This window comes from Streptomyces antioxidans, from assembly GCF_000968685.2.
Lineage (GTDB): Bacteria > Actinomycetota > Actinomycetes > Streptomycetales > Streptomycetaceae > Streptomyces > Streptomyces antioxidans.
The window spans coordinates 1-57671 of sequence record NZ_LAKD02000083.1; the positions used below are offsets into that span (position 1 = coordinate 1).

Here is a 57671-nt window from a genome sequence, read left to right on the forward strand (position 1 = left end):
GGGGCGGGCAGGCCCTGGTCGTTCAGCCCCCGGGCGGCGTCCGGGGGACGCCTCGCCTCGGGCAGCTGCCAGGCGCCACAGTGAGGTCACCTCTGCCGCGCGGGCCGAGTGGAGGGGGGTGGTGGGGTCGAAGGCGCGGGGGTGGGCGGGGCGGATGTCCAGTCGGTCCAGGACCGTCAGACCCGCCGTGGCGAAGGCGGCCAGCAGTTCGGCGCGTGGCCGTAGCCCCAGGTGTTCGGCGAGGTCGGAGAGGATCAGCCAGCCCTCCCCGCCGGGGGTCAGATGTCCGGCCAGCCCGTTCAGGAAGCCGTGGAGCATACGGCTGGACGGGTCGTAGACGGCGTATTCGAGCGGTGAGGAGGGCCGGGCCGGGACCCAGGGCGGGTTGCAGACCACCAGGGGGGCGCGGCCCGGTGGGAAGAGGTCGGCCTGGACCACCTCGACCCGCCCGGCCAGGCCCAGCCGCGCCACGTTCTCCCGGGCGCACACCAGCGCCCGCGCGTCCTGGTCGGTGGCCACCACCCGCTCGATACCGCGCCGGGCGAGTACGGCGGCAAGGACGCCGCTTCCGGTGCCGATGTCGAAGGCCAGCTCGATCTCGTGCGACGGCAGCGCGGCCCCGGCCACCAGGTCGACGTACTCGCCGCGCACCGGCGAGAAGACCCCGTAGTGCGGATGGACGCGGTCCCCGCCCAGCGCCCGCACCTTGACGCCCTTCTCCCGCCACTCATGCGCGCCGATCAGCCCGAGTAACTCGCGGAGCGAGACCACCGAGGGGCCGCGTGCCGGACCGTACGCCTCGGCGCACGCCTGCCGTACGTCCGGCGCCCGGTGCAGCGGAACGCCGAAGTCCGCGTCCAGCGGCACCAGCAGCATCCCCAGCAGCCGGGCCCGCCGGGACTGGACCTGGCGGTGCCGGTGGAACGCCTCGGCCGGGGACGCCGCCGGTGGCCGCCGTTCCTTCGCCCGGCGCGGACCCCGGTCGATCCGGCGCGTCAGCGCCGTCAGCAGCTGACGGGCGCCCTGGTAGTCGCCGCGCCACAGCAGCGCGGTGCCCTCGCAGACGAGGCGGTGGGCGGTGTCGGCCGGCGTCCGGTCGTCCGCGATCCCGACCCGCCGGGGCGGCGGTGCACCGCTCTCGGAGCGCCACTGGGCGGTACGGGTACGGCCGTCCTCGGTCCACTCGATGACCTGCTGGGTACTCAGGGGTGCGCCCTTTGCTCTTGTTGTGCCGTTCCGACCGCCGTACGGACGCGGCGTCCGTACGGCGTCCGTGTGCTGTACGGCCCGTGCGTGTGCGCCGATCCTTCCGGTACCGGGCCCTCCGCGCGAGCTGATTTCCGGTCGGGGTGACGCCGCGTCAACTACCGGACGGAGAGGGGCGCCCACCAGAGCGGGCGCCCCGTGACCGCTTGACGCACCGTGACCGCTTGACCCGCCTGACGTCACCCATGGCCGCTCCCGGCCTCAGCCCCGCGCGGCGTCCCGCAGCGCCAGCCGCCAGTCCTGGCCGACCAGGGGCGACCCGTAGCCCCCGTGCCGCTTCTCGGCGACCAGCTCGAACCCGGCCCGCTCATAGATCCGGCGGGCGGAGGTCAGGACGTCATTGGTCCACAGCACCAGCTCGCGGTAGCCCGCCGCGCGCGCGAAGTCGACGCACGTGTCCACCAGCCGCTCGCCGATCCGCCGCCCCCGCGCCTCCGGCTCCACGAGCAGCAGCCGCAGCCGTGCCGTATCGGGCCGCTCGTCGCGCACGCACAGCACCGACCCGACGGGGCGGCCGTCGAGCTCCGCGATCCACGCCCGCTCGCGGGTCGGGTCATGACCCGCGCCGAACTCCCCGACGATCCGCGCCACCAGGGCCTCGAACTCGGCGTTCCACCCGAACTCCCGGGCGTACACGGCGCCGTGGCGCTGCACGATCCAGCCCAGGTCCCCCGGCCGCAATCCGCGCAGCCGCACCTTGGGCTCCGCCGGGCCGGTGAACACGCCCCGCGCGGTCGCCAGCGCCTCCCGCAGCCGCCCCAGCTCGTTCCTGGGGACCTTGGCCAGCAGCCCGGTCACCGCCTCCCGCGAGCGCCGGTCCAGGTCCTCCGCCGCCGCCCGGCCCTCCGTGGTCAGCAGCACCTCCTGGAAGCGGGCGTCGCGGTGGTGGCGCTCGCGCGTCACCAGCCCCCGCTCCTCGAACCGGCTCAGCGTCCGGCTCAGATGCGCGGCGGTGACCCCCAGGTGCTCCCGGAGCGCCGAGACATGGGTGCGCTCGCGCCGGGCCAGCTCGTAGAGGACGCGGGCCTCGCCCAGCGTGTACGGGGTATTGAGCTGCCCGGGGTAGTCGAGGACGCCGATCAGCCGGGTGTACATCCGGTTGAAGTCGCGGACCTCGTCCACGGCCAGCCCAAGATCGTCGCGCGGCTCCATCCGGCATCCCTCCATGACCCTGCGTCCCTGCGGTCGGGACGAATCGCTTGACCCTATAGTTGCGCTCGATCAAGCATTTGGAAAGGGGGAGCCCTCACCACCGCTGCGCAGCGTCGTCGGTCTCCCCGTCGGGTTGGCGAACGCGTGGGAGCGGCCCGCCGGTGTTCCGGCCGCCCCGCCGGGGATCTTCACCGCCGCGGCCGGGTGCCGTCGACCGGGTGCCGTCGGCCGGGGCGGCCGTACGAGGGGGCCCGCTCGGCGCGGACAGGGCTCCGCGCCGGTCGGCGGCCGGCAGCCACCAGCCCTCCCGCGGCGGTACCAGCCAGCCGTGTGCGGTGGCGATGTCATGGATGGTGGTGATGGCGTGGCGAAGCGTGACGGACTTGCTCCCGGCCCGCCAGAACACCGAGAACGGGTAGAGGGGCACGGGACCGACCACGGGTCTGACCACCACGCCGTCCGGCACCGACGCCTCCAGCGGCCCGAACGAGGGCGCCCGGTAGGCCAGTACGGCCGCGTTGGCCGCGCCCCGTCCGTGGCCGTGCAGGCGCCGCCCGACGCGCAGGCCGAACGCGGCGGCGAGCTCCTCGTTCCAGTCCAGCCATTCGGCCGCCTCCTGCGCGGTGTGCAGAAGGAGCGGGTGCGCGGCGAGCTCCGCCATCGGCACCCGCGCCCGGTGGGCCAGTTCGTGCCCGGCGGGGAGAACGACCCCCATCGGCTCCAGGCGCACCAGCTGGTACCGCAGCGACCTGGGCAGCGGCTCCCCCGCACCGCTGATCCGGCCGAACGCGAGATCCACCACCCCCTCGACCAGGGCCGAGACCGTTCCCGCGAACCCCTGTCCCTGGATGACCTCCAATGTCACATCGGTCAGCCGCGGCACGACACCGCACAAGGAGCGTCACCATGACACTGCACGTGGACCGCGAAGCCTGCCAGGTCACCGGAGTGTGCACCGGGCTCGCGCCCGAAGTCCTGGAGCTCGACGAGCGGGGCGAACTGGTCGTACTCGACCGGACACCGCCGCCCGACCTGCTGGACGATGTGCGCCAGGCGGTGCGCAGCTGCCCGGTGCGGGCCCCGTGGATCACGGAGGACTGAGCGGGGACGCCGCTGCGTCATCGCATGCCGACGGGCCGGGGCCGCCGACACCCCACCGCCCGTAGCGCATGTCGCGCCCCGAGGCGCGGGGGACACCCACTCCACGCTCACGCCGGAACACCACCGCACGCTCATGCCGGAACACCCACCGAACGCTCACGCCGGAACGCCCGCCCAACGCTCACGAGGAGAGACGGACCATGCTCGGCATCACCCACCGTTCCACCAAGCCACCGCTGCTGATGACCCGCTTCCTGTCACACGGCACCCTGGAGTGCCGGGACATCGCCGCGACCCGGCGCTTCTACGAGGAGGTGCTCGGCCTCGAGGTGGCGCAGCAGGCACCCACGGCGCTGTTCGTACGGCTGGGCGGCAACCACTGCTACGCGGTCGTCGAGACCCCCGGCTCCGGCCAGGACATGCCGCTGATGAACCACAACGGGCTCGACCTGGCGAGCCAGGAGGAGGTCCGGGAGGCGTACGAGACGCTTCAGCGGGTCAAGGACGAGTACGCGATCAGGAAGCTGACCAAGCCCGTCCGCCAGCACGGCACCTACTCCTTCTACCTCCAGGACCTGGACGGCAACTGGTGGGAGATCTGCCATCTGCCGAAGGGCGGCTACGCGTTCCGCTTCGAGCACCCCGAGGTGGACCTCACCGGCCGGGAGGATCTGTCCCCGCGGGAGATCCGCTCCCGGTACCAGCGGCCGCTTGACCACCTGCCGCCCGAGGCCGCGCGGTAGGGGGCGTCGGCCGCGCGGCGGTCCGGCGGGGCTCAGCCGCGCGGCGGCGCCGTGGAGGCACGGGCCATCAGCTCGGCCCGGACCATCGCCACCCCGCCCGGCGGCTGCGGCTCCCGGCCCAGGGCCAGCCGCCCGGCCCGCGCGCCCGCCTCGTGCAGTGGCAGCCGCATCGTGGTGAGCGCCGGGACCGCGTCCGCGCTGAACGGGAGGTCGTCGAAACCCGCCACCGAGACGTCCGCGGGGATCCGCAGCCCCTGGTCGCGCAGGGCCGCGCAGACGCCGAGCGCGATGGTGTCGTTGGCGGCGACTATGGCGGTCAGAGTCCGGTCGCGGCGCAGGAGTTCGAGGGTGGCGTCATAGCCGGAGGCGCGGTCGTACAGCCCGTGGACGGTCAGCCGCTCCGCGTCCTGCTCCACCCCGGTGGCGGTCAGCGCCGCCCGGTGGCCCTCCAGCCGGTGGCGGGTCGTGGTGCGCTCGGCGGGGCCCGCCACATAGCCGATCCGGCGGTGGCCGAGGGTCAGCAGGTGTTCGGTGAGCCGCCGGGCGCCGCCGCGGTTGTCGAAGGTGAGGGTGGTGGCGTCCTCGATCGGCGGGCGCCCGCACAGCACCACCCGGGTGCCCGACGCGGCCAGCCGGGACGCCTTGGCGGCCACGGCGGCGGCGTGGTCGGGGTGTTCGACCGCGCCGCCGGTGAGCACGAGGGCCGCCGCCCGCTGCCGCTGCAGCAGGGTGAGGTAGTTGAGCTCGCGCTCCGGCGAGCCACCGGTGTTGCAGATGACCGCGAGCTTTTCGCCGCCACGGCCCGACTCCCCGGCCGGGGTGACCATTTCGGCCTGCACGGCGCCCGCGATGATCCCGAAGAACGGGTCCGCGATGTCGTTGACGAGCACCCCGACCAGATCGGACGTGGCGGCGGCGAGAGCGCTTGCCGGGCCGTTGACCACGTACTCCAGCTCGTCGACCGCACGCAGCACCCGGGTCCGGGTCGACTCCGCGACCGGGTAGTTGCCGCTCAGGACGCGCGACACGGTGGCCGCCGAGACCCGAGCCCGTGCCGCCACATCGGCCAGGGTCACTGCCATATTTCCTCCGTTGGGTGGTCACCTTCTGGTACACCGTGTGCGCTGATTGGCGCGTCCATGTTCTCACTCCGTAAGCGGCGCGATTCTGCACTCCAGGGTCTTGTCCTGTCATCCGGACCGTGCCTAGGGTCCTCTCCAGCAAGCGCTTACCTCAGGCGACGGCGAGGAGACCTCAGCCCATGGCCGCAGCAGCCACCGCCCGTATCCGTGCCGCAGTGATCGGCACCGGAGGAATCGTCAGCGGCAGTCATCTGACCGCACTGCGTGATCACGCCGACCGCGTGGACCTCGTCGCCGCCGTCGACGTGGCCGCGGACCGGCTCGACGCCTTCCGCGCCGCGGCGGCCGAGGGCGGCACCTTCGACGTCACCGGCTACTCCGATGTGGCCGCCATGCTGGAGGCCGAGCGCCCCAGCCTGGTCCTCATCGGCACCCCGCCCTCCCTGCACCGCGAGCAGACGGTGGCCGCCCTCGAGGCCGGTGCCTGGGTGCTGTGCGAGAAGCCGCTGTGCCTCACGCTCGCCGAGTACGACGAGATAGCCGAAGCCGAGAAGAACGCGGGCGGCCCGTACGCCTCGGTGGTCTTCCAGCACCGCTACGGCTCGGGCGCCGTGCACGCCCGCGAGCTGCTGGCCGAGGGCGCGCTTGGCCGTCCGCTGGTGGCCCACTGCCAGACCACCTGGCACCGCGACACCGCCTACTACGCGGTGCCGTGGCGCGGCCGCTGGGAGACCGAGGGCGGCGGCCCCTCCATGGGCCACGGCATCCACCAGATGGATCTGCTGCTCCACCTGCTCGGCGACTGGACCGAGGTCCGCGGCATGGCCGGACGGCTGGTCCACGCCGTGGAGAGCGAGGACGTCTCCACCGCGCTGGTGCGGTTCGAGAACGGCGCCATGGCCACCGTCGTCAACAGCGTGCTCTCGCCCGACGAGGTCAGCCGGATCCGCATCGACTGCGCGGACGCCACCGTCGAGCTGACCCACCTCTACGGCCACCGCAACGACGACTGGGTCTACACCCCCGCCCCGCACGTCCGCGACGAGCCCGCCCGGCAGCGCCGCTGGCGCACCCCGGCCGCCGATCTGCCCAGCTCCCACGGGGCCCAGCTGACCGGGCTGCTGGACGCGATGCGCGACGGCGTACGGCCGCCCGGCAGCGGGCGGGACGCCCGGCGCACCCTCGAGTTCATCGCCGCGCTCTACAAGGCGGCCTTCACCGGGCGGCCCGTGCGCGCGGGCGAGATCGGGCCCGGGGACCCGTACTACGACGCCATGCACGGCGACCACCCCGCCTGGGCGCCGAAGGCAGCGACCGCCACCACGAAGGAGAGCTGAGGCCGCCATGACCCAGCGCATCACCGTCACCCACACCCACGGCGAACAGATCTCGGTGGCCGCCGCCGGCGTCGAGCTGATGGCCTACGTCTACCGGCCCGACCCGGACGCCTTCGAGGCCCGCAAGCCCTACGCCCACCCGCTGCGCACCCTCGCCGGGAACCCGGTCTCCGGCTACCGGCCGAACGACCACCGCTGGCACAAGGGCCTCCAGATGACCTCCAGCCATCTGTCCGGCCAGAACTTCTGGGGCGGCAACTGCTACCTCGGCCCCGAGAAGGGCTACCAGCGGGTGGACGAGCTGGTCGGCTCGATGCGCCACGACGGCTTCGAGGAGTTCACCGTCACCGACGACCGGCTGCGCTTCGTGGAGACCCTGACCTGGGTGGCCAATCCTTCCGTACAGCACAGCGGCGGCCGGGAGTGGGCGCGGGAGCTGCGCACCATCGAACTCCACTCGGTGGAGCCCGAGGAGGGCACCTGGGCCCTGGACTGGTCCATCCACCTCACCAACATCCGCGGCGAGGCCCTGCACTTTGGCTCCCCGACCACCGCGGGCCGGGAGATGGCCGGGTACACCGGGCTCAACTGGCGCGGCCCGCGCGACTTCACCGGCGGCGACGTCATCGGCCCGGACGGGCGCGGCGGCGACGGCGAGAAGGGCGCCTCGGACCTGATGGGCGCCCCCGCCGCCGATGTCCCCTGGGTCGCCTTCACCGGTGAGCACGACGGCGTGGACGGGCACTCCACGCTGCTGTTCGCCCACGCCCCGGAGAACGCCGGCGCCATCCACGCCTCCCACTGGTTCGTGCGCTCCGAGCCGATCCCGTCGGTGGCCCCCTCCTGGGCGTTCTTCGAGGAGTTCGAGCTCCCGCCGGGGGAGTCCTTCGGCTACCGCTACCGGGTGGTGGTCGCGGACGGCCCCTGGGACCGGGCGCGGGCCGAGAACTACCTCAAGAACCACGGGTGGTGAGGGACGTGACCGCCATGTCCGCCCCGCTGCCCGGCGGTGTGGGCCTCTCCCACATCAGCGCGTACGAGTGGGAGGCCGCCGACGGGGTGTGCGGCGGCAGCCCCCACCTCCACCTCGCCTGCACCGAGGCGTACGTGGTCACCGCCGGACGCGGCGCCGTGCAGACCCTGACCCTCGCGGACGGCTTCACCGAGACCCCGCTGGAGCCGGGCTCGGTGGTGTGGTTCACCCCCGGCACCATCCACCGCATGGTGCAGGGCGGCGGCCTCAAGGTGACCGTGCTGATGCAGAACAGCGGGCTGCCGGAGGCCGGGGACGCCGTCTTCACCTTCCCGCCCGAGGTGCTGGCCGACCCCGGGCGCTACGCGGCCGCCGCCGCGCTCCCCGCCAAGGAGGGGCCGGAGGCCGATACGGCCGCCCGGCGCCGCCGTGACCTCGCGGTCGAGGGCTATCTGACGCTGCGGGCCGCCGCCGAGAAGGGCGATGACGCACCGTTGCGCGCCTTCCACGAGGCGGCGGCGCGGATCGTGGCGCCCAAGGTGAAGGAGTGGGAGCCGCGCTGGCGGGACGGGGCGCTCGCCGCCGCGCGGCGCACCGGCGAGCAGCTGACCGCGCTCGCCGCGGGCGACCCCGCGCACCTCGCCGAGGCGCGGGTCACCGCGACCGGGCCCAGCCGCCGGGGCGGCTACGGCATGTGCGGCCGCCGGGACGAGTACGAGTTGCCCGGCGTCACGCTCCCGTACTACGGCGAATAGCCGCCGTAGACACTCCACGCACCCCCACATGGAAAGATCAGAAGGGAGGTCGGCTCCGGTATGCGCGCAAACAGGACAAGGGCGTCCTGCGCCCTGGCCCTCGTGCTCACGCTCGGAGGGACCCTCACGGGCTGCGGAGGCGATGGCGGCGGCCCGGGCGGCAAGGTCAGACTGCAGTTCACCTGGTGGGGAAACCCCGACCGGGCCGCCCGCACCGAGAAGGCCGTCAAGCTCTTCGAGCGGCGCCACCCCGACATCGACATCACGACGTCCTTCGCGGGCTTCGACACCTACCTGGCGAAGCTGGCCACGCAGGCGGCGGGCGGCGACGCCCCCGATGTGATGCAGCTGGACTACCGGCAGATCAACCAGTACGCGACCTCCGGCATCCTGCTGGACCTCGGCGAACACCCCGAACTGCGCTCCTCGGAGATCGACAGGGGGCTGCTGGCCACCGGGGCGGTGGACGGCAAGCAGTACGCGCTCCCCGCGGCCCGCGGCACCGAGACGGTGGCGTACGACGCCGCGCTGTGGCGCAAGGCGGGCGTCCCCGCCCCCACCCGGAGCTGGACCTGGGACGACTGGTCCGACGCCATGCGCAAGCTGTCGGCGGCGAAGACGAGCCAGGGGCGGGTCGGCTCCATCGACCCCGGCCAGAGCGAGGACGTGTTCGAGATCTGGCTGCGCGGCCAGGGCAAGTCCCTCTACACCAAGGACGAGAAGCTCGGCTTCACCGAGGACGACCTGACCCGCTACTGGGAGTGGTCCAACGGGCTCCGCAAGCAGGGCGCGGTCTCGCCCGCCGAGCAGACCACCCTGATGGACGGGACGGTGGAGAACACCCCGCTGGGCCGGCAGAAGGCCATCGCCGACTTCAACTGGGACGCCCCCGTCAGCGGCTACGAGGCCATCGTCGGCAAGGGGCTGAAGATGGCGCCCATGCCGGTCGGCGAGGACGGCACCGCCGGGCAGTACTTCAAACCGTCGATGTTCTTCGGCGCCTCGGCCAAGACCGCACACCCCAAGCAGGCCGCCCAGTTCATCGACTTCCTGCTCAACGACAAGGAGGCGGGCGCCATCCTCGGCGCCACCCGCGGCATCCCGGCCAACGACACCATCCGGCAGGATGTGCTGCCCAAACTGGAGGGCTTCGACCAGGTCATCTCCACGTACCAGAAGCAGTTCGAGGGCAAGCTCAAGGATCCGCCGCCCGCACCTCCCAAGGGCGACGCCTCGCTCCAGAAGACCTTCTCGCGCGACTACGACCAGGTCAGCTACGAGCACATGTCGCCGCGTGAGGCGGCGAGGGACTACATCACCGAGGCGAAGGCGGAGCTGAGGCAATGACCGCGACCGCGACCCGCCCCCCGGACGCCGCGCCCCCCGCCACCGGCGGCAGGCGGACCCCGAAGCGCGAACGGCAGGGCGCCGCCTGGGTGTTCCTGTCCCCCTGGGTGCTCGGCGCCGCCGTGCTGACCCTGCTGCCCATGGCCGTGTCCCTGTACCTGTCGTTCACCGACTACGACATGTTCGACGCGCCCCGGTGGATCGGCTTCCGCAACTACACCCAGATGTTCACCGAGGACCCCCGCTACTGGCGGTCGGTCATCACCACCCTGACCTACGTCGTGATCGCGGTACCGCTGCAGCTCCTGCTGGCGCTGGCCGTCGCGATCGCGCTGAAGTCGGTCAGGCGCGGCAAGGGCTTCTACCGCTCGGCGTTCTACGCCCCCTCGCTGCTCGGCGCGTCGATGTCCATCGCCCTGGTCTGGCGGGCCATCTTCAACGACGGCGGCTCGGTCGACAACCTGCTCTCCGGCATGGGCATCGACATCGGCGGCTGGATCAACAAACCGGGCTGGGCCATCCTGTCGGTCGCGCTGCTGACCATCTGGCAGTTCGGCGCCCCCATGGTGATCTTCCTGGCCGGGCTCCAGCAGATACCCGCCGAGCTCTACGAGGCCGCCGCGGTGGACGGGGCCTCCTGGTGGCGGCAGTTCCGCTCGATCACCATCCCGATGCTCTCGCCGGTGCTCTTCTTCAACCTGGTGCTCCAGATGATCCAGGCGTTCCAGGTCTTCACCCCCGCCTTCGCGGTCAGCGCGGGCAGGGGCGGACCCGCCGACTCCACGCTCGTCTACACGCTCTACCTCTACGACCGCGGCTTCACCGCCTCCCACATGGGCTACGCCTCCGCCATGGCGTGGGCACTGCTGCTGGCCATCGGGGTCGTCACCGCGGTGCTCTTCCGCACCTCCCGGTCCTGGGTCTTCTACGCCAACGACAACGACGAGGGGGCCCGATGACCACCGCCCCGATGACCACCGCCCCGGCGGCCCGGCGGCGCCCCACCGGCCGGATCGTGCTGCACATCTGCCTGATCGCGGTGCTGCTGGTGATGCTCTATCCGCTGGCCTGGCTGCTGGCCACCTCGTTCAAACCCGCCGACGAGGTCATCGCCAGCCTCAAGCTGCTGCCCAGCCACTTCGAATGGGGCAACTACTCCACCGCGCTGGACGGGGTGAACGAGGTCAGCGTCGGACGGCTGCTGTGGAACTCGCTGCTCATCGCGTGCGGCGCGGTGCTCGGCAACGTCATCAGCTGCTCGCTCGCCGCGTACGCCTTCGCACGGCTGCGGTTCCGGATGCGCGGCCCGCTCTTCGCGTTCATGATCGCGACGATCATGCTGCCGCACCACGCCATCCTCATTCCGCAGTACATCATCTTCAACCAGCTCGGCATGGTGAACACCTACTGGCCGATGATCCTGCCGAAGTTCCTGGCCACCGACGCCTTCTTCGTCTTCCTCATCGTGCAGTTCATGCGCGGACTGCCGCGCGAGCTGGAGGAGGCGGCGCGGATCGACGGCTGCGGGCCCTTCCGCTCGTTCTTCAGCGTCATCCTGCCGCTGACCAGGCCCGCGCTGATCACCACCGCCATCTTCACCTTCATCTGGACCTGGAACGACTTCTTCACCCAGCTCATCTACCTCTTCGAACCGGAGAAGTTCACCCTGACCCTGGCCCTGCGGTCCTTCGTGGACGCCTCCAGCCAGTCGGCCTTCGGCCCGATGTTCGCGATGTCGGTCTTCGCACTGCTGCCCATCGTGCTCTTCTTCCTCGCCTTCCAGCGGTTCCTGGTCGAGGGCATGGCGAGCTCCGGACTGAAGGGATGAGGGGCTGACCATGGCCACTGCCACCAAACGCGAACCCGGCGAGCTGGTCGGTCCGCGCTTCGCGCTCTTCGCCGACGTCCTGGCCGTGGGCCTGGCCACCGCCGCGGCCTCACTGCCGCTGGTCACCGCCCCGGCCGCGATGTCCACGGCCTGTGCCGTGCTCGACCGGCGGGTCCGCGAGGACGCGCCCGCCACGGCGGGCGGCTACCTCCGCGTGCTGCGGGACCGGCTGCGCACCGGCGATCTGCTGGCCGGTGCGGGGCTGCTGGCGGGCGGCGCCCTGCTGCTGTTCAACACGCTGGCGGCGGGCGCCGGGCTGCCGGGCGCGGTGGTTTTCCGGCCGGTGCTGCTGATCGCGGGCGGGCTGCTCGCCGTCGTCCTGCTGCGGGCCTGCGCCCGCCCCGAGTCGGCCACGAGCTGGCGGGCTGCGCTGCGCTCTGCGGCGTACGACGGTGTGCGCAGGCCCCGGGCGAACGGTGTGCTGCTGCTGGCCGTGGCCACCGCGGCCGTCTGCGCCTGGGCGTATCCACCGCTGGCCTTCCTCGTTCCCGGGCCGCTGGCCCTGGCGGCCCGGGCCACGGAGCACCACCTGTGACGCCACCGGCCGGCCCCGCGCCGATGCGCTGACCCCCGACCCCCGCCTTATGTGTTCGGTCTGTACAGGGGTGGGTCCGGGCGGTTAGCGTGGAGCTTAGAAAGCGCTTACTGTAACTCGCGGTGAGGAGAAGAACCCACGTGACACGCAAGACAGTGCGGATCGCCATGAACGGTGTGACCGGCCGGATGGGCTACCGCCAGCACCTCGTCCGCTCTCTCCTCGCCATCCGCGAACAGGGCGGCCTGGACCTCGGCGAGGGCCATGTGCTGTGGCCCGAGCCGCTGCTCGTCGGCCGCCGGGAGCACGCGCTCAAGGAGATCGCCGAGCGCCACGGCCTCGACCCGGTCGCGGACGTCTCGACCGACCTGGACGCCGTGCTCGCGGACGACGGCGTCGACATCTACTTCGACGCGCAGGTCACCGCCGCCCGCGAGGAGGCCATCAAGAAGGCCCTTGCGGCGGGCAAGCACATCTACACCGAGAAGCCGACCGCCACCGGTCTGGAGGGCGCCCTGGAGCTGGCCCGGCTGGCCGAGGCGGCGGGCGTCAAGCACGGGGTGGTCCAGGACAAGATCTTCCTGCCGGGGCTGCTGAAGCTGAAGCGCCTCATCGACGGCGGCTTCTTCGGCAGAATCCTTTCCGTACGCGGGGAGTTCGGCTACTGGGTCTTCGAGGGCGACTGGCAGACCGCCCAGCGCCCCTCCTGGAACTACCGCGCCGAGGACGGCGGCGGCATCGTCTCCGACATGTTCCCGCACTGGGAGTACGTGCTGCACGAGCTGTTCGGCCCCGTACGCACCGTCCAGGCGCAGGCCGCCACCCACATCCCGACCCGCTGGGACGAGCGCGGCAAGCCGTATGAGGCCACCGCCGATGACTCGGCCTACGGCGTCTTCCAGCTCGACGGCGGCGTCATCGCCCAGATCAACTCCTCCTGGGCGGTCCGGGTGAACCGCGACGAGCTGGTGGAGTTCCAGGTCGACGGCACCGAGGGCTCCGCCGTCGCGGGCCTGCGCAACTGCCGAGTCCAGCACCGCGCCCACACCCCCAAGCCGGTCTGGAACCCCGATCTGCCCGCCACCGAGGCGTTCCGCGACCAGTGGCAGCAGGTGCCGGACAACGAGGAGTTCGACAACGGCTTCAAGGCACAGTGGGAGCTCTTCCTGCGCCATGTGGCGCTCGACGAGCCCTGGCACTGGGACCTGCTGGCCGGTGCGCGCGGCGTCCAGCTCGCGGAGCTTGGCCTGAAGTCGTCGGCGGAGGGCCGTCGGCTGGACGTACCGGAGCTGAGCCTGTGACCACCCGTTGCCTGGACGTACCGGAGCCGAGCCAGTGACCATCCACCTTCCCGCGCCGGGCGGTACGACCCGCCCCTACGAGCCCCGCACCGAGCCGCTGTCGCTGACCCCCGGGGCCCCCTTCACCTCCCGCGTCGTCTTCTCGGCCGCGCATGTCGTGGCCGACCCGTACGCCGATGTGACCCCCGACGGCCCGGCCGCCGTGGACTGGGACGCCACCCTGGCCTTCCGCCGCCACCTGTGGTCCCACGGGCTGGGCGTGGCCGAGGCCATGGACACCGCCCAGCGCGGTATGGGCCTGGACTGGGCGGGCGCCGCCGAGCTGATCCGCCGCTCGGCGGCCGAGGCGAAGGCGGTCGGCGGCCGGATCGCCTGCGGCGTCGGCACCGACCAGCTGGCCGCCACCGAGATCGGCTATCCGTACGGCCTGGACGAGATCCGGGCGGCGTACGAGGAGCAGCTGGCCGTCTGCGAGGAGTCCGGCGCCCGGGCCATCCTGATGGCCTCGCGCGCCCTGTGCGCCGTGGCCAAGGGCCCCGAGGACTTCGCCGAGGTCTACGGCCAGCTGCTGCGCCAGTCCGCCGAGCCGGTGATCCTGCACTGGCTGGGCCCGATGTTCGACCCGGCCCTCGAGGGCTACTGGGGCAGCACCGACCTGGACGCCGCCACCCGTACCTTCCTCGATGTCATCGCCGCCCACCCCGACAAGGTCGACGGCATCAAGGTCTCCCTGCTGGACGCCCAGCGCGAGATCGACCTGCGGCGCAAGCTGCCGGACGGGGTGCGCTGCTACACGGGCGACGACTTCAATTACCCCGAGCTGATCGCGGGCGACGACCAGGGCTTCAGCCACGCCCTGCTCGGCATCTTCGACCCGCTGGGCCCGCTGGCGGCGGAGGCCGTGCGCACGCTGGACAGCGGCGATACGGCCGCCTTCCGCGCCCTGCTGGACCCCACGGTGGAGCTCTCCCGCCACCTCTTCCAGGCCCCGACCCGCTACTACAAGACGGGCGTGGTGCTGCTGGCCTGGCTGGCGGGCCACCAGACGCACTTCACGATGGTCGGCGGCCTGCAGTCGGCCCGTTCGCTGCCGCATCTGGCGCGGGCGTACGAACTGGCGGACGGGCTGGGCCTGTTCCCGGACCCGGCGCTGGCGGAATCCCGGATGGAACACCTGCTGTCCGTGTACGGAGTGGCCCGATGAGCGCGTTGTCCCGGCTGAGCCTCAACCAGGAAACGATCAAGCAGTGGTCGCTGCCCGAGCTGGCGGAGGGCTGCGTCAAGGCGGGCGTCACGGGCGTGGGCCTGTGGCGCGAACCGGTCCAGAAGTACGGCGTGACGGCCGCCGCCGAGCTGGTGCGCGGCGCGGGCCTGACCGTCACCAGCCTGTGCCGGGGCGGCTTCTTCACCGCGATCGAGCCCGAGGCGCGCGCCACGGCCCTGGCCGACAACCGCCGGGCCATCGACGAGGCCGCCACCCTGGGCACCGACACCCTGGTCCTGGTCTCCGGCGGCCTCCCGCCCGGCAGCCGCGACCTCTTCGCCGCCCGCGAGCGCATCGCCGACGCCCTGGGGGAACTCGCCCCGTACGCGGCCGGCCACGGCGTCCGCCTGGCCATCGAACCCCTCCACCCCATGTACGCGTCCGACCGCTGCGTGGTCTCCACCCTCGCCCAGGCCCTCGACCTGGCCGAGCGCTTCCCCGCGGAGCAGGTGGGCGTGGTCGTGGACACGTACCACCTGTGGTGGGACGACACCGTGGCGACCCAGATCGCCCGCGCGGGTGCGAACGGCCGCATCGCCGCCTTCCAGCTAGCCGACTGGATCACCCCCCTCCCGGAGGGCGTCCTACTGGGCCGCGGCCAACTCGGCGACGGCTCGGTGGACTTCCGCTGGTTCCGCGAGCAGGTCGACGCGACGGGCTACACCGGCCCGATCGAGGTGGAGATCTTCAACCCGGCTCTCTGGGCCCGCGACGGCGCGGAGGTCCTGACGGAGATCACCGACCGCTACCGAACGCTGGTGCTGTAGCGGCTGTGCGGGGGTGCGTTGGACAGCCGTACGCCCGGGCAGCCGACGGGCCGCGCCGGAGAAGCGGTGATCGGGAACACCTGGGCCCCCTCCCGCCGGGAGGGGGCCCTTTCGCTAGCTAGCTACGCCCTCATATAGGCAGCCTCCACGAGGGCCCCCAGGGCGTTTCGTACCAGAGGCGATGCTCTCTGTCCGAGACCGTCAGACCGAAGCGGTCCCATTTCGGCATGTCGTGAGCAGTGAACCACCCCCACCACCCCTCGACGGTGTCCCAGATGCCGTGTCCGCCCGTCTCGCGGAACTGCGTTTGTGCGCCGATGACGATGCCCTCAGCCCACGCCCCGTCGGGCATCACCAGGCGGCGCATGGTGTGCCCCTCGTCGTCGGTGCCGTACTGGAGCACTGCCCCGGGCAGCGTGGACGCCAGCAGGAAGGTGAAGTGGTAGCTGTCGAAAGCCGTGATCGGCACCTGGGATTCCCTGGGTCCGTCTACCGGTCCCGGGGCAAGCGGCGGGGGAGGGGGCGGTGCCGCCGTACGTGCCGCCATGAAGGACCCGCCGCCCGACTGGAAGCGCCCCTCCAGGCTCCCGTCCGGCATGCGGTCGAGGACGGCCAGACCGCCGCTCAGCGGGGGGAAGAGGTTCGCGACGAGTCGTCCCCCGGGGGCGACCGCGGACCTCAATGTCTCGGTGACGCATGGGAGGGCACACGTAACGATCACCTTGTCGAACGCCTCCGGCGGCCACGTCCAGTCCCTCACGTCCACGGTGAATACGTTCGGGGTGATGCCGATGGCCTCCAGGTTGAACAGGGCTTCGGATGTCAGGTCCGGGTCGATGTCCGCCGTTACGAGCTGGTCAGCGTTCTGCAAGCGGTGAGCGATGAGGGCGGTTTGGTAGCCGGTGCCCGTGCCCCCATCGAGAACCCGGTCTCCAGGCTGTACGTCAAGGGCCTCCAGCATCCGGGCCGTGAGGCTCGGCTGTGTGCTGGACGACGTGGGGACGCCGGTGAACAGCCCCTCCACTGACTTCGCGGTCTTCGGGTCGAGACGGGTGACGAGTGCGGCGTTGGTGTAGATGGGGTTGAGCCAGTCTCCGCCGTCCGAGGCGTCAAGCGGCTTCCATTGAGTTGGCACACCCCCCTGATTCCGGAAATAGCGTGGCACGAAGACGTGCCGGGGCACCTCCTCGAACGCCTGCTTCCAGTGAGGTGAGACCAGGTCGTCCGAGCCTTCCAGGATGCGTGCCAGATTCTCAGCCAACGGTTTCCAGTTCACCGACGACACCAGTTCTCCAGGGTGTGAGCGATCGAAGTGGCTAGGGGGATTTCCGGACTGTTGAGCCATGCCCACTGACCCGAGGGGTTCGCCTCCAGGAACGTCCACTGACCATTCGGCCGCACGATGAAGTCCATGGCAGCGTAGGTGAGGGCCAGGCGAGCCATGTATCCGCGCACTCCGTTGACCACATCGGTCGGCGTCTCGATCGGCTCGTACTCAAGCGCGTCGTAGTCGGACCGCCAATCCGTACGGGCGGCCTCGCTGTGGGCCTTGATCTTCACGCTGTGGCAGAAGTCGCCCACGACGATCAAGCGCACTTCGTACTGCTTGGGGACCCGTTCCTGGAACAGGTGCGCAGTGAGCTCCACGCCGCCGAGGGCGTCAAGGTCGACCTCGCGCGTATACATGGTCTCCGCGCCCTGGGAGTGGGCAACGTGCGGCGTCCCCAGTGGCTTGGTGATCAGTGGGACTTCGATGTGTTTCGCGAAGGCCCGTACCTCATTGGCGGAGTTCGTGATCAGGGTGCGGGGAGTGGCGAGCCCCATGGCGTGTGCGGTGCGGAGCTGCAGGGGTTTGAACTCCGCGGCGGAGGCCCTGGACGGGTGGTTCATCCACCGGGCGGCGAGGCTCATGAGCACGCCGCCGAGGCCGATGCGGGCAGCGCCCCGCGCCCAGTGGGCGTCCGACTCCGACAATTCGGGGAACCGGAACAGACTCGGCCGGTTCCAGTGGATCGCCTTGATGTCGGCCAGTGTGACGCTTCTGCGCTCGGTGGAAAGCGTGCCGGTCCACTGCCCGTCAACGTTGGTGGCCCGCAACTCCAGTGCGTGAGGGAAGTCTGCGGTATCCATACGGAACACGGGGATATCGGAAGAGGACAGCCCCTCCACGACGAGATCGGTTCCCGCCTCGAAGGGGCCATCCACCACCAGGACGGTGTGGGTCACTCAAACGCTCCGGGGTCCCCGCCCTCGTCGCTCGGCGGAGGGTTGTTGATGTCGCCGTCCTGGTTGGTCTTCTGGGACGTGGCCATGGCCGTCAGCGGAGTACCGTCCTCGAATTTCGCTGTCTGACTGGCAGGGTCGTAGACCGGGCGAGGCTGCGGAACCGCGGTTGACGTGGCGGGCCGGAAGTGTGCTCCGGCTAACGCGTACGGGCGGATGCCGCTCGGCGCGGTACTCACGGGGGCACCGGTCTGAAGGGGAAGGGGTGCAACGAGTTGCATGCTTTTCCTCTCACTCGATGGATGGGGAATCACCTCTTCGGCACTGTGCGCTTCAGCGCCGGAGAGGGAGTCAATTGGTGCGGCCGTCACGGGGTGTAGGGGGCGGGCCGCCAGTGCGAAGTCCCGCTCGGGCGAGGGTTCCGAGCTGCTGGCGGCCCACCCGGTTCATCTCAGGGGGACGGGCTGTCGGCGGTGCCGCACGACGTCGCATTACCCTCTGACCGAGCCTGCCGCGCGGCTTCCTCGTGGGCGCGCAACAGCGTCTCGCCCTGCGAGCAGATGGCGCCGGGGGTACGGCAGGCCGGGCATCCGGCGGCGTGTTCCAGGGCGGCGCGCCACGCGTCCACGGCGACCGGACCGGTGGTGAGGGCTTCGGGGGTGGTCATGCCGTCAGCTCCTCCAGCAGCGGGTCGGACTCCGGGTCCTTGGCCAGCAGCTCGTACCTTCGGCGCGCGATGTCCAGCATGGCGGCGCTCGCCTCGGGATCCTTGGCGGCGGCGAGCCCGGTGTCCATGGAGCCGCGTGCCGCCTGGCTATCCGCTCCCGTGGTGTAAAGGGCGCCCCACGTCTCCTCGGCGAAAAGCTCCTGCCCGTGGAGGTGGAAGCGGTACAGGGTGCCCGGGGGCGGGAGAACTCCGGCCTGGAAGGGCACCACCAGGATTCGCGGGCCCTGCGGGGACTCCTGTAGTCGCTGCAGATAGGCCATCTGCGCTGCCATGGCCGCCGGGTTCGCGAACGTCCGCAGGAGCATCGCCCCGTCGAGGAGGACGGTGACGTCCTGTCGGGTCTGGTCCGGGAGCACGGTGTGCGCCGGGATGCGCGGGGGGCGGGTGGCGGTGGTCAGAAGGGTCAGATGGTCCACGGGGCAGCCCATGGTCTGCACGATGCGCGGCACGATGACCGAGGCGTAGACGCAGATCGCGGACGCGTGGTGCTCGCACGCGCGCAGCCTGTCCACCCAGCCGTCGTCGTCATCGCGAACGGTGCCCGGCTCGCGCTCGGCACCTCTCGGCGAGCCGACGGTGGTGGCGAAGTCGGTTACCCCGTAGAACCTGGCCAAAGTGTCCATGTCCCGCTGGCTCTCTGCCCCTTGGCCCAGCTCCATCCGGCTCAGCTCGGCCGCCGAGCGGTGGATGGTTTGGGCGGCTTCGGAGAGCGTCAGGCCCTTGGCGAGCCGGAGGGAACGGAGGTACGCGCCCAGGACGAGCGGCGCGGGCCCGCGGTCGGGGGTGGTGCCAGGGGTTGCGCTCACCGGCCGACCTCCCGGTCAGGACACGGCGCGCATGTTCTGCGGTACATCATGGGAGCCCCCGGTGTTATCGGTGATCAGTCGATAACTGACCGTAGGGGCTCCCGTGACGGGGTGGTGACACAGTGTGTGTCACCCGGCTGTCACACCACGCCGAGCCGCATCCCGAACTCGAACAACGTCGTCCTGCGAGTCGCGTGCAGCATGGTGTGCGTCGTCTCCCGCACCCCCGCGTGCATGCGCGTTGCCTGCGGCGCCAGCCGCTCGGCCTTGACGAACGCCTCGAAGGCTTCGTCATGCTGCCCGTTGTAGTAGTAGGCCCGGCCCACGTCGATGTAGTGATGGCTACGCCGTTCCGGGGCGTACTGGTCGGGCAGTGCGCGAGTAACGAGCTCGGCGCGACGAACCGCTTCCCGCCCCCTGCCCATCTCCACCGGCAAACTGACCGACCAGATCGCGCAGTTGGTGGGGCCGAATTGCAACTCGTAGTCGTTGCGGTCATGCCCCAGCAGCTCCGCTTGCTTCTGCGCCTTCTTCAAGTGCCGTTCGGCCGCCTCGCTGTCTGTCGCACGGGCGTGATTGAGGCTGGCCTTTAGATGGAACGCCCCGGTGAGCGAGACCTTTTCCGGACTGTCAGCACGCATCGCTCCGAGCGTGGAGAGTGCGCCGTCGATGATGGCGCCAGCCTCATCGTGCTCCCCGATACTCAAGAATTCCCCCGCGTCGTACCAACGAGCGGAGAGGACGCGGAGTGGGTCTTCGGTCTGCTCGGCGGACCACAGCACGCGCTCGGTCGCGAGGGTTGCGTCTGAGCTGCGGCCCAACTTGTAGAGGTACTGCATGGCGCACTCGTAGCCGGAGGCGAGCAGATCGTACGCCTCGCGCCGCCGATCTCCGGCATACACGTCGACCGAGACCTGGAGGTCCCGCAGCAGAGCAGGAAGGAGATCGCCGAGCTTGGTCAGGGAAGCGCCCTGCCGGTGACCGTTCGCGGCGGCGACGCGTTCGCGAAGCGTATTCAGGTCCACCCCCGCCGCCTCTTGGCCGGTGGGCCGGGCCGGGCGCCCGTGACGGAGCAGAGCCCGGCGTACGGCGCCAACGGAGGCGAGGGCGGCTTGGCCGTCGCGGTCAGAGTCGGGCGGTGTGTACGGCTGCCCGGTGATTTCGGTGGGGTGACAGTCCAGCGCCTTGGAGAAGGCAAGGATCACGTCGGCGCGGTCCAAACTGCGATGGCCCTGTTCGAACTTCCGCACGGCTGAGAGAGAGTAACCGGACGCTTCGGCGAGTTTCCGCTGATCCCAACGGCGGCGCATGCGTAGACGCTTGAGCCTCTGCCCGTTGGTCTGTGAGCCGTCCGGCATGTCGGTCTGATGGGGCATGCTGGTGCTCCGTTCTGACGTAGACACTCTGAACGGTACTCCCGGCCGACCCCGGGGACGGCCGATCAGTCGCACACCGAAAGCGGTGGGGTTCGCCCCAAGGGTGGTTCGGCTGTCAGGGCGTCGGGGGAGTGGTTCCGGGGCCGGTTTGGGGTGGGGTTTCTGGGGGTGAGGCTGGGGAGGGTTTTGACGTGGGGGTCGACGGGGCCGAGGTGGCGGGAGGAGAGGTCCGGGGGTCGTGTGCGGGTGGTGTCGGGTGGGGGCGTTCCGGGTTGCCGGACAGCAGCAGGAAGGCGACGGCCGCCGCTGCCGCCACCGTCACCGCGACGGCGGACACGACCCGCCGGATCCGCCGCACGCCCCACGTCGGGCCGCTGGGTGGCTGGTACGGGGACACATCGTGGGCGTCGATGAGGCGCGCCCGGGCGTCGAGCGCCGCGCGCAGCCGCTCCTCGACGCGTGGTGAAGGAGTGCTCATCGGGCCGCCTCCAACAGCTTCTCCAGGGTGACGAGCGCACGGCTCGCGGTCGACTTCACGGTGCCTCGGGAGACGCCGAGCGCCTCGGCTATCTGGGCCTCGGTCAACTCGGACCAATAGCGCAGCACCAGCACCTCGCGCTGGCGCGGGGTGAGTTCGGCCAGCGCGTCCAGGACCTGCCGGTGCTCCTCGGCGAGCAGCAGCGGCTCGTCCACGGGCGCCCCCGGCCCCTGGTACGGCGGGGTGTACGCGCGTGCCGTACGTCGTCGGCGCAGCACCGAGCGGGCGGCGTTCACCACGGCGGTGTGCAGATAGGCGTGGGCGTCCTGGAGGCTGTCCAGCCGTGAGCCGTGCCGTCGGCAGACGGCGGCGAAGGCGTCCTGGACGACATCCTCGGCGGTGTGCAGGTCGTCCACCAGGAAGACCGCCAGCCGGATCATGTCCAGCCGCCGTGCCTGGTACAGATCGGCCAGGGTCGGGCCGGGCTCCCCGTCGCCCCGGGCGCCCACCGGCCGTAGCGCCCGGAACGACCGTGGCCGACGCCCGGTGCGCGGCGTCTCCGCCGGCGGTGTCGACGCGGCCGTCCGGGCACGGCGGAGCAGCCGGGCCCACCAGGGCCGGACACGGGCCCAACAGGGCAGGACAAGAGTGAGCTGCATCGTCCTCGTTCACCTCATCGGTGCGGCGGGACCGGCTCCGGATCCGGCCCCGCCCCACCCCTGGTCGGGCTAGCGGCTGGCCTTGGTGGCCGCGGGCTTGGTGGGCTCGGGGACATTGGTGGGCGGCTGGGTCGGGCCGGGCTTGGTGGGTTCCGGCGCGGCGGTGTGCGGCGGCGTGGGCGCGGGCTTGGTGGGCTCGGGGACATTGGTGGGCGGCTGGGTCGGGCCGGGCTTGGTGGGTTCCGGCGCGGCGGTGTGCGGCGGCGTGGGCGCGGGCTTGGTCGGCTCGGGGACGCTGGTGGGCGGCTGGGTCGGCTCGGGCTTGCTGGTCGGCGGCTTGGTGGGTTCGGGCCTGGTGGGTTCGGGCCTGCTCGTCGGCGGCTTCGTGGGCTCCGGCCTGCTGGTGGGCGGCTTCGTGGGCTCCGGCTTCGACGTCGCCGACGGGACCGGCTCGGCCGGGCGGGAGTGGTCGGAGGTGGCCGCCTGTGCGGCGATGCCCCCGCCCACGATCAGGGCGACCCCGGCGGCCGACCCCACGATCCAGGGGCGCAGACGGCGGTTCGGCTTCTTGGCGCGGACGTGACGCATACGGAACGACTCCCGAAAGGATTGGGCGAACGCTGAAGGGCGAGGCGTGCGCCGAGGATCCGAGGACCCGTTCCGGAACCCGCCTTCATTCCACCAGACGTGCGGCCCCACCCGAGGTTGTCGCGCCCCGGAAAATCCTTCGCCGACCGCCCCGGAAGATCTTTCGCCGAGCGCCGAGGAAAAATCTTTCGCCCCTCGCCGTACAACCGTTGCCGCCCTTGGCGGGTCGTACCTGGCATTGGGCTTCCTGGGGGGATCCGGGGGGGATTCGAGAGGAAGCCCTGGGAGGGGAGAGCGAGGGGCCCGGACCACGGCCGGGCCCCTCGAAACCCCTCACCCTCAGAACGGCACCCCGCACCGCAGCAGCACATTCGCGTACGGCCGCGCCTCGCCCGTACGCACCACCAGCCGCGCCCCCGCCGTCAGCGTCTTCAGCTCCTCGTGCGGGACCAAGTCCAGCGCGGGCGCCGGGAAGAGGCGGTCGAGCAGGGCGGTCGCCGCGGGGTTGCGGTCGCGCACCTCCCGCGCCGCCGTGGCCCGTTCGACCACCAGCTCGTCCAGCAGCCCGGTGAGCACCCGCTCGAACGACGGCACCCCGGCCGTGAAGGCGAGGTCCACCACGAACGGCCCGTCCGGTATCGGCAGGCCCGCGTCGCACACCATCACCGTGTCGGTGTGGCCCAACAGGGCGATGCCCGCGCTCAGATGGCGGTTGAGGATCCCGGAGCGCTTCACAGGGCCGCCACCTCCTCGGCGGTGGGGAAGGACGCCTGCGCCCCGGCCCGGGTCACCGCCGCGGCGCCCACCCGCACCGCGAACCGCACCGCCGCCACCAGGTCGTCGCCGACGCCGAGGCGCCAGGCGAGCGCGCCGGTGAAGGCGTCCCCGGCGCCCGTGGTGTCCACGGCCGTCACCGCGGGACTGGGCACGAGCACCGTACGGTCGCCGCCGGCGACCAGCGCGCCCTCGCCGCCCAGGGTCACCACGACCGAGTGCGGACCGCGCGAGAGCAGGGCGGCGGCCCACTCCTCGGGGTCGTCGGAGGACCCCACCGGGTCGTCGCTCAGCAGGAACCGCGCCTCGTGCTCGTTGACCACCAGCGGATCACACGCGGCCAGCACATCGGCGGGCAGCGGTGCGGTCGGCGAGGGGTTGAGCACCACCCGCGGCCCGGGGCGGTCGCCGAAGCCCGCGGCCGCCGTACGGACCACCTCGGCGACCGACTCCAGCGGGATCTCCAGCTGTACGGAGACCACCCGCGCCGCGGCCAGCAGGCTGGCGGCGGCCCGGACGTCGCCGGGAGTCAGCCGGGCGTTGGCCCCCTGGGAGACCACGATGCTGTTGTCGCCCGAGGGGTCCACCGTGATCAGCGCGACCCCGGTGGGCGCGCCGCCGACCAGCACGCCCACGGTGTCGACCCCGGCCGACCGCTGCGAGTCGAGCAGCAGTCGGCCGTACTCGTCGTCGCCGACCCGGGCCAGCAGGGCCGTCCGGGCCCCCAACCGGGCGGCGGCGACGGCCTGGTTGGCACCCTTGCCGCCCGGGTGGACCGCCAGGTCGGACCCGAGGACCGTCTCACCGGCCCCGGGGCGGCGGTCGACACCGATCACCAGATCGGCATTGGCCGACCCCACGACCAGCAGGTCGTAGTCGTGCATCCGCACGTCCTTTCGTCTGTCACTCCGCGGTGACGACCATCACGTCGACTTCCCAGCGACGAACGCCCTTCACTCCTCACTTCGCGGCGACGACCTTCACCGGCACCTTCACCGTGCCGTCGATCTTCTGCCCCTTGGCGGCCTTGACGGCGTTCTCCACCACCATCCGGCCCAACTCCTTCGGCTGCTGGGCGACGGTCGCGGCGAGGGTGCCGTTCTCGACGGCCTTGAGCCCGTCGGGGGTGCCGTCGAAGCCGACGACCGCGACGGACTTGCCCGCCTTGGACCCGAGCGCCTTGACCGCGCCGAGCGCCATCTCGTCGTTCTCGGCGAAGATCCCGTCGACGCCCGGGTGGCCCTGGAGCAGATTGGTGGTCACATCCAGCCCCTTGGCCCGGTCGAAGTCGGCGCTCTGCTTGCCGACGACCTTGATGTCCGGGTACGCCTTAAGGCCCTCCGTGAAGCCCTTACCGCGCTCACGCGAGGCCGAGGTGCCGGGGGTGCCCTGCAGCACCAGGATCGTGCCCTTCTTCCCAAGCCGCTCGGCGAGCGTCTTCGCGGCCAGCTTGCCGCCCGTGACGTTGTCGGACGCCACCAGGGTCGCGGTCTTCGCCTTGTTGACGCCGCGGTCCGCGGCGAGCACCGGGATGCCCGCCTTGTCGGCGGCCCGCACGGACGGGCCCGCGGCATCGGAGTCGACCGGGTTGATGATGATCGACTTCATATTCTGGCTGGTGAAGTTCTGGATCTGATTGGCCTGCTGGGAGGCGTCGTTCTGGGCGTCGGTGACCGTAAGGCTGACACCGGCGCGCTTGGCCTCCTCCTGGGCGCCCGCCTTCAGCTGTACGAAGAAGGGGTTGTTGAGGGTGGAGACCGACAGACCGACCTTGGTGGACGCGCCCCCGGAGGAGCCGGAGCGCCACACGGAGGCGCCGAAGGCGATGGCGACGACGACCACGGCGGCCAGCGCGAACTTGCCCGCGTCGACGGCCTTCTTACGGCCGCCACCGGACGGCCCGCCCGCCGCGGCCCCGGGCGCGCCCGGCCCGGCCCCGGCGCGCCGCCGCACCGTGTCCAGCAGCACCGCGAGCGCGATGACGACACCAATGACCACCTGCTGCCAGAAGGCGGACACCTCCAGCAGGTTGAGCCCGTTGCGCAGCACCGCGAGGATCAGCGCGCCGATGAGCGTGCCGGACGCCTTACCGACGCCACCGGACAGGCTGGCGCCGCCGATGACCACCGCGGCGATCGCGTCGAGCTCGTAGCCGACCGCCGCCTGGGGCTGTGCGGAGGACAGCCGGGAGGCGAGCACGATGCCCGCGACGGCCGCGAAACCGCCGGAGAGCGCGTAGACGACCAGCTTCTGGCGGGTCACCCGGATCCCGGAGAGCCGGGCCGCCTCCTCGTTCCCGCCGATCGCGTACATCGCCCGGCCCGGGTACGTACGGCCCAGCACCCCCGCGGTGACCAGGCCCATCACGACCATCACGATCACCGGGACGGGCAGCCAGCCGCCAAGGGTGTCGCCGAGTCCTGACACCGAGTCGGGAACGGCTATCGGGCTGCCCTGGGAGATCACCAGGGCCAGTCCGCGGCCGATCGACAGCATCGCGAGCGTGGCGATGAACGGCGGCAGCTTCCCGAAGGCGACCAGCGCCCCGCTGACCAGCCCGCAGGCGACACCGGTGGTGAGCGCCAGGAGCGCCGCGAACCACACCGGCAGCCCCTGTGAGGTCGCGGACCAGGCGAGCACGGTGGCGGACAGCGCGGCCACCGAGCCGACCGACAGGTCGATGCCCGCGGAGACGATGACGAAGGTGACGCCGAAGGCGAGGATCGCGGTGACCGCCGCCTGGACGCCGACGTTGAGGAGGTTGTCGGTGGTGAGGAAGTCGCCGGACAGCAGCGCCATGGCGGCCACCAGCAGCACCAGGGCGCTCAGGGCGCCGTTGTCGAGCAGTACGCGGCGCAGCGCCACCGAGCCCCCGGGGTGCTTCGTGCGCTCAAGCGTGTCAGTGGCCACGGGAGCCCTCCCTTTCCTTGCCGCCGACCCCTTCGTCGGCGTCCTTGACGTCCTTCACTGCCAGGGCCATCACGGCGTCCTGGGTCGCGTCGTGCGCGGTCAGCTCGCCCGCGATCCGGCCCTGGGCCATGACCAGGACCCGGTCGCTCATCCCCAGCACCTCGGGCAGATCGCTGGAGATCATCAGCACGGCGTGGCCGGACGCGGTGAGTTCGTTGATGAGCCGGTAGATCTCGACCTTGGCGCCCACGTCGATCCCGCGGGTCGGCTCGTCGAGGATCAGCACCTTGCTGTCGGCGAGCAGCCACTTGCCGATGACGACCTTCTGCTGGTTGCCGCCGGAGAGGGTGCGCACCCGCTGGTCGAGCCCGGCCATCCGGACGGCCAGCCGCTCGGCGACACCGGCCGCCGAGCGCCGCTGGGCGGCCCGGTCGACCAGCCCGGCGCGGGTGGCGGCGCGCAGCGTGACCAGGCCCAGGTTCTCCTGTACTGAGCCGTCCAGGACCAGGCCCTGGCCCTTACGGTCCTCGGGGACGAGGCCGATCCCGGCCCGCATGGCGGCCACCACGTCATGGCCGGGCAGCGGGCGGCCAAGCACCTCGACGGAGCCTGCGTCATACGGGTCGGCGCCGAACAGCGCCCTGACGACCTCCGTACGGCCCGCACCGACCAGCCCCGCCAGGCCCACCACCTCCCCGGCCCGCACCTCGAAGCCGATGTCCTGGAAGCTGCCGTTCCGGGTGAGCCCCCGGACCTTCAGCAGGGGCTCACCGGCGCCCCCGCGCTCGCGCGGGTACTGCTGCTCTATGGAGCGGCCCACCATCAGCCGCACCAACTCGTCCCTGTCGGTGCTGGCCGGGACCTGGGCGACGCTGCGGCCGTCGCGCAGCACGGTGACCCGGTCGCCCAGGGCGGCGATCTCCTCCAGGTGGTGGGTGATGAAGACGACGCCCACACCGTCCGCGCGCAGGGTGCGCACGATCCGGAAGAGCTTGTCGACCTCCTCGGTGGTGAGCACGGCGGTCGGCTCGTCCATGATCAGGACGCGGGCCTCCAGGCTCAGCGCCTTGGCGATCTCCACCATCTGGAGCCGGGCGATGCCGAGGTCGCCGACCCGGGTCCGGGGCGGGACATCCACCCCGACGCGGGCCAGCAGCTCGGCGGCGCGCGCGTCCATCGCCTTGCGGTCGATCATGCCGAAGCGGCGCGGCTGACGGCCCAGGAAGATGTTCTCGGCCACGGTGAGGTCAGGGACGAGGTTGAACTCCTGGTAGATGGTGGCGATTCCGAGCCGTTCGGCGTCCTGTGCGCTGTTGATCCGCACCGGCTCGCCGTCGACCAGGATCCGCCCGCCGTCGGGGCGGTGGGCGCCGGAGACCATCTTGATCAGCGTGGACTTGCCCGCGCCGTTCTCACCCAGGAGGACATGCACTTCGCCCGGGCGCAGATCGAAGTCCACCCCGTCCAGCGCGATCACTCCGGGGAAGGTCTTACGGACGCCCTCCATGCGCAGCAACTCCGGCCCGGCGCCGCCCGCGGACGCGCCGTCCGGCGCCGAGCCGTGGGGGCTGGGCGCGGTGTCCGGGGCCGGGGTGTGGGAGCTGGGCGCGGTGTCCGCGGCCGGACGCCGAGGCCGGGAGTCCGGCGCCGTGTCCGCGGCCGTGCCGGAAGCGCCACCCGTGCTCCCGGGCTCGTCAGCGCCACCCGTGCTCCCGGGCTCGTCAGCGCCACCCGTGCTCCCGGCCCCGTCAGCGCCACCCGTGCTCACGGCCCCGTCAGCGCCACCCGTGCTCACGGCTTCGGCGTCCGGCCGCGCGGACCCCGTGCCTCCTTCCGCGGCCCCGGAGTTCGGGGTCGGCGCGCTGCCCCGGGAGGGCGGGGACGGGGCGGACGCGGCGCCCGAGGACGTGGAGGCGGCCGACGTAGCTCCCGTGGACGGGGCGCTCGAGGGCGTGGGATCCGCGTGCGTGGGGTCCGCGTTCCGTGCCGCCGACGCGCCCGCGTCGTCCGCGGGGCCGGGGGAGGACCGCTCGGACTCGGCACTCATGGTGTGCTCCCTTCGGACTCGCCGCACGAGCGGCGGGTGACCAGACGGGCGGACAGGGTCACCGACTCGGCGGGCCGCCCTTCGACGAGGTCGATCAGCGCCGTCACGGCGGCTCGGCCGAGGGCTCCGGTCGGCTGGGCGATGGCGGTGATCGGTGGATCGGTGTGGACGAACCAGGGGATGTCGTCGAACGCGGCGAGCGCCACATCGTCCGGCACCCGCAGCCCCCGGGCGCGGATCTCGTCCATCGCGCCGAGCGCCATGAGGTTGTCGGCGGCGAAGATGGCGTCCGGGGGGTGCGGCAGATCGAGGAAGCGGGCGGTCACCCGGCGGCCGCTGTCGGCCTGGAAGTCCCCCTGGCCGATGAGGTCCGCGGACAGCGCGAGACCGGACTCGCGCAGCGCGGAGCGGAAGGCGGCCACCCGTTCGCGGCCGGTCGTGGTGGCCGCGGGGCCCGCGATGATCGCGACCCGGCGGTGGCCCAGGGCGCACAGATGGGCCACCAGGGCGCGGATGGCCCCCTGCCCGTCGGTGCGGACCACCGGCACCCGGTCTAGGCCCTCGCCCTCGATCCAGCGGTCCACGAAGACCATGGGGGTGCCCGCGCGGGCGGCGGCCAGCATCATGGGGGAGCCGCCGTCGGTGGGGCTGACCAGCAGTCCGTCTATGCGGCGGTCCATGAGGGTACGCACATGGTGGTCCTGGAGGTCGGGCCGCTCATCGGCGTTGCCGATGACCACGCTGTAGTCCAGCTCGCGGGCGGCGTCCTCGACCGAGCGGGCCAGCTCGGTGAAGAAGGGATTCAGCACATCGCTGATGACCAGCCCCAGGGCCCGGGTCTGGTCGGTGCGCAGCGAGCGGGCCACCGCGTTGGGGCGATAGCCGAGGTCGGCGACCGCGGCGAGCACCCGTTCGCGGGTGTCCACGCGGACGGAGGGGTGGTCGTTGAGCACCCGTGAGACCGTCGCCACGGAGACCCCGGCACGCCGCGCCACGTCCTTGATGGCCGGCATCGTCCACCTCCTTGTGGAATCGATTACATGAGATTGGAATCGATTACATGGAAGGTGGCAAGAGGCTGGCCCCCGGTGAAACCGGATCGTGATAGTCCGCCCAGGGGCCCAAGGGTCCAGGGGCACAGGGGCCAAGGGACCCCAGAACCCCAGAACCCGCACCCGTGCTCTTCCTCACGGGCGTTGTCCACAGGCCCGAACCGCCTGTCGGCTCCCGGCGGTACGGTCGGGGCATGCTCAAACTCGCGGTGGTGGAAGGGGTCCTGGAGCGGATCACCTACGCCAATGAGGAGAACGGCTATACGGTCGCGCGGGTCGACACCGGCCGTGGCTCCGGCGATCTGCTCACCGTCGTCGGCTCGCTGCTGGGCGCCCAGCCGGGCGAGTCGCTGCGGATGGAGGGCCGTTGGGGTTCCCATCCGCAATATGGCAAACAGTTCACGGTCGAGAACTACCAGACCGTCCTCCCCGCCACCGTCCAGGGCATCCGGCGCTATCTCGGCTCCGGGCTGATCAAGGGCATCGGCCCCCGGATCGCCGACCGGATCACCGAGCACTTCGGCGTCGACACCCTCGACGTCATCGAGCAGGAGCCCAAGCGGCTGGTCGAGGTCCCGGGCCTCGGCCCCAAGCGCACGAAGATGATCGCCGCTGCCTGGGAGGAGCAGAAGGCCATCAAGGAGGTGATGGTCTTCCTCCAGGGGGTCGGCGTCTCCACCTCCATCGCGGTGCGGATCTATAAGAAGTACGGAGACGCCTCGATCTCGGTCGTGAAGAACGAGCCGTACCGGCTGGCGGCCGACGTCTGGGGCATCGGCTTCCTCACCGCCGACAAGATCGCCCAGTCGGTCGGCATCCCCCATGACAGCCCCGACCGGGTGAAGGCCGGTCTGCAGTACGCGCTGTCCCAGTCCGCCGACCAGGGCCACTGCTATCTCCCCGAGGAGCAACTCATCGCGAACGCGGTGAAGTTGCTCCAGGTGGACACCGGCCTGGTCATCGACTGCCTGGGCGAGCTCGCGGGTGAGGACGAGGGCGTGGTGCGCGAGCAGGTCCCGGGCCCGGAGGACGGCGAGCCGGTCTCCGCCGTCTATCTGGTGCCCTTCCACCGCGCCGAGATCTCCCTCGCGGGTCAGGTGCTGCGGCTGCTGCGCACCGAGGAGGACCGGCTGCCCGCCTTCCGGGGCGTGGACTGGGACAAGGCGCTGGGCTGGCTGGCCGGCCGCACCGGCGCCGACCTGGCGTCCGAGCAGAGCCAGGCGGTGCGGCTCGCGCTGACCGAGAAGGTCGCGGTGCTCACCGGCGGCCCCGGCTGCGGCAAGTCCTTCACCGTGCGGTCCGTGGTGGAGCTGGCCCGCGCCAAGAAGGCCAAGGTGGTGCTCGCGGCGCCCACCGGCCGGGCCGCCAAGCGGCTGTCCGAGCTGACCGGCGCCGAGGCGTCCACCGTCCACCGGCTGCTGGAGCTCAAGCCCGGCGGGGACGCGGCGTACGACAGGGACCGCCCGCTCGACGCGGACCTGGTGGTGGTCGACGAGGCGTCCATGCTCGATCTGCTGCTGGCCAACAAGCTGGTCAAGGCCGTCCCGCCCGGTGCCCATCTGCTCTTCGTCGGCGATGTGGACCAGCTGCCCAGCGTGGGCGCGGGGGAGGTGCTGCGCGATCTGCTGGCCCCCGGCAGCCCCGTCCCCGCGGTCCGGCTGACCCGGATCTTCCGCCAGGCCCAGCAGTCCGGAGTGGTCACCAACGCCCACCGGATCAACGAGGGGGTGCCGCCGGTCACCCAGGGCCTGTCTGACTTCTTCCTCTTCGTCGAGGACGACACCGAGGAGGCCGGGCGGCTCACGGTCGATGTCGCGGCCCGCCGCATCCCCGCGAAGTTCGGCCTTGACCCCCGCCGTGACGTGCAGGTTCTGGCCCCGATGCACCGCGGCCCGGCGGGCGCGGGCACGCTCAACGGACTGCTTCAGCAGGCCATCACCCCGGCCCGCCCGGACCTCCCGGAGCGCCGCTTCGGCGGCCGGGTCTTCCGGGTCGGCGACAAGGTGACCCAGATCCGTAACAATTATGAGAAAGGGGCCAATGGGGTCTTCAACGGCACGGTTGGCGTCGTCACCTCACTCGACACCGATGAGCAGCGGCTGACCGTGCGGACGGACGAGGACGAGGAGGTGCCGTACGACTTCGACGAGCTGGACGAGCTGGCTCATGCCTATGCGGTGACCATCCACCGGTCACAGGGCAGTGAGTACCCGGCCGTCGTGATCCCGGTGACCACTGGGGCCTGGATGATGCTGCAGCGCAACCTCCTGTACACGGCCGTGACCCGCGCCAAGCGCCTTGTGGTGCTGGTCGGCTCGCGCCGCGCGCTGGGGCAGGCGGTGCGCACCGTCTCGGCGGGCAGGCGCTGTACCGCGCTGGATCACCGACTCGGCGGCGATGTGACAGTCGAGCGTGTCCGATGGGTTTCCGAACGATGACGAACGGGGCAGGATGGCCGTGGAAGGCGGCACTGAGTGCCGCCAAAAGGCTCTTCGGCCGACCCCGAGTGCACGTTCGCTACCCGAGTAGGGGAAGGTGGGGGAAGTCAGGGCACCTCGAAGAAGAGAACCAGACGTCGGTGAGGGATGACGTGAGCGACAACTCTGTAGTACTGCGGTACGGGGACGGCGAGTACACCTACCCGTTGGTCGACAGCACCGTCGGCGACAAGGGCTTCGACATCGGGAAGCTGCGCGCCCAGACCGGTCTGGTGACCCTGGACTCCGGTTACGGCAACACCGCCGCGTACAAATCCGCGATCACCTATCTGGACGGTGAGCAGGGCATCCTGCGTTACCGCGGCTACCCCATCGAGCAGCTGGCGGAGCGCGCCTCCTTCCTGGAGACGGCCTTCCTGCTGATCAACGGGGAGCTGCCGACCGTCGATGAACTGGCGGCCTTCCGTGAGGACGTCACCCGCCACACGCTGCTGCACGAGGACGTCAAGCGGTTCTACGACGGATTCCCGCGTGACGCCCATCCGATGGCGATGCTGTCCTCCGTGGTCAGCGCGCTGTCGACCTTCTACCAGGACAGCCACAACCCGTTCGACGAGAAGCAGCGCAACCTCTCGACGATCCGGCTGCTGGCCAAGCTGCCGACCATCGCCGCCTACGCGTACAAGAAGTCGGTCGGCCACCCCTTTGTCTATCCGCGCAATGACCTCGGCTATGTCGAGAACTTCCTCCGGATGACCTTCTCGGTCCCCGCGCAGGAGTACGAGCTCGACCCGATCGTGGTCTCCGCGCTCGACAAGCTGCTGATTCTGCACGCCGACCACGAGCAGAACTGTTCGACCTCCACGGTGCGGCTGGTCGGCTCCTCGCAGGCCAATATGTTCGCCTCCATCTCGGCGGGCATCAACGCCCTGTGGGGCCCCCTGCACGGCGGCGCCAACCAGTCCGTGCTGGAGATGCTCGAGGGCATCCAGGCTTCGGGCAGCGATGTCGACACCTTCATCCGCAAGGTGAAGAACAAGGAAGACGGCGTGAAGCTCATGGGCTTCGGGCACCGCGTCTACAAGAACTTCGACCCCCGGGCGAAGATCATCAAGTCGGCGGCGCACGATGTCCTTTCCGCGCTCGGCAAGTCCGACGAGCTGCTTGACATCGCGCTCAAGCTGGAGGAGCACGCGCTCGCGGACGACTACTTCGTGGAGCGCAAGCTCTACCCGAACGTGGACTTCTACACCGGTCTGATCTACCGGGCGATGGGCTTCCCGACGGAGATGTTCACCGTGCTGTTCGCGCTCGGCCGGCTGCCGGGCTGGATCGCCCAGTGGCACGAGATGATCAAAGAGCCGGGCTCCCGCATCGGCCGCCCCCGCCAGATTTACACGGGTGTGGTGGAGCGCGACTTCGTCCCGGTCGAGCAGCGCTAGAGCACCACTGAGTCTCCCGGTGCCCCCGTCCTGGTTGGTCGGGGGCACTCGTATGAGCTGGCCGGGCACCTTCGTGCGGCCGGCCCCTGGGGTCTTCCGGCCGGAGGCGAACCGAGTCTCAAGAAAACCAGAAGCGCCCCGCTGCCGATCCCCCCACGGGTCGGAGCGGGGCGCTTCCCTTGCCCCGGAGCGGATTCCCCCCACGGGATCCGGCCGGGCGTCTACGGGCCCTTGTGGGCCGTGTGGTGGCGCGATCTGCCGGGACGCGTACCTACGGAAGGGCCGCTCAAAGCTCCCCGAGTACGTCGTCCCGGCTACGCGTTGCGGGATGCGTCCCCCAAGACGTATCCCCACCATCCCATTAGACTCGCGACCCCCCTCAATAGTTACGTTGGGTTGCATGTGATCTGCGTCTCTTGCCATAAGGGCCATAAAAGGGCAAGAGCCTCGATTTGAAGATCGAGGCTCTGTCGTATGGGTGTTGTGCGGCTTATGGGGACTTGGTGAATCTATGTGGATGCTGTGAAGGTCCGCAGTCGCAGACTGTTCGTCACCACGAATACGGACGAGAACGCCATGGCGGCTCCCGCGATCATCGGGTTCAGCAGTCCGGCCGCCGCGAGCGGCAGCGCGGCGACGTTGTAGCCGAAGGCCCAGAAGAGGTTGCCCTTGATGGTGCCGAGGGTGCGGCGCGCCAGCCGGATCGCGTCCGCCGCCACCCGCAGATCGCCCCGGACCAGGGTCAGGTCCCCGGACTCGATGGCCGCGTCCGTGCCCGTGCCCATCGCGAGCCCGAGGTCGGCGGTGGCGAGGGCGGCCGCGTCGTTGATCCCGTCGCCCACCATGGCGACCGTACGGCCCTCGCTCTGCAGCCGCTTCACGACGTCCACCTTGTCCTGCGGCAGCACCTCGGCGATGACGTCGTCGATGCCGACCTCGCGGGCCACCGCCTCGGCGACCAGCCGGTTGTCGCCGGTCAGCAGGATCGGGGTGAGGCCGAGCGCCCGTAGCTGGGCGACCGCCTCGGCGCTGGTCTCCTTGACGGCGTCGGCCACCAGGAGGACGCCGCGCGCCTCGCCGTCCCAGGCCACCGCGACCGCCGTGCGCCCCTCGGACTCGGCCGCCGCCTTGGCGGCCGCCAGGTCCGCGGGCAGCTCGATGGCCCGGGCGCCCAGCAGCTTCTCGCGGCCGACCAGCACCGCATGGCCGTCCACCGTGCCCTGGACGCCGAGGCCGGGCTCGGAGCGGAAGTCGGCGGGCGCCGGGAGGTCGCCGATCCGCTCGGCCGCGCCGTCCGCGATGGCCCGCGCGATCGGGTGCTCGGAGGCGTGTTCCAGGGCGCCCGCGAGCCGCAGCAGCTCCTGTTCGTCCACGCCGGGCGCCGTAAGGGCCCCGCGCAGCCGCATCCGCCCGGCCGTCACGGTGCCGGTCTTGTCCAGTACGACGGTGTCCACCCGGCGCGTGGACTCCAGCACCTCGGGCCCCTTGATCAGGATGCCCAGCTGGGCGCCGCGGCCGGTGCCGACCATGAGCGCGGTCGGGGTGGCCAGGCCCAGGGCGCAGGGGCAGGCGATGATCAGGACGGCGACGGCCGCGGTGAAGGCGGCGGCCGTGTCGCCGGTGGTGAGCAGCCAGCCCAGCAGGGTGCCGACGGCGATCAGCAGCACGATCGGTACGAAGATCCCCGAGACCCGGTCGGCGAGCCGCTGCACCTCGGCCTTGCCGTTCTGCGCGTCCTCGACCAGCTTGGCCATGCGGGACAGCTGGGTGTCCGCGCCGACCCGGGTGGCCTCGACCACGATCCGGCCCGACGCGTTGACGGTCGCGCCCGCCACCGCGTCGCCGACCCCCACGTCCACCGGCACCGACTCTCCGGTCAGCATCGAGGCGTCCACGGCGGAGGAGCCCTCGACCACCGTGCCGTCGGTGGCGATCTTCTCGCCGGGGCGCACCACGAAGCGGTCGCCGACGACCAGCTCGCCGACGGGGACCCGTACCTCCCTGGCCGCCCGTCGCCCACCGTCCTCGGCCGGGAGCGCTTCGCGCCCGTCCCCCTCGTACCGGAGGACGGCCACGTCCTTGGCGCCGAGCTCCAGCAGCGCGCGCAGCGCCGCGCCCGCCCGCCGCTTGGACTTCGCCTCCAGATGGCGGCCGAGGAGGATCAGCGCGGTCACTCCGGCCGCCGCCTCCAGATAGATCGAGGACGATCCGTCGGTGCGGGAGACGGTGAGGTCGAAGCCGTGCCGCATCCCGGGCATGCCCGCCTCGCCGAAGAACAGCGCCCACGCGGACCAGCCGAGGGCCGCCAGGGTGCCGATGGAGACGAGGGTGTCCATGGTGGCCGCGCCGTGCCGGGCGTTCGCCCAGGCGGCCTTGTGGAAGGGCGCGCCGCCCCAGACGACGACCGGCGCGGCGAGGGTGAGCGAGAGCCACTGCCAGTTGTCGAACTGGAGGGACGGCACCATCGCCAGCACCACGACGGGCAGGGACAGCGCGAGGGAGACGAGCGTGCGGTGGCGCAGGGCGTCCGGTGCGGCCTCACCGCGCGGGGCGGCCCCCGGCGCGGCGGCGCCCTCGGGGGCGCGGGGCTCGGGCACGGCGGGGCGCGGTTCCTCGGCGGTGTACCCGGTCTTGACGACGGTGGCGATCAGGTCGGCGACCTCGATCCCCTCGCCGTAGGACACCTTGGCCTTCTCGGTGGCGAAGTTCACCGTGGCGGTGACGCCGTCGAGGCGGTTGAGTTTCTTCTCGACACGGGCGGCGCAGGACGCACAGGTCATCCCGCCGATGGCGAGCTCGACCTGTGAGGGCCCGCCGCCCGTCGCCGTGGTGTCGGCGGCGGGCCCGGCGGGGGGTGCCGTGCTGGTCATGTCTGGTCTCCTGGGAGGAGGGCCGGGCCGTACGGCGGCTGTATGAGCAGGGCGGCACGGTCCGGCGGAGGTTTGGTGGGGGCTCGCTCAGGCCCGGCCGGCGAGCTCGTAGCCCGCCTCGTCCACGGCGGCGCGGACGGTCCCCTCGTCCAGTGGGGCGGCCGAGACCACGGTGACCTGGCCGGTGGAGGCCGCGGCCTTGACGGAGGTGACGCCTGCGAGCGCGCCGATCTCCTCGGCGACGGCGCCTTCGCAGTGGCCGCAGGTCATGCCGGTCACCTTGTAGACGGTGGTGACTGCCTCGGAGCTCATGGGGTTCTCCTGTGTGGGGTGGGCGTGACGGTCGGTGCGCAGGGGGCGCCGGAATGCCTCAGCGTCTCCTGACGCTCCCCACTTTATACCCCTAGGGGGTATGGATGGAAGCCGGTGGTGCGCCGGTCGGTGACGGGTGGGTCGGGCCCGCGTGCACTCCTCCGCGGTCCGGGGTGGGAGGGGGCCCGGGTGAACGGGGTGTGGTGCGGGGCTCAGGGCCGGGCGGGGGCTCCTCCGGTGCCGAGCACCGGGGCGAGGTAGCCGTACAGGGCGGTCTTCAACTCCGTGACGTACGCCTCCCGTTCGGCGCCCTCATGGCCGAGGATCAGCCCCAGTCCGGCCTTGAACAGGGCGAACGCCATGCTCGCGGTGTGGGTGCGGCGCTCGGGGGAGAGCTCGGGGTTGCGGACGCCGATCAGCTCCTCGATGCGGTCCTGGATCGAGTCGTGCTGGGCGGCGTGTTCCTCGAGGAAGTTGCCCGGCGCTTCGGAGGACTGGAGCAGGGTCAGGAAGGCGGGGTTCGCACAGTTGAACTCGATCATCGGGTCGAGGACCGCGTCGATGAGTTCGCGCAGCGGCAGCGCGGCGTTCTCGGGGGTGAAGACCCCGTGGGTCTCCAGCATCCTGCGGTTGAGGCGTTCGCCGAGCTCGACGGCGATGGCCTCCTTGTTCGGGAAGAACTGGTACAGCGTGCCGGGGGAGACCCCGGCCTCGCGGGCGATGGCGTTGGTGCTCGCGGAGGTGTAGCCGGCGCGGCAGAAGACGCTGGCTGCGGCGTCGAGCAGCTGCTGGATCCGGCGCTCGCCGCGCGCCTGTCTGCGGCGCGGCTTCACCGTCTCGTGGGGCTGGTCCGCCTTGCTCTCGGTCACCTGTTTTCCCCGGCTCTCCGTGTTCGATTGACAAACACGAGCGCCCGCTCGCATTCTTGAGAAACGCGAGCGGTCGCTCGTGTTTACCGCCCATGGTAATCAACGACCCGTGCTGCCCACGGACATTTGGTGGCGGCATGGGGCACAGGTGAAGGGGACACCGCGCCATGACCGATGTCAACCGCCCGCCCGAGGACCGGATCGGAGGGTGGACCCGCCTGGTCACGGCGCGTCCCCGGCTGTCCCTGTTGCTCGCCTTGATCTTCACCGCGCTGGCCGTCGTAGCCGGGAGCGGGGTGGCCGACCGGATGGGAAGCGGCGGCTGGGAGGACCCGGCGGCCGAGTCCGCGTATGCCACCAAGGCGCTCGAGAAGCGCTTCCCCGCCTCCCAGCCCAATCTGATCCTGCTCGTCGACAGCGGCGGGAAGACCGTGGACGATCCGGCCGTCGCCGCCGAGGCCCGGGCGCTGGCCAAGAAGCTCTCGCACGAGGAGGCGGTCACCGGGGTCACCTCGTACTGGACCACCGGCGCGTCCTCGCTGCGCGCCCGGGACCGGGGCGAGGCGATCATCGCCGCGCGGATCCTCGGCGATGAGTCGGCGGCGGGCAAGGCGCTGGAGCGCATGGCGCCGCACTACCGGGGCGCCCATGGTCCGGTCGAGGTGCGGGTCGGCGGGATGGTCGCGGTCCGCCATGAGCTGCAGTCCACCATCCAGGAGGATCTGCTGCGGGCCGAGATGATCGCCCTGCCCATCACCCTGGTGCTGCTCGTGATGGTCTTCGGCAGCGCCGTGGCCGCCCTGCTGCCGCTCGGGGTCGGCATCATCGCGATCCTCGGCACGGACGCGGTGCTGCGCGGGCTCACCGAGTTCACCGATGTCTCGGTCTTCGCGCAGAACCTGACCACCGCACTCGGCCTCGGACTCGCCATCGACTACGCCCTGTTCATCGTGCGCCGCTTCCGCGAGGAGCTGGGCCGGGGCGCGGAGAAGCTGCCCGCCGTCGCGACCACGCTGCGCACCGCCGGGCGCACCGTGCTCTTCTCGGCGCTGACCGTCGCCGCCTCGCTCGCCGCCATGCTGGTCTTCCCGCAGTACTTCCTGCGCTCCTTCGCCTATGCGGGGATCGCGGTGGTGCTGATCGCCGCCACCGCCGCCCTGGTGGTCCTCCCCGCCGCACTCATCCTCCTGGGCGACCGGGTCAACGCACTGGATCTCACCCGGCTGCTGCGCCGTGGCCGCCCGGTCCGCGGCGGTGAGCCCGGAGCGGGCTGGGCGCGGCTGGCCCGGCTGGTGATGCGGCGGGCCCCGATGTTCGCGCTGGCCACCGTCGCCGGTCTGGTCGCGCTGGGACTCCCCTTCCTGAGGGTGGAGTTCGGCACCGCGGATGACCGCCAGCTGCCGAAGAGCGCCGAGTCCCATGTGGTGCAGCAGCACATCCGGGAGGGGTTCCCCGGCGGTCCCGGGGGCGCGGTGGAGGTCCTCGCCGAGGGCGGGGGCACCGGCACCAAGGCCCTCGCCGACTACAGCGCCAAGATCTCCGCCCTCCCCAAGGTGCTGCGGGTGGACAGCCCGGCGGGCCGGTTCGCCGATGGGCGGCGGGTGGCCGAGCCGGGGCCGGCGGAGGCGGCGCGGCTGGCCGGTGGCTCGGCGGAGATCACAGTGCAGCCCAAGGGCGAGGCCGTGGACGCCGCCAGCCAGAATCTGGTGCGGACGATCCGCGCCCAGGAGCCATCGTTCACCACCTCGGTGACCGGCACCGCCGCCGTCCTGGTGGACACCAAGGACTCCATAGCCGACCGGCTGCCCTGGGCCGCGGCCATCATCGTCGCCGTCACCCTGCTGCTGGTCTTCCTGCTCACCGGAAGCGTGCTGATACCGATTCAGGCCGTGCTGCTCAACGCGCTCAGTCTGACCGCGATGTTCGGCGCGGTGGTGTGGGTCTTCCAGGACGGGCATCTGTCCGGTCCGCTCTCCTTCACCACCTCCGGCGATATCGAGACCACCCTGCCCGTCCTGATGTTCTGTGTCGCCTTCGGACTCTCCATGGACTATGGGGTCTTCCTGCTCTCCCGGATCAAGGAGGAGTACGACCGCACCGGGGACCATCAGGCGGCGGTGGAGTTCGGGCTGCGGCGCACCGGCGGCCTGATCACGGCGGCGGCGCTGATCCTCGCCGTGGTGATGGTGGGCATCGGCACCTCGCGGGTCACCAACACCAAGATGCTGGGGCTGGGTATCGCCCTGGCCGTGCTGATGGACGCGATGGTGGTGCGCGGGCTGCTGGTGCCCGCGGTGATGAAGCTGACCGGCCGGGCCACCTGGTGGGCCCCGGGCCCGCTGCGTCGGCTGCACACCCGGTTCGGGCTGAGCGAGGGGGAGTCCGCTCCCGCCGCACGCCAAGGGGGCTCCGGTACGGAGGCCGCCGCGGATATCGGCACGGGGGCCGCCACGGATGCCGCCGCGGGTGGCGGGGCCGACGGTCGCCGCTGCGGCGGCAAGGGCGGGCCTCACGGTGAGGACGGGACCCACGGTGAGGACGGGGTTCAAGGAGAGGGGGAGGAGGCGCGGGACCGGGTGAGCACGGGCCGCTAAGCGCTCCGCGGGAAGTGTCGCAAGCTGCGGTCGTTCATCCGCGGCTGCGTCGTGGCCGGTCGCGCAGTTCCCCGCGCGCCTTCGGGGCGCACCCGAACCGCACCGGACTTCAGCGAGGTCGCTCAGCGGCCCACGCGGATGCGCCCCCTAGTCCTTGCCATCGCGCCGGGCGCGGCGGTTGCCGGGTCTGCGGACCACCCAGGAGCGGATCGTATCCGCGTACCAGTACGGCTTGCCGCCCTCCACATGATCGGGGGGCGGCAGCAGGCCGTGCTTGCGGTAGGACCGTACGGTGTCGGTCTGCACACCGATGTGCGCGGCGATCTCCTTGTACGACCACAGCCTCCGGTCGGTCATCTCTTATGCCCTTCCGCAGGGCGTCGCGGTCACGGCCCGGTGGGACCGTCGGGGGAGCCACGGCGCGCCTGCTCACACTCCATCAGCCTGTGCCCGGTCAACGACGCTGAGTGAAGGACGGCCCGGGGCTGTTGAACACCTGTGACGGAGGCGTGCCGTGGTGTGACCGCTGTGACGCATGAGTGACGCACCGGACGAGACCCGGACGATATGAGCCATGGGTCGTGGCTCATGGCTCATGGGCCACGGCCCATGACCGCAGCGGGCCGACCGTAACTCACGGTCGGCCCGCTGGTGTCAGCTGGAGAGGGGTGAGGGGTATCAGCCGTAGAAGGCGGGGCGCTCGATCATCTCCACGGCCGTGCGCTCCCCCGTGGCCTGGGCCCGGATCCCCGCCTCGCTGACGGCGGTCGCGGCATAGCCGTCCCAGGCGCTGGGGCCCTCGACCTCCCCGCGCCGGGTGGCGTTGACCCAGCTCTGCACCTCACGGTCGTACGCCTCCTCGAAGCGGGCCACGAAGTCCGGGGCGATCTCCCCGCCCCAGGCGCCGGGCCGGTTGACCAGCATCCCGTGGGCGTCGCCGACGCGGGCGGTGCCCCGTTCGCACACCGCCTCCGCCTGCACCTGGTAGCCGAAGCCGCAGGTGGCGAAGATCTCCACATTGACGATCGCCCCGCCGGTGGTCTCGAAGATCACCAGCTGGGGGTCGCTGAGCGGTTCGGGGGAGAGCGAGCTGGGGGTCGGCTTGAGCACCGTGACCGCGGCGATCTCCTGCTCCAGCAGCCAGCGCGACTGGTCCATCTCATGCACCACCGAGTCGGTGATCATCATCTCGTTGGTGAAGTAGGAGTGCACCGAGGCATTGCGGTGGCGGCAGTGCAGCAGCAGCGGGCGGCCCAGCTCGCCCCCGGCCAGCAGCGCCTTGAGCTTCATGAACTCGGTGTCGTAGCGGCGCATAAAGCCCACCTGCACCCGGCGGCGGCCCAGCCGCTGCTCGGCCTCCAGCACCCGCAGCGCGGACCCGGAGTCCGGGGTGAGCGGCTTCTCGCACAGCACCGGCAGATCGCGCTCGAACGCGCTGAGCAGCGCGGCCTCGTGCGCGGGCCCCGGTGAGGCGATCAGCACCGCGTCCACGCCGGGCGCGGCCATCGCGGCGGCCGGGTCGGTGAACGCCTGACAGCCGTCGGCGGTGTCGGCGACCGCCTTGGCCCGCGCCTCGTCGATGTCGACCACGGCGGCCACCCGGGCGCCGCTGATCACGTCGTTGATGCGGCGGACATGGTCGGCGCCCATCTTGCCGGTCCCGATGACGGCGATCCCGAGCGTTCCCTGCTGGGTCATAGACCTCTCTCTTCTCTCTCTGCTCTCTGGACGGTTCGACGGTCCGGTGGGGTAGAGGCCCGTGGGGGTGCCCATGTGGGCGAGGGCCCGTTGGGGGCGGGAAGGGAGGGGTCAGGCGCCGCAGGAGCGCAGGAAGCGCCGGGTGCGCTCGGCGATGGGGAAGGGCTGGCCGGGCGGGCAGGGGTACATGTCCTGCTCGACGATGGCGAACAGATCCACATCCAGGTTCTGGGCCGCGGTCAGTACGGGGCCCAGCTCGGGAACGCCGTTCGGCGGTTCGCACATCACACCGCGCTGGACCGCGGGCCCGAACGGCACCTGGTTCTTCACCACATCGGCGAGGATCTCCGGGTCGACCTGCTTGAGGTGGAGGTAGCCGATGCGCTCGCCGTAGGTCTCGATGAGCTTGACGCTGTCGCCGCCGCAGTAGGCGTAGTGGCCGGTGTCCAGGCAGAGGTTGACCAGGCCCGCGTCGGTGGCGTCCAGGAAGCGGGCCACGTTCTCCTCGGTGTCGATATGGGTGTCGGCGTGCGGGTGGACGACGATGTCCAGCCCGAAGCGCTCGCGCACCTCGCGGGCCAGCCGCTCCATCCCGGTGGACAGATGGTGCCACTGCTCGGCGGTGAGCGTCGGGGGCTCGATCAGCTCGGCGGTCTTGTCGTCCCGCCAGAAGGACGGGATGACCACGAGGTGCTTGGCGTTCATCGCCCGGGTCAGCTCGGCCACCTGGGAGACGTGCTCCCAGGTGGCGTCCCAGACCTCGGGGCCGCGGTGCAGCGAGGTGAAGACGGTGCCCGCGGAGACCGTGAGACCGCGCCGTCCGGTCTCCTCGGTGAGCCGGGCCGGGTCCGTGGGCAGGTAGCCGTACGGACCCAGCTCGATCCACTCGTAACCGGCCTCCGTGACCTCGTCGAGGAAGCGCTGCCAGGGGACCTGCTGATCGTCGTCGGGGAACCACACCCCCCAGGAGTCGGGGGCCGAGCCGACCCGGATGCGGTCCAGGGCGGGTACGGGGGAGGCGTCGGCAGTCATGGCAGAGGGTCTCCTCGGTGTGCTGGGGTGCCCGCGTCGTACTGTTTTGGGCAGCTTCACCGGCCGGGCGGGCGGCCGTCAAGGCTTCGTCAGGACATTCGGACGTCTTGTCAGAGTAAGGGGAGGGGAAAGGCGTCGGAATGGCGGCGTCCGTCAGGAGGAGGGGGCGGTCACCTCCTCCGGGAGCTCGTCCACGTCGACCCCGCGGACCTGGGCCAGCTCGTGCTTGAGCGCGGCCAGTTCGGTCCCGCCGGCCATGTGGTTGGTGAGCTCTTCGAGGCTGACGTCCTCGCGCGCCGCGTTCAGCTCCAGGGCGCCGAGCCTGAGCACCGCGAAGTGGTCGCCGACCATATAGGCGTGGTGGGGGTTGTGGGTGATGAAGATGACGCCGAGTCCGCGTTCGCGCGCCGCCGCGATGTACTTGAGCACCACACCGGACTGCTTGACGCCCAGCGCCGCGGTCGGCTCGTCCAGGATCAGCACCCGGGCGCCGAAGTGGACCGCCCGGGCGATGGCCACGGACTGCCGCTGACCCCCGGAGAGGGTGCCGATCGGCTGCTCCAGGTTGTCGAGGTGGATGCCCATGGCGGACAGCTCCTCGCCGGTGATCCGCTTCATCCGCTGGATGTCAAGACGCCGCACCGGCCAGGGGCCGCGGGTCAGCTCGGAGCCGAGGAAGAAGTTCCGCCATACCGGCATCAGCGGCACGGTGGCCAGGTCCTGGTAGACCGTGGCGATGCCCAGGTTCAGGGCGTCGCGCGGGGTGTTCAGCCGCACCGGCTTCCCGTCCACGAGGTATTCGCCCTCGTCATGCTGGTGCAGCCCTGAGATGATCTTGATCAGGGTGGACTTGCCGGCGCCGTTGTCGCCGAGCACACAGGTCACCCGGCCCGGCCGGACGGCCAGGTCGATGCCCTCCAGGGCGCGGATGTTCCCGTAGAGCTTGCCCACCCCCCGCAGTTGGACCACCGGGTCCTCGTCCGGTGCGGGATCCGGTCCGGGATCCGGGGCGGCGCCGTCCTTGGTGACGTTCGTTGCCATTCCGATCACCTCCTGGCGGCCTGGCGGCGCACCCACAGATTGACGAGGGTCGCGAGCAGCAGCATCACGCCGACGAAGAACTTGAACCAGTCGGGGTTCCAGTTGGCGTAGACGATGCCCTGGTTGACCATGCCGAAGATAAAGGCGCCGAGGACCGCGCCGATCGCGGAGCCGTAGCCGCCGGTGAGCAGGCAGCCGCCGATCACGGCCGCGATGATGTAGTAGAACTCGTTGCCCACGCCCTCGCCGGCCTGCACGGTGTTGTACTCGAAGAGCAGATGCATGCCCACGAACCAGGCCGCGAAGCCCACCGTCATAAAGAGGGCGATCTTGGTGAGGTTCACCGGGACGCCCACGGCCCGGGCGCTCTCCTTCGAACCACCGGCCGCGAAGATCCAGTTGCCGAACTTGGTGCGCAGCAGCACCCAGGTGGCGAGGGCGGCGAAGACCAGCCACCACAGCACGGTGATCTTCACATTGACACCGAAGACGTCGATCTCGGCGGCGAAGAGCGACTTGGCCTGGTCGAAGCCGTCCATGTCACTGATGGAGTCGGTGGCGACATTGCCGGTCAGCAGCTTGGTGATGGCCAGGTTGGCGCCCTGGAGCATCAGAAAGCTGGCGAGGGTGACCAGGAAGCTGGGCAGCCCGGTCTTGATCAGCAGCAGTCCGTTGATCAGCCCCACGGTGAGCGAGACCAGCAGCGCGACGACCACGCCCACCCAGACATTGGCGGTGAGCTGGAAGCTGAGCATGCTCGCGGCCAGCGCCGAGGAGGTGACGGCGACCCCGGCCGACAGGTCGAACTCACCGCCGATCATCAGCAGGGAGACGGCGAGCGCCATGATGCCCATGGTGGACGCCTGGTAGAGGACGGTGGCGAAGGAGTCGGCCTGCCGGAAGGTGGGGGCCACGGCGAAGAAGAAGAGGTAGACGCCGATGGCCGCGACCAGCGCCCCGATCTCGGGCCTGGCCAGCGCCCGCCGGGCCAGCGAGCGCTCGGCGGTGCGGCTCTTGGGCGGGGCCGCGGGGGAGGCGGGCGGGGTCGCGGCCGCCGGGGTGGCGGTGTGGGTCATGACCGGCTCACCGCGTTCCCTTCCGGGCGAACGTGGCGATGGTGTCCACGTTGTCCTTGGTGACGAACGCGGGCCCGGTCAGCACGGGCTGTTCGCCGCCGCCGCTGAAGTTGCCGTTGTTCTTGTAGAGCCACAGGGAGTCGATGGACAGATAGCCCTGGAGATACGGCTGCTGGTCGACCGCGAACTGGACGTCGCCGCTCTGCACGGCCGAGACCAGGTCCTTGTTGAGGTCGAAGGTGGCGACCTTGGCCTTGCCCCCGGCGTCCTTGGCGGACTGCACGGCGGTCAGGGCGAAGGGCGCGCCCAGGGTGACGACGTGGTCGATGCTGGAGTCCTGCTTGAGCTTCGCGGCGATCGTCGACTTGACCGACGGCATATCGGTGCCGTTGACGTAGAGGATGTCGGTCTTGCCCTTGAAGGTCTTCTTCACGCCCGCGCAGCGGGCCTCGAGGGCGACATGGCCCTGCTCCTGGATCACACAGATGTTGTGCTTGGCGCCGACCTCGTTGAGGTGCTTGCCGAAGGCCTGGCCCGCGATGTTCTCGTCCTGGCCGAAGTACTCCAGCAGCCCCATGTCCTTCCACTGGTCGAGTCCCGCGTTGAAGGCGACGACCGGGATCCCGGCCTTCTTCGCCTTGGCTATCGCGCCCTTCATGGCGTCGGGCTTGGCGAGGGTGATGGCGATGCCGTCGACCTTCTGGTTGATCGCGTTCTGGATCAGGTTGGCCTGGTCGGCTCCGCTGGGGTTGCTGGAGTAGACGAGGTCGACGTTGTCCTTGGCCGCCGCGGCCTTGGCGCCCTTGCGCACCGTGTCCCAGAAGGTGTCGCCCGGGGCGGCGTGGGTGATCATCGCGATCTTGATCCGCGGTGTGTCGGCCTTCCCGGCCGCGAGGTCGCCGTCGGCTTCCTGGGCCTTCTTGCCGCCCTGACTGCTGCAGCCCGCCGCCAGGAGGGCGGCCACGGTGGCGAGTGCGGCGAGGCCCGCCCCGCGGTGTCTATTGAGTCTGAGGTCCATCCGTTCCAGCACCTCTCAAAGCCAGGTCCGTCGAGTGCGCACGGCCGTTGCAGAACGGGAGCCTCTCCCCGTGGAGGGCCACTGTCAAGACTTTGTCATGACAACATTTCATCCGGACGTAACGAGGCGATAACGTGACTCATGGGTCCGGATGGCTACGTCCGTATGTAAGGACAAAGTCTTGACAGTGGGCGGGGCACACGTCTAGACCTGAAGGGCCGGGGTGGATCCCGGAGTTCGAGCACCAGACCCTGAGCTGCGTCTTTCAGACCCTGAGCTGCGTCTTTCCCGAAGGGGCGGGCATGAGTGAGCCGTACGACCTGATCACGATGGGCCGCATCGGAGTGGACCTCTATCCACTGCAGACCGGTGTACCACTGCCGCAGGTGGAATCGTTCGGAAAGTTCCTCGGCGGCTCGGCGACCAATGTCGCGGTCTCCGCGGCCCGCTTCGGCCACCGCTCCGCGGTGATCAGCCGCACCGGGGCGGATCCCTTCGGCGACTACATCCACCAGGAGCTGCGGGCCTTCGGGGTGGACGACCGCTTCGTCACCCCCGTCGAGGAGTACCCCACCCCGATCACCTTCTGTGAGATCTTCCCGCCCGATGACTTCCCGCTGTACTTCTACCGCCGCCCCAAGGCGCCCGATCTGGAGATCCACCCCGATGAGCTGGACCTCGACGCCATCCGCGCCGCCCGGATCTTCTGGATGACCGGCACCGGACTCAGCGAGGAGCCCAGCCGCACCAGCACCCTCGCCGCGCTCACCGCCCGTGCCAAGAGCGGCACCACCGTCTTCGACCTCGACTGGCGGCCGATGTTCTGGGCCGACCCGGAGACCGCCCGCCCCTTCTACGCCGAGGCGCTGCGCCACGCCACCGTAGCCGTCGGCAACGTGGACGAGTGCGAGATCGCCACGGGTGCGCGCGAGCCCAAGGCGTGCGCGCGGGCGCTGCTGGACGCGGGCGTCGAGATCGCCATCGTCAAACAGGGCCCGCGCGGGGTGCTCGCCGTGCACCGCGACGGCACCACCGCGGAGGTCCCGCCGGTCCCGGTCGAGGTGGTCAACGGGCTCGGCGCGGGCGACGCGTTCGGCGGCGCCCTGTGCCACGGGCTGCTCTCGGGCCTGCCCCTGGAGCACATGATGCGGTATGCCAACGCGGCGGGCGCCATCGTCGCGTCCCGCCTCGCCTGCTCCTCCGCGATGCCCACGGAAGCGGAGGTCGAGGCTCTGCTGGCGGGGGACTGACCCCGGGGCCCAGTGGTGCGGCCGCTGGGTGCCCATCGTTACGGGTGTCCCCGTCGAACCGAGCCTCGAAAAGGAAAGGAAATACCTTGAGCATCAGCATTTCGGACCTCGTGACGGTGCGCAGCCGCCACCCGGAGGCCATCGGCGAGGCGGCCGCCCGCCGGGTCCGCCGGCCCCTCATCGGGGACAGCGGCCGTCTGATGATCGTGGCAGCCGATCACCCGGCGCGCGGCGCCCTCGCCGTCGGCGGCCACAAGTTGGCCATGGCCAACCGGGTCGAGCTGCTGGAGCGGCTGTGCGTGGCGCTGTCCCGGCCCGGGGTCGACGGGGTGCTCGCCACCGCCGACATCCTCGAGGACCTGCTGCTGCTCGGCGCCCTCGACGGCAAGGTCGTCATGGGTTCGATGAACCGCGGCGGGCTCGCCGGGGCCTCGTTCGAGCTCGACGACCGGTTCACCGGCCACCGCCCCCAGGACATCGAGCGCCTGCGCTTCGACGCGGGCAAGCTGCTGCTGCGCATCGACTACGAGGACGCCGGTTCGCTGACCACCATGGTCACCACGGCCCGCGCCATCGACGACATGGCGGAACGGCGGCTGCCCGTCTTCGTCGAGCCGTTCATCTCCCGGCGGACGGGCGGGAAGACGGGCGGAAAGGTCGTCAACGACCTGTCCGCCGAGGCCGTCACCAAGTCCATAGCCATCGCCTCCGGCCTCGCCGGAACCTCCGCCTACACCTGGCTCAAGGTGCCGGTCACCGAGGACGCCGACGAGATGGCGGCGGTGATGGAGACGAGCACCCTTCCGGCGGTGTTGCTCGGCGGCGACGTGGGCAAGTCTCCGCAGGACCAGGAGGAGGCGTACGAGAAGTGGCGCAAGGCGCTGGGCCTGCCCACCGTGCAGGGGCTGGTCGTCGGCCGCTCCCTGCTCTATCCGGCGGAGGGCAGTGTCGAGGCAGCCGTGGACACCGCCGTCGGCCTGCTGTGACGCTGTGAGAAAGGCAGAGACTTCACGCCATGACCACCAACGATCCGTTCCCCGGCTTCCACGTACAGGCGGGCAAGGCCGCCGACGGCCCCTACGCCGTGGACATCGACCCCGAACGGGCCGGCTGGGGCCACTCCAGTCTGCGGGTCCTCGATCTGCCGCCCGGCGGTTCGCACTCACTGGCCACCGGGGACAGCGAGTGGATCGTGCTGCCGCTGAGCGGCGGTTGCACCGTGATCGCCGAGGGCCAGACATTCGAACTGCACGGCAGGGAGAGCGTGTTCAGCGGGGTGAGCGACTTCGTCTATCTGCCGCGCGACTCCCACGCCCAGATCGCCAGCGGCGCGGGCGGCCGCTTCGCGCTCACCGGCGCCCGCTGTGAGAACCGTCTGCCCGCGCGCTACGGACCGGCCTCCGCCGTCCCCGTCGAGCTGCGCGGCAGCGGCAACTGCTCGCGCCAGGTCAACAACTTCGGCGCCGCGGGCGTCTTCGAGTGCGACAAACTCATCGCCGTCGAGGTGCTCACCCCCGGCGGCAACTGGTCCTCGTATCCGCCGCACAAGCACGACCAGTGCCGCCCCGGCGAGGAGAGCGAGCTGGAGGAGATCTACTACTTCGAGATCGCCGAGGCCCACGGCAACGAGGGCATCGGCTACCAGCGGGTCTCCCCGTCCGGCCACGGACGCGGCACCGATGTGCTCGCCGAGGTCCGCACCGGTGACACCGTCCTGATCCCCGACGGCTGGCACGGCCCCTCCATCGCCGCCCCCGGGCATGACATGTACTACCTCAACGTCATGGCGGGCCCGGAGGCGGAGCGCGCCTGGCTCATCTGCGACCACCCCGACCACGCCTGGATCCGCTCCACCTGGCCGGACCAGCCCGTCGACCCCCGACTGCCCCTCTACCAAGCACCCGCCTCCCAAGCCCCCGCTGGAGACTCACGATGACCGGTTCGGCAGTGCGCCGCCTCACCGTCGCCCAGGCGCTGGTGGAGTTCCTGGCCCACCAGTACACCGAGCGGGACGGGCAGCGGCACCGCCTGATCAACGCCACCTGGGGGATCTTCGGCCATGGCAATGTGGCCGGGCTCGGCCAGGCGCTGCTGGAGTCCGGGCCGGACACCATGCCGTACCTCCAGGGCCGCAACGAGCAGGCGATGGTGCACGCCGCGGTCGGCTACGCCCGGCAGAACAACCGGCTCGCCGCCCAGGCCGTCACCACCTCCATCGGCCCCGGCGCCACCAACCTGGTCACCGGTGCCGCGCTCGCCACCGTCAACCGGCTGCCGGTGCTGTTGCTGCCCGGCGACACCTTCGCCACCCGGCCCGCCGACCCGGTGCTCCAGCAGCTCGAAGTCCCGTATGCGGGCGACATCTCGGTGAACGACGCGCTGCGCCCGGTCTCCCGCTACTTCGACCGGGTGATGCGCCCCGAGGCGCTGATCCCGGCCGCGCTGCAGGCCGTACGGGTGCTGGCGGACCCGGCCGAGACCGGTGCCGTCACCCTGGCCCTGCCGCAGGACGTCCAGGCCGAGGCGTTCGACTGGCCCGAGGAGTTCTTCGCCGACCGGGTCTGGCACGTCCGCCGCCCCGCCCCCGGGGCGGCCGAGGTGGCCGCCGCCGCGCGCACCGTCCGCGCCGCCCGCCGGCCGCTGATCGTCGCGGGCGGCGGGGTCCACCACAGCGAGGCCGAAGAGGCGCTGCGCGCCCTCGTCGACGCGACCGGCATCCCGGTGGCCTCCACCCAGGCGGGCAAGGGCTCGCTGCGCTACGACCACCCCGCCGACATCGGCGGGATCGGCCACACCGGCACCGCCGTCGCGGACGACCTCGCCCGCACCACCGACCTGGTCATCGGCGTCGGCACCCGCTACAGCGACTTCACCACCGCCTCCGCGACCCTGTTCGCGGACCCCGCCGTCCGCTTCCTCAACCTCAACATCACCCCGTTCGACGCCCATAAGCTCGGCGCCACCACCGTGGTCGCCGACGCCCGCGCCGCGCTCGAAGCGCTCACCGCCGAGCTGGCGGGCCACCGGGTGGACGAGACGTACGAGGCCGAGTACCGCACCGGGAAGACCGCGTGGGAGCGCCGGGTGGACGCCGCGTACGCCGCCGGGGACGAGACCGCCCGCCCGTCCCAGACCCAGGTCCTGGGCGCGCTGGACGCGGTCGTCGGCGACGAGGACGTGGTGATCAACGCGGCGGGCTCGCTGCCCGGCGACCTCCACAAGCTGTGGCGCGCCCGCTCCCCGCGCCAGTACCACCTCGAATACGGCTACTCCTGCATGGGCTACGAGATCCCCGGCGCCATCGGCGTACGGCTCGCGGCGCCCGACCGGCCGGTCTGGGCGCTGGTCGGCGACGGTACGTATCTGATGATGCCCACCGAGATCGTCACCGCGGTCCAGGAGGGCATCAACATCAACGTCGTGCTGTTGCAGAACCACGGCTACGCCTCGATCGGAGGTCTGTCGGAGACCACCGGCGCCGAGCGCTTCGGCACCGCCTACCGCTTCCGGGCGGCCGACGGGCAGTACACCGGCGATCCGCTCCCGGTCGACCTGGCCGCCAACGCGGCCTCGCTGGGCATGGACGTGCTGCGCGCGGAGAGCGTGGGCGGGCTACGGGCGGCGCTCGCCGAGGCACGCGCCTCGGACCGGCCCACATGTGTCTATGTGGAGACCGAAACGGCCGACACAGTGTCCGGCGCCCCCGAGGCACAGGCGTGGTGGGATGTGCCTGTCGCCCAGACCGCGACCCGGCCGGCCGCCGTGAAGGCCCGTGAGGACTACGACCGGCAGGCCGCCGCGCGCCGCCGCCACCTCTGACGTTTTCCGAGAGTTCGAGAGAAAGGCTCCGCACCCATGAAGACCGTCCACCACTGGATCGGCGGAACGTCCGTCGAGGGCGCGACCGGCCGTTACGGGCCGGTCTACGACCCCGCCACCGGCGCCCAGGACACCCAGGTGGCCCTGGCCTCCGTGGACGAGGTCGACGCGGCCGTGGCCGCGGCCAAGGAGGCGTACCGCTCCTGGGGCACCGTCTCGCTGTCCAAGCGCACCGCGATCCTCTACAAGTACCGCGAGTTGCTGGACGCCCACCGCGATGAGATCGCCGAGCTGATCACGGCCGAGCACGGCAAGGTCCACTCGGACGCGCTCGGCGAGGTGGCCCGCGGTCTGGAGATCGTGGAGCTGGCCTGCGGGATCGCCGAGAAGCTGAAGGGCGAGCTGTCCACCCAGGTCTCCAGCGGGGTGGACGTCTCCTCGATCCGCCAGCCGTTGGGCGTGGTCGCGGGCATCACTCCGTTCAACTTCCCGGCGATGGTGCCGCTGTGGATGTTCCCGGTGGCCATCGCCTGCGGTAACACCTTCGTCCTCAAGCCCAGCGAGAAGGACCCCTCGGCGTCCCGCCGGCTGGCCGAGCTGGCCTCCGAGGCGGGGCTGCCGGACGGGGTGCTGAACGTGGTCAACGGCGACAAGGCGGCCGTCGACCGGCTGCTCGAGCACCCGGACGTCGCGGCCGTCAGCTTCGTGGGCTCTACACCGATCGCGAAGTACATCCAGTCCAGGGCCGTCGAGCACGGCAAGCGGGTACAGGCGCTCGGCGGCGCCAAGAACCACATGCTGGTGCTGCCCGACGCCGATCTGGACTTCGCGGCGGACAACGCCATCAACGCGGCCTACGGCTCGGCCGGTGAGCGCTGCATGGCGGTCTCCGTCGTGGTCGCGGTCGGCGCCGCGGGCGACGACCTGGTGAAGAAGATCGCCGACCGGGCCGCCCGGCTGCGGATCGGCCCCGGGAACGACCCGGCCTCCGAGATGGGCCCGCTCATCACCAAGGAGCACCGCGACAAGGTCGCCTCCTATGTCCACGGGGCCGCGGCCCAGGGCGCCGAGGTGGTCGTGGACGGCACCGGATACTCCGTGGCGGGCCATGAGGACGGCTTCTTCATCGGCGTCTCGCTGCTGGACAGGGTCCCGCCGACGGCCGACGCCTACCGTGACGAGATCTTCGGCCCGGTGCTGTGCGTGGTGCGCGCGGAGACCTACGACGAGGCCATCGAGCTGATCAACAGCTCCCGGTGGGGCAACGGCACGGCCATCTTCACCCGCGACGGCGGCGCCGCCCGCCGCTTCCAGCTGGAGGTGGAGGCGGGCATGGTCGGCGTCAATGTGCCGATCCCGGTGCCGGTGGGCTACCACTCCTTCGGCGGCTGGAAGGACTCGCTCTTCGGCGACCACCACATCTACGGCAACGACGGGGTGCACTTCTACACCCGCGGCAAGGTCGTCACCACCCGCTGGCCGGAGCCGTCGGAGGAGGTCGGCATCAACCTCGGCTTCCCGAAGAACCACTGACGCGATGTCTGATTCGCACGTATGAGTGGTTTTCCCGCCCCCCTGCCGGACCTGGTTCGGCAGGGGGTTTCGCCGTCGCGGGGGGCGGGGATCCCAGGCGAAACAGGCAAACGGGGAGCCGGGGGAAAACGGGGGTGGCGTTATGCCTGGGTTCATGGAGGGGGAAGGGACCGAGGAGTTCATCGAGGCGTTCAAGGGCGCCGTGGTGCCTCGGGACCGCAAGGCCAAGGCGCGGGACCTGGTGCCGCCCGTGCTGCTGCTCGCGGGCGGCGAGGGTGCGTCGGGCCGGGCCCGCCGGGTGGTGCGGGAGCTGCGTCGGCTGCTCTATCCGGACGGCGCCAAGCGGGTGCCGTACGCGGCGCTGGGCCCCGATGAGATCCGCGGGGCCGCCGGCCGGCGGCCGCTGACGCTGGACCTCGGCCGGGAGCTGTGCGTCGATGTGCCCCGCCGCACCGGCGGTCTGCGGCTCACCGACTTTCCCCTGATGCGGGACATCGTCGAGCTGGCGCTGGATCCGCGGGCTCCCGAGCCGGACGGTGCCGCGCTGCGCGACCACGCCTACGCGCAGCGGCTCAAACGGGGGCCGCTGCTGCGGGCGTTGTGGACGTTCGGCGGCGAGGGCGGTGACGGCGGGGCGGGCGGCGCGGCGGGTCCCGGCTGGCTCGGGGAGCTGCGCCGGCTGCTGGTGCGCCCCCTCTTCCAGCTGCTGCCGCGCTGGTGGTGGGGTCGGCGCAGGACCCGTCGGCTGCTGCGCTCCACTCGGCGCGGCTGGTACGCGGACTGGCGGCGCATCAGCCACGGCCGTACCGCCGAGGAGTTCTTCGAGAACGCCGCGCGGCTGGTGCGCGCCGAGCGCGCGCGGGACGCGGAGGCGGCGGTCGGCCGCTGGGAGGAGCTGCTGCTGCGTGCGCTGCTGGCGGATCTGCGGCGCGCGGCGCGGCCGGGCCGGATCTCGCCCTGGCGCCGCCGTCGGCGCACCCGGTGTGTCTTCCTGCTGGAGCTGCCGGAGGACGCCGCCGGTGCGGCGGCCGGGGAGCGCTTCCTGGAGCGGTACGGAGAGGCCGCCCGGGACACCCGGTGCGCGGCGGTCGTGGTGGTGGCCGTGGCCCCGGCGCCCTCAGAGGGCGAGCCCCCGGAGGGCGCTGGGGCGCCCGCGTCCCGGGCTGGCGGAGTGGCCGACGGATCCAGCGTGGGGCTGGGCCGGGCGGCCGCCAGGCTGCGCGGGGCGAGCGGGATGCCGTCGCGGGCGCCCAGACCGCTGCGGGCCGCGCTGCCCGCGCCCGTGCCGGAGTCGGAAGAGCTGGACCTCGACCCCGTCTCGCCGCGCACCTTCCGGTTAGGCCCGGCCGCCGAGCTGGCCCTGACCGGGGCCGTGGTGGCGGCTTTGCTGAGCGCGCCGGGCGTATGGCTGGTGGACCGGATCACGGACGAGCCGGACCACGGCTGTCTGGGCGGGGCGTCCAGCGAGGTCGTCGCGGGCCGCCCCGAGCTGAGCGCGGATGCCCCGCGGAAGCAGTACGAGGACGCCCGGCGGCTGATCCGCGGGGAGAACGCACGGGTGGACCGTGAGGTCGCCGACCACGGCGGCACCGCCCGTACGGTGGTACACATCGGCTCTGACGTGGCCGCCGACCAGGAGGGGCAGCGGTATAACGCGGCCGTGCCCGAGCTGCGCGGCATCGCCCTGGCCCAGCGTGCGCTGAACGACGAGGCGAGCAACGACTCGCAGAAGGTCTGGCTGCGCGTCGACAGCCGTAACGCGGGGGAGAACTTCGCGGGCGCGCCGCGCATCGCCCGCCAGGTCGCCGAGGACGCCCGTGAGAAGGGCTCCGGGATCATCGGCGTGGTGGGCTTCTCCAAGAGCCTGAAGCAGACCCAGGAGGCCGTGCGCGTCCTGGGCGCCGCGCGGATCCCCGTCGTGGGCACCACGGCCACGGCGGATCTGATGCAGGTGGACGGGTACTACCGCAGGGTGGCGCCCACCAACAGCCGTGAGGCCGCGGTCGAGGCCGACTTCGCCCACCGGGGCAACATCATGGACGGCGGTGGCGGGCGCTGCTCCCCGGCCCGCGCCGCCGTGGTCGTCAAGGACCCCCGGGACCTGTACAGCGATGAGGTAGGGACGCTGTTCGCCGAGCGGTTCGGCGCCCGGCCGTTCACCCTGGAGTACACCCCGGGCGGCCGGAGCGGCGGTTCCGCCCAGGGGCAGCCGCCGAAGGACGGTGTCGCCCGTAAGGAGAGCATCGGTGAGCTGGCCGACGCCGTGTGCGAGCGGATCACCGCCAACCCCCGGACGGTCGTCTACTGGGCCTCCCGCGCGCTCCAGTTCAGCGCGTTCCTCGATGACTTCGGGGACAACACGGCGTGCGAGGGCAGGAAGCTCACGGTCCTCGGCGGCAATGACCTCACCACCGCGGCGCTCGCCGGTGAGTACGCGGACCGGCCCTGGCTGCGGCTGTACCACACCGTCCATGTGCTGCCCGCGGGCCATCCGCGGCTCAGCGACATCGCCAAGAAGTTCAACGCCGACTACGCCAGGGACTTCGGCTCCCATGACCTGTGGCGCGACGACGGACGGGCCGCCCTGGCGTACGACGCGATGCAGCTGATGGCCGAGGCCGCCAACCGGGCCTTCCGCAGCACGGACGACGTGGCGCGCTCCAATGTGCAGATCGGCCTGGACAACGGCATACGGAAGCAGGGCGCCAGCGGCTATCTGGACGTCGGGCGGGGCCGCTCGGTGCCCCGGGACAAGCCGGTGGTGATCCTGCACCACACCGACCGGGGCTCGGAGCCGGTGCTGTACTGCGGCGCGTTCACCCAGAACCCGGCGGGACGGATAGCGCACTGGGGTCCGGAGGGGAAGTTCTCATGCCCCAGGGACAGTTAGGGGGCTTCTGATGGATCTCCGCGGCGAAGCCCCCCCGGCCCCGGACCGGAACGGCTGGTTCAGTTCTTCCCGGGCCACCCCGTAGTCTCGCCGCATGACCTGGTCGCACGCGCTGAAGGAGACCGCACGGACGGGCCTGGCGATCGAGCGGACCAGGACCGAACCGCTGGTCGCGGTCCGCAGCGCATGTGGGGTCGCGCTCGTCGTCGGGGTGGCGCTGTGGCTGGGCTCGCCGACGCTGGCCGTCTCGGCGGCCTTCGGCGCCTTCTCCGCCGGGATCGCCACCTTCCAGCGCAGCTGGCGCCCCCGCCCCTGGCTGGCGCTGGCGGCCGCGAGCGGTCTCGCGGTGAGCACCTTCCTCGGCTATCTGGCCGCCGCCCACACCCTCACCTTCGTCCTCATGCTCGCCGTATGGACGCTGATGACGGGCATGTCCTGGGCGGTCGGCCCGGTCTCCGGGCTGGTCTCCACCCAGATGGTGGCCGTCATGCTGATCACGGTCACCCTCCCGACCTCGGTCACGGGCGCCCTGGGACACGCCCTGCTGGTCGGGCTCGGCGGTGTGGTGCAGGCCGCGCTGATCGTGCTCTTCCCGGTGCGGCCGTGGGGTGTGCAACGCGACGCGCTCGCCGACGCGCTCGCCGCCGTGGCGGACTACGCCCGCAGGCTGCGCCACGAGCCGGTGGCGCACTTCGACCCCAAGCCGCTGATGGACGCGCGCGGCGCCGCGGCCGTGACGCCCCGTCAGGCGCGACGGCGGCCCCGGCAGCTCAGCGGCTACCGGCTGCTGGCCGAGCGGATCCGCCCGGTGCTCGCCTCGCTCGCCGACCCCGTGGTCGGCGCCCCCGAGGAGGGGCCCGAGCGCGACCGGGCGCGGGAGCTGCTGGCCGCCACGGCCACCGTGCTGGACGCGGTGGCCCACGCCATCCGCCACGGCACACCGGTGCGGGTGGACTCCGAGGCCATGGCCGTCCTGCGGATGCCGGAGGACGGGCCCAGGCTGACCGGTGCCGCCCGCCGTGCAGCGCTGCGGCTCTTCTCGCTGGTGGCGGACGTGGTGGAGGCGTCAGACGAGCCGGTGGAGGAGGTGTCGGCCGAGGGCCGGACGGTGCACCGCTTCCTGCCCCGCCCCGGTATCGGGGGCACCGCCGCCATGGCGCTGCGCGCCGTCCGCCGCGAGGCCCGCTGGTCCTCGCCGGTGCTGCGCCACGCGGTGCGGCTGTGCGCGGTCAGCGTCAGCGGCTATCTGCTGAGCATGACGCTGCCGCTGGGGCACTCCTACTGGGCGCCGCTGACCTCCACGATGGTGCTGCGGCCGGACTTCGCCCAGACCTACTCCCGCGGTGTCGCCCGCTTCCTGGGCACCCTGGCCGGGGTGCTGGTCGGCGGCGGGGTGGTGGCGCTGGTCCACCCCGGTTCGTATCTGAGCGCCGTGCTGTCCGTGCTGTCCGTCCTGTCGATGTATCTGCTGCTGCGCACCGGCTTCATCGTGACGTCCGCGTGCGTGAGCGCGTATGTGGTCTTCCTGCTGAGCATCGCGGGTGAGGCATGGGGGCAGACCGTGCAGGCGCGGGTGGCCCTGACACTGCTCGGCGGGGTGCTCGCGCTGGTCGCCTACGCGGTCTTCCCCGCCTGGCAGACGCCGCGGCTGCGGGACCGGCTCGCGGACTGGCTGGCCGCCAACGGAGCCTTCGCCACCGCCGTCTTCGACGACTACGCCCGCCCCGCCGAGCGCCGCCCCCGCCAGGTGCGGGACGCCCTGCTGGACGCCCGCGCGGCCCGGGCGGCCTGGGAGCAGAGCGAGACTCAGGCGCACCGGGAACCGGTGCGCCACCGCGGGCTCTCGCGGCCCGCGGCGCGGGCGGCGCAGACGGCGCTGTCGATGATGGGCCGAGTCGCCATGCTGCTGGAGGCGCATCTGCCGGAGCGGGACGCACCGCCGTCGGAGGAGGCCGGGGACTTCGCCGCGGCGCTGCGGCAGGCGCTGCCGGAGGCGGTGCTGGCGGTACGGGAGCGGCGGCCGCTCGACTGGTCGCCGGTGCACCAGTCGCTGGAGCGGTGGCGGCGGCGGTCCGGGGACCGCCCGGGGGTGGCGCTGCGTGACGCGGAGCAACTCGTCGACGCCCTGGACGATCTGGTGGAGGCGCTCAGCAAGGGCGCACGACAGTCACCCACGCCCCGTGACCCCAGTCAAGGAGAATCCCCCTAGACTAGGGGTGCCCCCTACATCATTGGGCGTGTTAATCATGAAGGGGTGGTGCTGTGCCCACGCGTCCCGGGACGCGTGCCCGGTAGGCTCTGCCGTCTGTCCCCGCATATCGCTTGACGAGTGAAAGACTTTCCCTACGCATGGGTGCACAGCGAGAAGACAGCGTCTGGATACGGCGATTCCATCCGATGCCCGAGAGTCGCGCCCGACTGGTCTGTCTGCCGCACGCCGGAGGTTCGGCGTCGTTCTTCTTCCCGATGTCCCAGACGCTTTCGTCATCCGCCGATGTCCTGTGCGTGCAGTATCCAGGGCGCCAGGACCGGCGGCAGGACCCGCTGATCGAGGACATCGACGAGTACGCCGACGCCATCGCCGCGGAGTTGAAGCCCTGGCTCGATCTCCCGCTCGTCTTCTTCGGGCACAGCATGG

General features: G+C 71.4%; 50 protein-coding genes (1 of these 50 running past the window's edge). 23 read left to right on the forward strand and 27 right to left on the reverse strand.

Annotated elements, in window-relative coordinates; all coding sequences use genetic code 11:
* The 3 genes from VT50_RS27175 to VT50_RS27185 all read right to left on the reverse strand — a co-directional run.
* Positions 1–1206: methyltransferase (locus tag VT50_RS27175; RefSeq protein ID WP_107424901.1), on the reverse strand; the 1206-nt coding region annotated here is incomplete at its 3' end.
* 261 nt (positions 1207–1467) lie between these two features.
* The gene (locus VT50_RS27180; RefSeq protein WP_240529329.1) at positions 1468–2418 is read right to left on the reverse strand and encodes a bifunctional helix-turn-helix transcriptional regulator/GNAT family N-acetyltransferase; all 951 of its coding nucleotides are present in this window, start codon (positions 2416–2418) and stop codon (positions 1468–1470) included.
* Between the two features lie 94 nt (positions 2419–2512).
* Entirely contained in the window at positions 2513–3313 is an 801-nt protein-coding gene (locus VT50_RS27185) for a LysR family transcriptional regulator substrate-binding protein (RefSeq protein WP_078840601.1), read from the reverse strand.
* Between the two features lie 11 nt (positions 3314–3324).
* Between VT50_RS27185 and VT50_RS27190 the strand changes: the two genes are divergently transcribed.
* Both VT50_RS27190 and VT50_RS27195 read left to right on the forward strand, forming a co-directional pair.
* On the forward strand, positions 3325–3519 hold the full coding sequence (locus tag VT50_RS27190; protein ID WP_046084991.1) for a ferredoxin: 195 nt from the start codon (positions 3325–3327) through the stop codon (positions 3517–3519).
* A gap of 200 nt (positions 3520–3719) precedes the next feature.
* Positions 3720–4262, forward strand: coding sequence for a VOC family protein (locus tag VT50_RS27195; protein WP_053048460.1), 543 nt, complete (start codon positions 3720–3722; stop codon positions 4260–4262).
* Between the two features lie 32 nt (positions 4263–4294).
* Here VT50_RS27195 and VT50_RS27200 read toward each other — a convergent pair whose 3' ends face one another.
* Entirely contained in the window at positions 4295–5344 is a 1050-nt protein-coding gene (locus VT50_RS27200) for a LacI family DNA-binding transcriptional regulator (RefSeq protein WP_046084990.1), read from the reverse strand.
* A 179-nt stretch (positions 5345–5523) separates the two neighbouring features.
* Between VT50_RS27200 and VT50_RS27205 the strand changes: the two genes are divergently transcribed.
* From VT50_RS27205 to VT50_RS27250, 10 genes are all read left to right on the forward strand, one after another.
* The gene (locus tag VT50_RS27205; RefSeq protein WP_046084989.1) at positions 5524–6681 is read left to right on the forward strand and encodes a Gfo/Idh/MocA family protein; all 1158 of its coding nucleotides are present in this window, start codon (positions 5524–5526) and stop codon (positions 6679–6681) included.
* 7 nt (positions 6682–6688) lie between these two features.
* Positions 6689–7654 carry a DUF6807 domain-containing protein gene (locus VT50_RS27210; RefSeq protein ID WP_046084988.1) on the forward strand — a complete coding sequence of 322 codons (966 nt, stop codon included), beginning with the start codon at positions 6689–6691 and terminating at the stop codon, positions 7652–7654.
* A 14-nt stretch (positions 7655–7668) separates the two neighbouring features.
* On the forward strand, positions 7669–8409 hold the full coding sequence (locus VT50_RS27215) for a cupin domain-containing protein (protein WP_046085029.1): 741 nt from the start codon (positions 7669–7671) through the stop codon (positions 8407–8409).
* Between the two features lie 60 nt (positions 8410–8469).
* Positions 8470–9756: an ABC transporter substrate-binding protein gene (locus VT50_RS27220; protein WP_046084987.1), complete on the forward strand. Its 1287-nt coding sequence runs from the start codon at positions 8470–8472 to the stop codon at positions 9754–9756.
* Positions 9753–10715 carry a carbohydrate ABC transporter permease gene (locus VT50_RS27225; protein ID WP_046084986.1) on the forward strand — a complete coding sequence of 321 codons (963 nt, stop codon included), beginning with the start codon at positions 9753–9755 and terminating at the stop codon, positions 10713–10715. The genes VT50_RS27220 and VT50_RS27225 overlap by 4 nt, the downstream gene beginning before the upstream one ends.
* Positions 10712–11584, forward strand: coding sequence for a carbohydrate ABC transporter permease (locus VT50_RS27230; RefSeq protein ID WP_079343895.1), 873 nt, complete (start codon positions 10712–10714; stop codon positions 11582–11584). Before VT50_RS27225 ends, VT50_RS27230 begins: the two co-directional genes overlap by 4 nt.
* A 10-nt stretch (positions 11585–11594) precedes the next feature.
* Positions 11595–12179 (forward strand): hypothetical protein, encoded by a 585-nt coding sequence (locus tag VT50_RS27235; RefSeq protein ID WP_079343896.1) that lies wholly within the window; start codon positions 11595–11597, stop codon positions 12177–12179.
* Positions 12180–12319: 140 nt separating this feature from the next.
* Positions 12320–13480: a Gfo/Idh/MocA family protein gene (locus VT50_RS27240; protein ID WP_046084531.1), complete on the forward strand. Its 1161-nt coding sequence runs from the start codon at positions 12320–12322 to the stop codon at positions 13478–13480.
* Positions 13481–13514: 34 nt separating this feature from the next.
* On the forward strand, positions 13515–14684 hold the full coding sequence (locus VT50_RS27245; RefSeq protein WP_046084532.1) for a dihydrodipicolinate synthase family protein: 1170 nt from the start codon (positions 13515–13517) through the stop codon (positions 14682–14684).
* Positions 14681–15511, forward strand: coding sequence for a sugar phosphate isomerase/epimerase family protein (locus VT50_RS27250; RefSeq protein WP_046084533.1), 831 nt, complete (start codon positions 14681–14683; stop codon positions 15509–15511). Before VT50_RS27245 ends, VT50_RS27250 begins: the two co-directional genes overlap by 4 nt.
* A 130-nt stretch (positions 15512–15641) precedes the next feature.
* On the opposite strand, the gene VT50_RS27255 is transcribed toward VT50_RS27250, so the two are convergent.
* The 14 genes from VT50_RS27255 to VT50_RS27325 form a co-directional block, all read right to left on the reverse strand.
* Entirely contained in the window at positions 15642–16796 is a 1155-nt protein-coding gene (locus tag VT50_RS27255) for a methyltransferase domain-containing protein (protein ID WP_053048434.1), read from the reverse strand.
* On the reverse strand, positions 16784–17737 hold the full coding sequence (gene tgmB, locus VT50_RS27260) for an ATP-grasp ribosomal peptide maturase (RefSeq protein ID WP_046084534.1): 954 nt from the start codon (positions 17735–17737) through the stop codon (positions 16784–16786). Before tgmB ends, VT50_RS27255 begins: the two co-directional genes overlap by 13 nt.
* Complete coding sequence (gene tgmA, locus VT50_RS41065; RefSeq protein ID WP_075200261.1) at positions 17734–18015, reverse strand: putative ATP-grasp-modified RiPP; 282 nt, start codon at positions 18013–18015, stop codon at positions 17734–17736. Before tgmA ends, tgmB begins: the two co-directional genes overlap by 4 nt.
* Before the next feature lie 170 nt (positions 18016–18185).
* On the reverse strand, positions 18186–18401 hold the full coding sequence (locus VT50_RS27270) for a hypothetical protein (protein ID WP_046084535.1): 216 nt from the start codon (positions 18399–18401) through the stop codon (positions 18186–18188).
* The gene (locus tag VT50_RS27275) at positions 18398–19267 is read right to left on the reverse strand and encodes a Scr1 family TA system antitoxin-like transcriptional regulator (RefSeq protein ID WP_046084536.1); all 870 of its coding nucleotides are present in this window, start codon (positions 19265–19267) and stop codon (positions 18398–18400) included. Before VT50_RS27275 ends, VT50_RS27270 begins: the two co-directional genes overlap by 4 nt.
* Positions 19268–19407: 140 nt before the next feature.
* Complete coding sequence (locus tag VT50_RS27280; RefSeq protein WP_046084537.1) at positions 19408–20643, reverse strand: helix-turn-helix domain-containing protein; 1236 nt, start codon at positions 20641–20643, stop codon at positions 19408–19410.
* A 115-nt stretch (positions 20644–20758) separates the two neighbouring features.
* Positions 20759–21121 carry a hypothetical protein gene (locus VT50_RS27285; RefSeq protein WP_075200262.1) on the reverse strand — a complete coding sequence of 121 codons (363 nt, stop codon included), beginning with the start codon at positions 21119–21121 and terminating at the stop codon, positions 20759–20761.
* A complete protein-coding gene (locus VT50_RS27290) occupies positions 21118–21780 on the reverse strand; it encodes a sigma-70 family RNA polymerase sigma factor (RefSeq protein ID WP_046084538.1) in 663 nt (220 codons plus the stop codon). Before VT50_RS27290 ends, VT50_RS27285 begins: the two co-directional genes overlap by 4 nt.
* 69 nt (positions 21781–21849) lie before the next feature.
* Positions 21850–22368, reverse strand: coding sequence for a hypothetical protein (locus VT50_RS27295; RefSeq protein WP_046084539.1), 519 nt, complete (start codon positions 22366–22368; stop codon positions 21850–21852).
* Between the two features lie 339 nt (positions 22369–22707).
* Positions 22708–23103: a D-ribose pyranase gene (gene rbsD, locus VT50_RS27300; RefSeq protein ID WP_046084540.1), complete on the reverse strand. Its 396-nt coding sequence runs from the start codon at positions 23101–23103 to the stop codon at positions 22708–22710.
* Complete coding sequence (rbsK, locus tag VT50_RS27305; protein ID WP_046084541.1) at positions 23100–24026, reverse strand: ribokinase; 927 nt, start codon at positions 24024–24026, stop codon at positions 23100–23102. Before rbsK ends, rbsD begins: the two co-directional genes overlap by 4 nt.
* Positions 24027–24102: 76 nt before the next feature.
* On the reverse strand, positions 24103–26052 hold the full coding sequence (locus VT50_RS27310; RefSeq protein WP_046084542.1) for an ABC transporter permease/substrate-binding protein: 1950 nt from the start codon (positions 26050–26052) through the stop codon (positions 24103–24105).
* Entirely contained in the window at positions 26042–27559 is a 1518-nt protein-coding gene (locus VT50_RS27315; protein WP_046084543.1) for a sugar ABC transporter ATP-binding protein, read from the reverse strand. The genes VT50_RS27310 and VT50_RS27315 overlap by 11 nt, the downstream gene beginning before the upstream one ends.
* Positions 27560–28095: 536 nt before the next feature.
* Positions 28096–29112 (reverse strand): LacI family DNA-binding transcriptional regulator, encoded by a 1017-nt coding sequence (locus VT50_RS27325; RefSeq protein WP_046084545.1) that lies wholly within the window; start codon positions 29110–29112, stop codon positions 28096–28098.
* 233 nt (positions 29113–29345) lie between these two features.
* On the opposite strand from VT50_RS27325, the gene recD2 reads away from it, so the two are divergent.
* Both recD2 and VT50_RS27335 read left to right on the forward strand, forming a co-directional pair.
* Entirely contained in the window at positions 29346–31589 is a 2244-nt protein-coding gene (recD2, locus tag VT50_RS27330; RefSeq protein ID WP_046084546.1) for an SF1B family DNA helicase RecD2, read from the forward strand.
* 152 nt (positions 31590–31741) lie between these two features.
* On the forward strand, positions 31742–33031 hold the full coding sequence (locus VT50_RS27335) for a citrate synthase (protein ID WP_046084547.1): 1290 nt from the start codon (positions 31742–31744) through the stop codon (positions 33029–33031).
* A 509-nt stretch (positions 33032–33540) separates the two neighbouring features.
* Here the strand turns inward: VT50_RS27335 and VT50_RS27340 are convergent.
* The 3 genes from VT50_RS27340 to VT50_RS27350 form a co-directional block, all read right to left on the reverse strand.
* On the reverse strand, positions 33541–35901 hold the full coding sequence (locus tag VT50_RS27340) for a heavy metal translocating P-type ATPase (RefSeq protein WP_046084548.1): 2361 nt from the start codon (positions 35899–35901) through the stop codon (positions 33541–33543).
* A gap of 87 nt (positions 35902–35988) precedes the next feature.
* A complete protein-coding gene (locus tag VT50_RS27345) occupies positions 35989–36255 on the reverse strand; it encodes a heavy-metal-associated domain-containing protein (protein ID WP_046084549.1) in 267 nt (88 codons plus the stop codon).
* A 170-nt stretch (positions 36256–36425) separates the two neighbouring features.
* Positions 36426–37082 (reverse strand): TetR/AcrR family transcriptional regulator, encoded by a 657-nt coding sequence (locus VT50_RS27350; RefSeq protein ID WP_046084550.1) that lies wholly within the window; start codon positions 37080–37082, stop codon positions 36426–36428.
* 167 nt (positions 37083–37249) lie between these two features.
* On the opposite strand from VT50_RS27350, the gene VT50_RS27355 reads away from it, so the two are divergent.
* Complete coding sequence (locus tag VT50_RS27355) at positions 37250–39676, forward strand: MMPL family transporter (RefSeq protein WP_046084551.1); 2427 nt, start codon at positions 37250–37252, stop codon at positions 39674–39676.
* 147 nt (positions 39677–39823) lie between these two features.
* Here the strand turns inward: VT50_RS27355 and VT50_RS27360 are convergent, their stop codons facing one another.
* The 6 genes from VT50_RS27360 to VT50_RS27385 all read right to left on the reverse strand — a co-directional run bounded on the left by VT50_RS27360 (position 39824) and on the right by VT50_RS27385 (position 45541).
* Entirely contained in the window at positions 39824–40033 is a 210-nt protein-coding gene (locus VT50_RS27360) for a helix-turn-helix transcriptional regulator (protein WP_020871200.1), read from the reverse strand.
* 321 nt (positions 40034–40354) lie between these two features.
* The gene (locus VT50_RS27365) at positions 40355–41374 is read right to left on the reverse strand and encodes a Gfo/Idh/MocA family protein (RefSeq protein WP_046084552.1); all 1020 of its coding nucleotides are present in this window, start codon (positions 41372–41374) and stop codon (positions 40355–40357) included.
* A 111-nt stretch (positions 41375–41485) separates the two neighbouring features.
* The gene (locus VT50_RS27370) at positions 41486–42406 is read right to left on the reverse strand and encodes a sugar phosphate isomerase/epimerase family protein (protein ID WP_046084553.1); all 921 of its coding nucleotides are present in this window, start codon (positions 42404–42406) and stop codon (positions 41486–41488) included.
* A 153-nt stretch (positions 42407–42559) separates the two neighbouring features.
* On the reverse strand, positions 42560–43447 hold the full coding sequence (locus VT50_RS27375; RefSeq protein ID WP_046084554.1) for an ATP-binding cassette domain-containing protein: 888 nt from the start codon (positions 43445–43447) through the stop codon (positions 42560–42562).
* A 5-nt stretch (positions 43448–43452) separates the two neighbouring features.
* Positions 43453–44523, reverse strand: coding sequence for an ABC transporter permease (locus VT50_RS27380; RefSeq protein WP_046084555.1), 1071 nt, complete (start codon positions 44521–44523; stop codon positions 43453–43455).
* Positions 44524–44530: 7 nt separating this feature from the next.
* Positions 44531–45541: a substrate-binding domain-containing protein gene (locus VT50_RS27385; RefSeq protein ID WP_046084556.1), complete on the reverse strand. Its 1011-nt coding sequence runs from the start codon at positions 45539–45541 to the stop codon at positions 44531–44533.
* 302 nt (positions 45542–45843) lie between these two features.
* Between VT50_RS27385 and iolC the strand changes: the two genes are divergently transcribed.
* The 8 genes from iolC to VT50_RS27425 form a co-directional block, all read left to right on the forward strand.
* On the forward strand, positions 45844–46791 hold the full coding sequence (gene iolC, locus VT50_RS27390) for a 5-dehydro-2-deoxygluconokinase (protein ID WP_046084557.1): 948 nt from the start codon (positions 45844–45846) through the stop codon (positions 46789–46791).
* A gap of 86 nt (positions 46792–46877) precedes the next feature.
* On the forward strand, positions 46878–47777 hold the full coding sequence (locus VT50_RS27395; RefSeq protein ID WP_046084558.1) for a Cgl0159 family (beta/alpha)8-fold protein: 900 nt from the start codon (positions 46878–46880) through the stop codon (positions 47775–47777).
* Between the two features lie 29 nt (positions 47778–47806).
* A complete protein-coding gene (gene iolB / locus VT50_RS27400; protein WP_046084559.1) occupies positions 47807–48727 on the forward strand; it encodes a 5-deoxy-glucuronate isomerase in 921 nt (306 codons plus the stop codon).
* Positions 48724–50610 carry a 3D-(3,5/4)-trihydroxycyclohexane-1,2-dione acylhydrolase (decyclizing) gene (gene iolD / locus VT50_RS27405; RefSeq protein ID WP_046084560.1) on the forward strand — a complete coding sequence of 629 codons (1887 nt, stop codon included), beginning with the start codon at positions 48724–48726 and terminating at the stop codon, positions 50608–50610. Before iolB ends, iolD begins: the two co-directional genes overlap by 4 nt.
* Before the next feature lie 36 nt (positions 50611–50646).
* Entirely contained in the window at positions 50647–52143 is a 1497-nt protein-coding gene (locus VT50_RS27410) for a CoA-acylating methylmalonate-semialdehyde dehydrogenase (protein WP_046084561.1), read from the forward strand.
* 154 nt (positions 52144–52297) lie between these two features.
* Positions 52298–55033 (forward strand): hypothetical protein, encoded by a 2736-nt coding sequence (locus VT50_RS27415; RefSeq protein WP_046084562.1) that lies wholly within the window; start codon positions 52298–52300, stop codon positions 55031–55033.
* 94 nt (positions 55034–55127) lie between these two features.
* On the forward strand, positions 55128–57242 hold the full coding sequence (locus VT50_RS27420; RefSeq protein ID WP_079343899.1) for an FUSC family protein: 2115 nt from the start codon (positions 55128–55130) through the stop codon (positions 57240–57242).
* Positions 57243–57382: 140 nt separating this feature from the next.
* On the forward strand, positions 57383–57671 hold the 5' end (the start) of the coding sequence (locus tag VT50_RS27425) for a thioesterase II family protein (protein WP_046087749.1). Its footprint extends 473 nt past the window's final position; 289 of the gene's 762 nt are visible here — the first part of the coding sequence; the start codon lies at positions 57383–57385; its stop codon lies beyond the right edge, outside the window.

Coding starts and splice junctions, on each gene's coding strand:
- VT50_RS27180 (WP_240529329.1), bottom strand. CDS start 2,418: ATGGAGCCGCGCGACGATCTTGGGCTGGCCGTGGACGAGGTCCGCGAC.
- VT50_RS27190 (WP_046084991.1), top strand. CDS start 3,325: ATGACACTGCACGTGGACCGCGAAGCCTGCCAGGTCACCGGAGTGTGC.
- VT50_RS27195 (WP_053048460.1), top strand. CDS start 3,720: ATGCTCGGCATCACCCACCGTTCCACCAAGCCACCGCTGCTGATGACC.
- VT50_RS27200 (WP_046084990.1), bottom strand. CDS start 5,344: ATGGCAGTGACCCTGGCCGATGTGGCGGCACGGGCTCGGGTCTCGGCG.
- VT50_RS27205 (WP_046084989.1), top strand. CDS start 5,524: ATGGCCGCAGCAGCCACCGCCCGTATCCGTGCCGCAGTGATCGGCACC.
- VT50_RS27210 (WP_046084988.1), top strand. CDS start 6,689: ATGACCCAGCGCATCACCGTCACCCACACCCACGGCGAACAGATCTCG.
- VT50_RS27215 (WP_046085029.1), top strand. CDS start 7,669: ATGTCCGCCCCGCTGCCCGGCGGTGTGGGCCTCTCCCACATCAGCGCG.
- VT50_RS27220 (WP_046084987.1), top strand. CDS start 8,470: ATGCGCGCAAACAGGACAAGGGCGTCCTGCGCCCTGGCCCTCGTGCTC.
- VT50_RS27225 (WP_046084986.1), top strand. CDS start 9,753: ATGACCGCGACCGCGACCCGCCCCCCGGACGCCGCGCCCCCCGCCACC.
- VT50_RS27230 (WP_079343895.1), top strand. CDS start 10,712: ATGACCACCGCCCCGATGACCACCGCCCCGGCGGCCCGGCGGCGCCCC.
- VT50_RS27235 (WP_079343896.1), top strand. CDS start 11,595: ATGGCCACTGCCACCAAACGCGAACCCGGCGAGCTGGTCGGTCCGCGC.
- VT50_RS27250 (WP_046084533.1), top strand. CDS start 14,681: ATGAGCGCGTTGTCCCGGCTGAGCCTCAACCAGGAAACGATCAAGCAG.
- tgmA (WP_075200261.1), bottom strand. CDS start 18,015: ATGCAACTCGTTGCACCCCTTCCCCTTCAGACCGGTGCCCCCGTGAGT.
- VT50_RS27270 (WP_046084535.1), bottom strand. CDS start 18,401: ATGACCACCCCCGAAGCCCTCACCACCGGTCCGGTCGCCGTGGACGCG.
- VT50_RS27280 (WP_046084537.1), bottom strand. CDS start 20,643: ATGCCCCATCAGACCGACATGCCGGACGGCTCACAGACCAACGGGCAG.
- VT50_RS27285 (WP_075200262.1), bottom strand. CDS start 21,121: ATGAGCACTCCTTCACCACGCGTCGAGGAGCGGCTGCGCGCGGCGCTC.
- VT50_RS27290 (WP_046084538.1), bottom strand. CDS start 21,780: ATGCAGCTCACTCTTGTCCTGCCCTGTTGGGCCCGTGTCCGGCCCTGG.
- VT50_RS27295 (WP_046084539.1), bottom strand. CDS start 22,368: ATGCGTCACGTCCGCGCCAAGAAGCCGAACCGCCGTCTGCGCCCCTGG.
- rbsK (WP_046084541.1), bottom strand. CDS start 24,026: ATGCACGACTACGACCTGCTGGTCGTGGGGTCGGCCAATGCCGATCTG.
- VT50_RS27315 (WP_046084543.1), bottom strand. CDS start 27,559: ATGGAGGGCGTCCGTAAGACCTTCCCCGGAGTGATCGCGCTGGACGGG.
- VT50_RS27325 (WP_046084545.1), bottom strand. CDS start 29,112: ATGCCGGCCATCAAGGACGTGGCGCGGCGTGCCGGGGTCTCCGTGGCG.
- recD2 (WP_046084546.1), top strand. CDS start 29,346: ATGCTCAAACTCGCGGTGGTGGAAGGGGTCCTGGAGCGGATCACCTAC.
- VT50_RS27340 (WP_046084548.1), bottom strand. CDS start 35,901: ATGACCAGCACGGCACCCCCCGCCGGGCCCGCCGCCGACACCACGGCG.
- VT50_RS27355 (WP_046084551.1), top strand. CDS start 37,250: ATGACCGATGTCAACCGCCCGCCCGAGGACCGGATCGGAGGGTGGACC.
- VT50_RS27360 (WP_020871200.1), bottom strand. CDS start 40,033: ATGACCGACCGGAGGCTGTGGTCGTACAAGGAGATCGCCGCGCACATC.
- VT50_RS27365 (WP_046084552.1), bottom strand. CDS start 41,374: ATGACCCAGCAGGGAACGCTCGGGATCGCCGTCATCGGGACCGGCAAG.
- VT50_RS27370 (WP_046084553.1), bottom strand. CDS start 42,406: ATGACTGCCGACGCCTCCCCCGTACCCGCCCTGGACCGCATCCGGGTC.
- VT50_RS27375 (WP_046084554.1), bottom strand. CDS start 43,447: ATGGCAACGAACGTCACCAAGGACGGCGCCGCCCCGGATCCCGGACCG.
- VT50_RS27380 (WP_046084555.1), bottom strand. CDS start 44,523: ATGACCCACACCGCCACCCCGGCGGCCGCGACCCCGCCCGCCTCCCCC.
- VT50_RS27385 (WP_046084556.1), bottom strand. CDS start 45,541: ATGGACCTCAGACTCAATAGACACCGCGGGGCGGGCCTCGCCGCACTC.
- iolC (WP_046084557.1), top strand. CDS start 45,844: ATGAGTGAGCCGTACGACCTGATCACGATGGGCCGCATCGGAGTGGAC.
- iolB (WP_046084559.1), top strand. CDS start 47,807: ATGACCACCAACGATCCGTTCCCCGGCTTCCACGTACAGGCGGGCAAG.
- iolD (WP_046084560.1), top strand. CDS start 48,724: ATGACCGGTTCGGCAGTGCGCCGCCTCACCGTCGCCCAGGCGCTGGTG.
- VT50_RS27410 (WP_046084561.1), top strand. CDS start 50,647: ATGAAGACCGTCCACCACTGGATCGGCGGAACGTCCGTCGAGGGCGCG.
- VT50_RS27415 (WP_046084562.1), top strand. CDS start 52,298: ATGGAGGGGGAAGGGACCGAGGAGTTCATCGAGGCGTTCAAGGGCGCC.
- VT50_RS27420 (WP_079343899.1), top strand. CDS start 55,128: ATGACCTGGTCGCACGCGCTGAAGGAGACCGCACGGACGGGCCTGGCG.